Source organism: Acinetobacter sp. WCHAc060042 (assembly GCF_003231195.1).
In the GTDB taxonomy this organism is placed as follows: domain Bacteria; phylum Pseudomonadota; class Gammaproteobacteria; order Pseudomonadales; family Moraxellaceae; genus Acinetobacter.
Window position 1 is genome coordinate 1 of sequence record NZ_QKVN01000009.1, and the last position, 57,671, is coordinate 57,671.

Below are 57,671 nucleotides of genomic sequence, written 5' to 3' on the forward strand. Positions count from 1 at the left end.
TTTAATTCGTGAGTCTAACTTAGAGAATTGGGGGATACGAGGTGGTCAAGCCGCATCTGATGTTAATTTAGGATTTGATGTGAATATTTAAAATATCAAACTGGAATTAAAAAGCCCCCAACATCCTGTCGGGGGCTTTTTAAATTCTTTCAAACGGTATAACTCCTGTCCTACCGATCAGCATCCTGCTGTATATTTTATTATTTTTGTTTTTAATTGAGACTTCCTGTCTCTGTATGATTTAACTATAGCGTCGATACTGTTGATTGAAAAGCCGACAAATACTCAAGTTACTGTAAGCAATCGCGTACATAAGAATCTCATCTTTATGCGCTGACATATTTAATCAGTTTATCAATTGCTGCTTTTAGATTTTTCTCATCAAAAGGATTCGGTTCAAAATCTTCGGTTTTATTGCGTGAAAAAATATCCCGAATTTCAATCACGGCATTGGTATCGACTAGGCCGAGTTGAGTACCGACTTGGCGAATTTGGTCGATGGAGCGTGAGCCGTTGGTGCCACCATAACTAATATAAGCTGCAGGTTTGCCTTGCCACTCTTTGCCTAAATAGTCCAATGCATTTTTGAGTGCTGGACTATAGCCGTGATTATATTCAGGACTAATAAAAATAAAGGCATCGCCTTGGACAATGTGATCGGCCCATGCTTGTTGTTTAGGTTGATCATAAATGCCCGTCATTGGGGGATTTGCACCTGCAAAAATTGGCAAATCCCACTCTTTTAAGTCGACCAATTCGAGTTGGACCGTATTGAGCCCAAGTTGTTCAAAGCCTTTTTGCACCCATCGCGCAACTTTAATGGCAGTACGCCCTTCGCGGACACTGCCAATAATGACTTGAATTTTCATGCAAAATCCTTGGAAAATAAATGTGATCACGTTACGGTAGTATGAAATTTAAGCTTTGCATAGATTGAATATGTATCTGATGGATAAATGTTTGAGGCATTAAAAAAGCCCCCGAAGGAGCTTTGAATGACACACAGACGGTCGATCTGTGGCTTTACATAATTTTGATGCCTTGTTGTCCGGCAGGGGTCACTTTGAAGATTTCAACTTCAAAGGTAATATCTTTACCTGCCAATGGATGATTAAAATCTACTTCGGTGATGTCATCACCTACAGTTTTAACTACACCATAAAGACTTTGTTTGGCTTTGTCTTCAAACTCAATCATGTGACCTTCGATTGGTCGCTGTTCAAATTTAACCGTATCAAACTTTTGTACATTCTCAGGGTTCCAAGGACCAAAAGCATCTTCTGGTGGTAGGCTTACGGTACGGCGGTCACCAGCTCGTAAACCAAACAGCGCCTTTTCAAAACCGGGCAATAGGCTACCATCACCCATCACGAGGCTCACAGGTTCTTCACGGCTACGCGTATTGTCAATTTCCACGCCATTTTCAATGGAAACAGAAAAATGTAACTCAACTTTTGAGCCTTCGCTTACGCGAGTTTCTTCATTGGGATTAATAAAATCAGTCATTTTTTACTTCGGCACGTTGGATACGATTTTTTTCGAGAAAAAAGGTATCGATCAACAAAAGGATAGTTCCAAGCGTAATTGAGCTGTCAGCAATATTAAACGCAGGGAAGTGGCTGTTTTGATAGTACACATGAATGAAATCAACCACATAGCCTAAGCTAATACGGTCGATTAAATTGCCTATAGCACCACCTAGAATAAGCGCAATTGCAATGGGCAGGACTTTTACTGTTTTTGGCATACGCATCAGCCAGAACAGGAAAATGACAGACACAATACCAGCAAGAGAGGTAAAGAAATAGCGTTGCCACCCACCAGCATCGGACAAGAAACTAAAGGCTGCGCCATAGTTATGCAATAAGGTCCAATTTAAAAAGGGCAGAACTGGTACTGGATCTGCATAATTCAGATGGGTACTGGCAATCCATTTGGTCCATTGATCTAAGACAATGGCTAGAATAGCCAAGCCTACCCACACTAAATTATGCGGATAGAATTGGAATAAGCCCTTTTTCTGTTGAGGGTTAGGCATATTTTCTCTCTTCGCCTTGGCCTGTAGGAAGGTTGATAATACAACGTCCACATAAACCTGGATGTGTAACATGTGTATTCACATCTGGTAGAACATGCCAGCAACGTACACATTTTTCACCATCAGCAGCTGAGACTTTAACATTCAGACCTGCCAAATCAGAAGCTTCGCCTTGAGTTGCATCGAATGTATTCACAAGTACTTGCGATGTGATCAGGACAAAGCGAAGTTCATCATCTAGACGATCAAGTACGTCTTTGAGTTCGGCATCTGCCCACAGTTCAACTTTGGCAGAGAGATTTGAACCCACGATTTTCGCAGTACGTGCAGTTTCGATGAACTTGTTCACTGCAGACTTCACTGCAATGAGGGTTTGCCAATCGGCTTCAGACAACAGGTTTGCTTTTGAAGCCACAGGAATCTCATACCATTCCGCAGTGAACACATATTTCTCAGTTTGTTCTGGAATCAGTGGCCATGCCTCTTGAGCGGTAAAGCTTAAGATTGGTGACATCCAACGCACAAAGGCTTGTACCAAATGATACAACGCAGTCTGAGCCGAACGACGCGCTTGCGAATCTGCTTTAGTGGTGTACTGACGGTCTTTGATGATGTCTAGATAGAAACCACCCAAGTCGTTGATACAGAAGTTGGTCAGCGCATTGGTCACGATATGGAAGTTCATATCTTCATAGGCTTGCTGAATGGTTTTCTGTACATCTGCTGCACGTTGCAAGATGTATTGATCAAGTGCGATCAATTGATCTACAGGCAGTGCATCGGTCGATGGTTTGAAACCATTGAGGTTCGCCAACAAGAAGCGCAAAGTATTACGAATACGACGATAGCCATCTGATGCACGGTTAAAGATTTCTTTGCCTGCAGTCATTTCATAACGGTAATCTGCCGATGCAATCCAGAAACGCAAGCCATCTGCACCCATGTCTTTAATGATGTCTTGTGGGGTGATGATGTTGCCTAAAGATTTTGACATCTTACGGCCTTTTTCATCCACCACGAAGCCATGAGTTAGCAAGCCTTTATACGGCGCACGTTGATTGATAGCGACAGAGGTTAATAATGAAGACTGGAACCAACCACGATGTTGGTCTGAGCCTTCAAGGTATAAATCGGCTGGATCGGTGAGTTCTTCGCGTTCACGCAGCACGGCATAGTGGGTTGTGCCTGAGTCAAACCATACGTCTAAAGTGTCACGCACACAATTGTACTGTTCCGCTTCATCACCAATAAAGTCTTTCGCTTCACGGTTATACCAAGCGTCAATTCCTTCTTGTTCGATTAACTTCGCGACTTCTTCGATCAACTCTGCTGTGCGCGGATGTAGCTCATTGGTGTCTTTATGCACGAAGAATGGGATTGGTACACCCCAAGTACGTTGACGCGAAATACACCAGTCTGGACGACCTTCGATCATAGCTTGAATACGGTTTTTGCCCCAATCTGGCACGAAGCTGATTTCGTTTTCAATCGCATTTAACGCATTTTGACGTAAGCCTTGTGCATCCATGCTGATAAACCACTGCGGGGTCGCACGGAAAATAATTGGAGTTTTATGGCGCCAGCAATGCGGATAGCTATGTTTGATCGGTTGATGCGCCCACAAGCGACCGACTGCACCCAACGCTTCAATGATTTTTGGATTGGCTTTGTAGATGTGCTCACCAGCAAAAACGGGTGACGTTGGTAAATATACACCATTGCCACCGACTGGGTTTTCAACTTTTAAGTTGTACAGTAAACCGACTTTATAGTCGTCCACACCATGACCTGGCGCAGTATGAACCGCACCTGTACCGCTGGTTGCAATCACGTGTTCACCTAAAATCACAGGCACTTGACGGTCTGTAATCAAAGGATGTTGTAATAATAAGTTTTCGATAGCCGAACCCGTGAAATCAGCTAAAACGATAGGGTTTTCAAACTTATAACGCTCAACTGCTGATGCAACTAGGTCTTTGGCCAAAATAAAGTTTTGTGTCCCGCGATCAGTTGTGACTTGAACCAATTGATAGTCAATTTCTGCATGTACAGCAACCGCTTGGTTCGCAGGTAAAGTCCACGGTGTGGTGGTCCAAATCACGATATCGGTTGGGTCTTGAACATCCACCCCTAAGCGTGCGCTTAAATCTTTTAAGTCGACAACGGTGAAACCAACATCAATTGCATCTGATTTTTTATCTTCATATTCGACTTCTGCTTCAGCTAAAGCTGAACCACAGTCGAGACACCAGTTTACTGGTTTGAGACCTGGTTCGATATGACCTGCTTTCGCAATCGCGCCGACAGAGCGCACAATGTCTGCTTCCTGTTTGAAGTTCATGGTCAGATAAGGATTGTCCCAATCCCCAAACACACCCATGCGCACGAAGTCTTTCTTTTGTAATTCGACTTGGGTGTAAGCATATTCGCGGCAGGCTTTACGGAAAGTCGAAGCATCCACTTTTACACCGACTTTCCCGACTTTTTCTTCAACTTTGAGTTCAATCGGTAGACCGTGACAGTCCCAACCTGGAACATAAGGTGCATCAAAGCCATCGAGCACGCGACTTTTAATGATGACGTCTTTGAGGACTTTGTTTACCGCATGACCCAAGTGGATTTGACCATTTGCATACGGAGGGCCGTCATGTAGGACATATTTTTTCTTGCCAATACGCGACGCACGAATCTGCTGATAAATGTTGTCGGCATACCACTCTTCTAACCATTTTGCTTCACGCACCGCAAGATTTGCTTTCATGGCAAAATCGGTACCTGGGAGGTTAAGTGTGGCTTTATAATCCACTGCATTTTCAGTAGTTTGCTTGTCGCTCATGCAAGTTTTCTTCCAATTTAATCAGCTTTTAGACTGACGCGTTTTACATAAAATTGATTGGGTATTTAAAAGGGAAATGTTGGGGTGTTTTGACGAAACTCAAGCAGTTTCACCACATCGTCATCAATTCCTGCTTTTAGTGCTTCCAGCGAAGGGTAATTCTTTTCACCATGTAAATAGTTTAAGAAGGTGACCCGCATTAATAAGCCATACAGATTAGCAGAAACATCAGGGAAATGTACTTCTAATCGCCATTCAGGATGATCTTGCTGAATGGCTGGCCGTGTTCCAACATGACCTGCGCCAAAAAGGGCAGAAGGTTCATATCCAGCAATGCCCAACCGTTCAGGTTGGTCTGCTTTGACTTTGTCGCGTAGGGATGTGGTTTCACAAATCACATCGACACCATAAATGCCGTTTAAACAAGGTTTGTGACGATTTAAACGCACATTAATGGTTGGAAAATCTAGGGTTCGACCAATTTGGTCGCCATACTGCACTCGACCTGTAATGCTATAAGGTCGGCCTAATAATTGTGCTGCGAGTGCCAAATCCCCTGCTGCAAGAGTTTGGCGAATCCGGGTTGAACTAACGCGTTCACCTTCTGCGAGGACGGTTTCAAGATTATGCACTTGAAAACCATAATTTTTAAGAAATTCACTATTGCCTTGGCGATTTTTACCAAAGTGGAAATCATCGCCTAAAACCAAACTTTGGGCATTGAGTTTATCTTTTAAAATATCGGCAAATGCTTCGGCACTTAAACTCCGGAAGCTATTGTCAAATTTAGCAACTGCAATATAGTCCACACCTAGCTCAGTTAAATATTCGACTTTTTCACGTAAGGATGAAATCCTCGGTGGAGCATCATAAGCTTTAAAAAATTCAAGTGGTTGAGGTTCAAAAATCATCACCACTGTTTTTAGGTTGTGTTGTTTTGCAACGGCTTTGAGCTGATGAATCATGGCTTGATGACCCAAATGCACCCCGTCAAAATTACCGATGGTGACAACGGTTTTTTCTAATTCAGAGTGTGAGGGCAAAGCATGTAGACGGAGCAGCTTCATGGGCAAATCAAGTGCTTAGAATAAATAACGGCTTATATATTGCCATATTCTTGGGCATTCGTCTTGTGGTTGTTTTTTGACAATGCAAAATTTCGTAGAAAGTTCACATATATCATTTTAATTGATTTATTTAATATGAATTAATCAATTTCTCTTATTTATGGTTTTGGTTAGTATAAATGTAGTTTCTAATGAGGACCAACTCATGCAAAAACCATTTACACAACTTGGACAGCGGCAAAATCTGATCCGTCAATTTACCCCCAACTGGTTTACTGTCAGTATGGGAACAGGTGTGGTGGCGCTTATTGTATCAGAGTTTCCGATTTTAAAGTCATTCACATGGTCGTTCGGCACAACGCTTTGGTATCTCAATATTGCGCTTTTTGTACTTTTTACTGTGCTTTATGGACTGCGTTGGGTATTTTATCCGCATGAAGCTAAACAGATTTTTCAGCATCCGATGATGAGTTTGTTTTTAGGCACTATTCCGATGGCACTGGCGACGATTCTAAATGGCTGTTTAAAGTATGGGCAGCCGATTTATGGAGATATTGCGGTTCATGTCGCCAAGAGCCTTTGGTACGTAGATGTGCTCCTTGCACTATTGGTGGCATGGGGTGTTCCTTTTGTCATGTATCAGCGTCAGCAACATAGTTTGATCAATATGACAGCAGTTTGGTTGTTGCCGATCGTGGCTTGTGAGGTTGCGGCCAGCAGTGGCGGTCTATTGCTGGGGCATTTGCCAACAGATGGTCATGCTGTTGCGATTTTATTGGCTAGCTATGTCCTTTGGGGTATTTCTGTTTTACCTGCTTTTGCTATTTTAACGATTTTAATGTTGCGTTTAGTCTTACATAAACTACCCGAAAAAGAGCTGGCAGTCAGCAGTTGGTTGGCTTTGGGACCGATCGGTACGGGGGCTTTGGCTTTATTGATTTTAGGACAGCAAGCACCGACAGTTTTGGTGAGCATAGATTTGGCTGAAATGGGCCAGCTTTTTCAATATGCAGGAATTTTCGGTAGTCTCATTCTGCTCGGTTTTGGGTTATGGTGGTTAGGCATTGCTGTGATGACCACTTTACACCATGCCAAACAGGAATTACCTTTTAACCTCGGCTGGTGGGGACTGACATTTCCGTTGGGCGTGTACACCCTCGCGATTCTTAATTTAGCGCAGCAATTGAATTTAGTTTTCCTCTACGCTGTTGGCTATGCCTTTGCTGCCATTCTGCTGATACTTTGGTGTTTAGTTGCAAGCAAAACCGCGCATGGTTTTTATCAAGGCCATTTGTTTTTTTCACCCTGTTTAAAAGCCTATTTGGAACAGCATTAAAGTCAGTGAAAATGCTATTTTTTACTTAGATCAAAATGCTGGATACGATTTTGGGTCGTGGTGTTTAAACTACTTTTCTTTCGGATAGATTTGCTTTCTAATGGGCTGAATGAAGTCTGTTATTTGAGTATGTTATGTCAGATGTTGCACTGATCATGGCTTTGCCGAATGAATCCAAAGGATTATTTGAACAAGCAGGGATTGAAGTTCATTACAGTGGTGTGGGCAAAGTCAATGCGGCCTATAAAGCATTTGAAGTGATTCAAAAAACAGGTTGTAAAACCCTGATTAATTTAGGTACCGCTGGCAGTAGTTATTTTGATCAGCATGAGTTGATCGAAGTTTCTCAATTTGTACAGCGTGATATGGATGTTTCACCACTCGGTTTTGCGGTCGGCTTTACACCATTTGACAGCATGGACCCCGCTGAAATTCATTTGGAGCCTTTTTTTCAGCAGTTACGCACAGGTATCTGTGGGACTGGTGATAGCTTTGAAACAGGAACACCCAAAGTCGCGTGCGACTTGGTGGATATGGAAGGTTATGCCTTGGCAAAGGTTTGTAAAAAGCTCGATGTACGTCTGATTTCAGTTAAATATATTTCAGATGGAGCTAACGACACTGCTCATTTGGATTGGGAAGACAATCTCCTATTGGGCGCTCAGAAATTATTGAGATTATTTGAAAGTATCTGAGGCTTTGATTTTGTCTTTTTAAATTTGGCGACCATAGAGTGCTATGGTCGTATGCCAAAACTATTCAGGTTTGAATAAGTCAGACGGAGTTCTTGGGATCACACCATATAACATCATATGTACAGTGTGTTGAATTACACGCTGTTGCATACTACGGTTACGTAGGGTTTTACCTGTCACCATTTCCATTTGTGTGGCAAAGTCAGCATAGTTTTGTGTCAAAGCCCAAATATTCAAAATGAGCAATTCAGGATCAATTGCTTTTGAAATTTTGCCTTGTTCTTGCCAATTGCTAATCACTTTAGCTTTACGTTTGACCAATTTCTTTAGAGGCCCTTTGAGTATTTCCAGAATATGTGGAGCACCTTGAATGACTTCTAGCGCAAATAAGCGTGAGGCTTTAGGTTGAGTCCGAGAAACCTCAATCTTTTGCAATAAGTAGTTGGTGATCGCTTCTTCTGGCTCTAAGTCCGCTTCTAGCATTTGCAATGGTGCTAACCACTTTTGCAGAACCGTCGTTAAAACTTCAACGTACAAAGCTTCTTTATTTTCATAGTAATAGAAAATATTCGATTTGTGCATCTCAGCAATCTGTGCGATCTCATCTAAACTCGCTCCATTAAAACCATAGAGTGAAAAGACATCTAGTGCAGCATTCAGCAGCTGGTGGCGTTTTTGAGTACTCTTTTTCTGTTCCATTCGCTAATTTAAAAAACAATAAAAAGGGGGAAGGACAAATTGTACGGCAAATCATCAGACTTGTGCACAAAGTGGAAATTTAATTTTTTGAATAATGATCATTTATTCTGTAGATTGACTAATAAATTGCGATAAATTCTAAAACTTGTCCAATAAAATATCATTATGTAAAAACTATTTTGTATCACAGACACGAAAGAATAGATTTTTTTCAGGGGTGTTTTGTAAAAATAACGTGAAATTTCACTTTTTAAATATGTAAGTGTTTGAAATACATGAGCGTCTCATATTTTCACGCCTGTGCAAAAAGATCCTTAGCGCCATGCTAAGGATATTGAATAAAGTTAGGTGGCCAGAACGGCATTTAATACTTGCTGTTCAAGTGAGTTAAAAGCGACATCTTTGACCCGGGGACGGGGTAGGTTGACTTGAAACTCTTTGGCAATATGACCACGGTCTAACAAAATAATTCGATCTGCCAGTTGAACGGCTTCGCTGACATCATGCGTAACTAAGATGGCGGTAAAACCTTGTTCCGTCCATAATTTTTCAATCAAATTCTGCATGTCCAAGCGAGTGAGGGCATCCAATGCACCTAAAGGTTCATCCAACAGTAAAATCCGTGGCTTATGGGATAAAGCCCGTGCTAAGGCAGTGCGTTGGCGTTGTCCCCCAGAGAGCTGCGAAGGCCAAAGCCCCGCTTTGTCTTTAAGCCCGACTTTTTCCAACAGACTAGAGGCATTGGCATGTTGTTCTTTGGCTAAGCCCAGTTGCACATTTTTTTCTATAGAACGCCATGGCAGTAAGCGTGGATCTTGAAACATCACACGAATATCGTCTGCGGTAATCCCTTCGCGGAGGTGTCGCGCGGATTTAAACTTAATTTCACCATAGCTTTGTTGTTCTAAGTTGGCAATCAGACGCAGTAGCGTACTTTTACCACAACCACTACGTCCGACAATGGCTAAAAACTCACCTGGCTGAATATGCAGGTCTAAGTCTTCAAGAACTTTAACTGAACCATAAAACTTATGCAGTTGTTCAATAATAATTTCGGCCCCAAGCACCGCTTGAGGGTTAATGTCTTGATTATGATTTGGCTGCGATGTAATAGTGGCATGGCGACCAAGGCTTAAATCAGTCATCTCAGACTCCTTATTTTTGGTATCCTGCATGCCAACGCAGCAGGTATTTTTCTAATGTGACGGCCAGTACATCAGCCAGTTTTCCAAGTAGGGCATACAGTAAAATCCCCACCAAGACGATGTCAGTCTGTAAAAATTCACGCGCATTCATGGTCATATAACCAATGCCCGCTTGTGCCGAAATGGTTTCGGCAACGATCAATAACACCCACACCAAACCCAGTGAAAAGCGCAGACCAACCAAAATAGAGGGCATCGCGCCGGGTAAAATAATTTCTTTATACAGTTGCCAACGGGTCAAGCCATAGCTTTTCCCCATTTCAATCAGTTGCGGATCTACTGAACGTATGCCGTGATAGGTGTTGATGTAAATGGGGAAAAACACCCCGACCGCAACCAAGAACAGCTTGGCGCTTTCATCAATCCCGAACCACAAAATCACCAATGGAATAAGTGCCAGTGCGGGAATATTTCGGATCATCTGTAGAGTGGTGTCGAGCAGGGTGGACGCCATTTTCGATGAACCATTTAACAAACCCAGAAATAGCCCTAAACCGCCACCCACCAATAAGCCGAGTAAGGCACGGCCTGCACTGACTTGCACATGCTTCCATAGTTCACCACTCAGTAGCAGGTGCCAGAAAGCGCTAACTACTGCAGTAGGTGCAGGTAAAATGCGACTTTCTAAGAGTCCTGTGCTAGAAGCAATTTGCCAAAGCACAATTAAGCCGATAGGAAAGAGCCAAGGCAGCAATAGCTGCCCCAACTGGGTTCCACGTGAAACCTTTTCCTGCTGGAGGGTTTGCACTGAAACGATTTTGGACATTAGGCAGGCTCCTGAATCGCTTTTGTTTTTTTGTTTTCATCAGGTGTGTAGTTGTTTGCCACAATCTCACCAAAGGGACCTGTTAAATTTGGTTGTGCTAACTTTGCTTGAGTTTCAAGTGGCAGGAGTGGGAACACTAACTCGGCAAAACGAATCGACTCTTCAAGATGTGGATAGCCTGAGAAAATAAAGGTACTGATGCCCAAGTCAGCATATTCTTGAATACGCGCTGCAACTGTTTCAGGGGCACCGACCAATGCCGTACCTGCACCCCCACGAACCAGTCCTACACCAGCCCAAAGGTTGGGAGATACTTCAAGTTTACTGCGGTCACCATTGTGTAGTTCGGCCATGCGACGTTGGCCGACCGAGTCCATGCTCTTAAATTTTGCCTGTGCTGCAGCAATGGTGGCATCATCGACATATTGAATAAGCTCTTCTGCCGCTTGCCATGCTTGTTCATTGGTTTCACGTACAATCACATGCAGACGGATACCATAGTTGAGCGTACGGCCTTTGGCCTCGGCTTTGGCACGTACAGTGTCAATTTTTGCTTTGACTGCCGCAGGAGGTTCTCCCCATGTCAGATACGTGTCAACCTGATCCGTCGCCAACTCGATGGCATCATCCGATGAACCGCCAAACCAAAGTGGAGGGTAGGGTTGTTGTACAGGTGGATACAGCAGTTTGGCATCATCTACGTTTAGACGTTCGCCGTGAAAGCTAAAGCTTTCACCTGTATGGGAGCGGGTTAAAATCTCACGCCAAATTTTGACGTATTCATTGGCGGTTTTATAGCGAGTCGAGTGGTCTTCATAAACACCATCGCCTTGCAGTTCTTTTTCATCGCCACCTGTCACCAAGTTCAATAAAACTCGACCATTGGAGAGACGGTCAAAGGTGGCTGCCATCCGTGCAGCCAGTGCCGGAGTGGTCACGCCTGGACGTAATGCAACCAAGAATTTTAATTTTTTCGTGGCATCAATCAGACTGGCTGCGGTCAACCATGGATCTTCACATGAACGACCCGTTGGAATCAGTACACCTTCATAACCTAAATTATCCACGGCAACCGCAATCTGTTTCATATAAGCATGGTCCACTTGACGAGCACCTTTGCTGGTACCTAAGTAGCGACTGTCGCCGTGAGTTGGGATAAACCAGAAAATTTTCATTTTTAAAAATCCTTAGATAGAGTCGTTTAAGGTTTGCTCGGTGCAACCCAAACGGTACTTTGAACTTGAATGTGTTTCGGAATGAGCTGGACTTGTTGAAACAAATCGGCAATCTGTTGTTGGGCTTGTACCACTTCAGGCGTCAGGGTTTGAATCGGAGACGGTTTCAGACGTTTGTCGATGACCCGTTGAGCAATAGAGGGCTGTAAACCCGTACTTTGGGTATAGACCGAAAGTGCTTGTACTTGGTTTTTCAGCACCCATTGATCGGCCTGATTCAAGCCGTGGATGAATTGGGCAGTCGCTTCAGGATAGGCCTGAATAAATTTTGGATTGCCAATATAAAAAGAATAGGTTTGTGGAAATGCTGTGCCATCAATCAAAACTTTGGCATGAGCATCTTGTTCTGCTGCACTGAGGTAGGGTTCCCAAATGGCCCATGCATCAATGGATTGTTTATCAAACGCGGCACGTGCATCCGCAGGGGGCAGCCAAATCGGTTGAATGTCCTGCCAACTGAGTCCTGCTTTTTGTAAGATTTTCGCCAACAACTCATGCGCGCTTGAACCACGCTGAACGGCAATGCGTTTGCCTTTTAAGGCTTGGATTGAACCAATGCTACTATTTTTAGGAATTAACAGGGCTTGAGAGTTAGCGGGTACTTGTTCGTAGCCGACATAACTGAGTGCTTTGTCAGCAGCTTGGGCAAAGATCGGTGGGGTATTGCCCACAGCACCAAAATCGACAGCACCAACGGATAATGCTTCTAACATTTGTGGACCAGCAGGAAATTCTTTCCATTCAATTTTGGCTTGAGGAAATTGCTGCTCAAATAATTTTTGCTCACGCGCGACCAATAGGTTCAAAGACGACTTTTGGTAGCCAATTGACAGTGTTTTAACTGGAGCTGCTGCCTGTTTTTCTGGCGTGTTCGGTGCTGCTGTGTCTTGCTTTTGGCATGCCCCGAGTCCAAGACTCAAGCTGACGATGCCAATACTAGAAACTGTTTTCAGTGTTTTCATAATGATCTCTATATTTTTATTTAATAATGGCAGCGTCAATATTCAGCTTGTTTGGAATGAGTTTTTGTTGATAGAAAGCATCGGCAACGTACTGCTGTTTTTTTGCGACTTCGGCTGAAATGGGCTGAACGCCAAAGCCCATACGACCAATCGAGCTTTGTAAAATGTCTAAAGACAAGCCCGTTGGTTTTTCTAGCAATTGGGCAGCTTGTTGTTGATTTTGTTTAACCCACTGTGTTGTGGTATTTAATTCTTTCACGACTGTTTTTAAGACTTCGGGGTGAGCTTCCGCAAACTTACGATCGGCCAAATAGAACTGATGATTACTCACCAAGTTTTCTCCAGTAGCAATCACACGCGCCGAAATTTGATGTTCAGCGGCCGCAAAGAAGGGATCCCAAATGACCCATGCATCGACTGCACCTCGTTCAAACGCAGCACGTGCATCTGATGGGGGTAGATACACTGCTTCAATATCAGAAAGTTTGAGGTTATTCGCTTCTAATACTTTAAGTAGCAGGTAATGCACATTTGAACCTTTGTTGAGTGCAATTCGTTTACCTTTTAGGTCTTGAATGCTTTGAATTTTCGAATCTTTTTGTACGATCAGTGCTTCTGCTTTGGGTGCTGCTGGTTGGTTGGCAATATAAACCAAGTTAGCGTTCGCGGCTTGAGCGAAAATTGGAGGGGCTTCACCTGCTTCACCAAAGACCACACTGCCGACATTTAAACCTTCGAGGAGCTGTGGACCTGCGGGAAACTCAACCCATTTGACTTGGACATTTTGTGCTTTAAGCGCCGTTTCTAAAGTGCCTCGCTCTTTGACGATTGGCAAAATGCCATATTTTTGAAAGCCAATATTCAGTGTGACGGTTTCAGTCTCTTTTTTTCCACATCCAGATAACATCATGGCACCCGCGACTGTTGCAGCAAGAACGCTTGTTTTGATCCAGAACTTTGCTTGAGAGGTGCTCATGTGTTTCTTAACTCCAAATAAATAAAGTGGTGAGTTGGTGAACACATACGCTAAAGGGCTTTTCTTTTCAGAAAAAATAAGAAATCAGGCTTTAGACATGAAAAAAAAAGATAAAAACAAAAGTGCAAAACTTATGTGAAAATGAGCAATATAAAAAACATAAAATATAAAATTTATTAAGATTAACTTATTGATATTTATTATTTAAAATGCATTTTTATTTTTTGAATAAGCTTAGTCTTTCACGCTATATGGACTTGAGCGATTGGGGTGGTATTTTCTCGATAAAGATATGAGAAATAAAGATATCCATAATCCTGCAAAAGCCACTTAAAGTGGCTTTTTAAAGACCAGTGAGTTGCGCTGATAGTTGTATAAGGCTTGGCGGGCATTGGGAAGTTCATCGACATTGGCGGTTTCAAAGCCATGTTCTAAGAACCAATGTGCAGTACGTGTGGTCAGTACAAACAACTGCTGAATCCCCATACTGCGGGCTTTACCTTCGAGATAATGCAAAATTTGGCTGCCGCGATTAGATTTGCGATAACTCGGATCGACTGCAACACACGCAATTTCAGCACTGTGTATTTCACCTTCCGCCGCTGGTAGTGGGTAGAGGGCAGCACAGGCCAAGATCATGCCATCACGTTCAATCACGGCAAATTGACCAATTTCGTTTTCGAGACGTTCACGTGAGCGATACACCAAGATACCTTCTTCTTCAAGCGGACGTAATAGGTTAATCAGCCCGCCGACATCCTGAATGTTGGCCATACGGACTTCTTCATAATGGGCATCGGTAATCATGGTGCCTGAGCCATCCCGCGTGAAGAGCTCTTCAACCAAGGCACCATCATAAGCATAGGAAATGAGATGGACCCGATGTACGCCATGCGTCGAGGCCTTTTTGGCACCACGTAAATGTAAGGCAATGTCTGGATTAGAGTCTTGATATTTCTCAATTTGTGCATCGAGTTTGTGTGGAGAAATTTCGCGTTGCAACTGACTATGTTCATTGAGCAGACCATGTTGCTTGCCCAAGAAAATTAACTTGTCTGCTTTAAGATGAATCGCCGTACGGGTTGCCACTTCTTCTGCTAGCAGGTTGAATACTTCGCCTGTGGTGGAGTAGCCAGTTGGCCCGAGTAGCACAATATTGTGGTTATCCAAATGGCGTTGAATGGCATCGGTATCGACCGTACGGACTTCACCTGTTAACTGAAAATCGACCCCATCGCGAATGCCATAGGGCTTGGCTGTAACAAAATTCCCTGAAACTACATCAATGCGTGCACCATACATCGGTGAGTTGGCCAACCCCATCGACAGTAAGGCTTCAATTTGCAAACGAATTGAGCCTACCGCGTTCATCACGCAACTTAGGGATTCTCGCGTGGTCACGCGGCGATGTTGATGAAATGGTGTCTGTAGCTGGCTTTGTTTTAGATTGTGGTTGATTTGCGGACGTGCGCCATGCACCAAGATCAGACGAATCCCGAGTGAATGCAGTAAGGCAATATCGTGAATAATATGTTGAAAGTTATCATGCTGAACGGCTTCACCATCAAACATGATTACAAAGGTTTTATTGCGGTGAGCATTGATATAAGGCGCAGAATGTCGAAACCAATGCACATACTGCAAAGTTGTACTGTGATGTGTTTCGATGGAATTTGCGTGCATGCCTGTCTCAAAATGAACTGCTTAGCATGATTTTAATCAAAAATTGCAGAAGAGGAAGTCTTAAATTAAAAAACACCTGATGCAAAGATCAGGTGTTTGATTGGCTTGCCGAAATGAATGGCTGATTAGTTAATAATGCGGAGAATACGGTTATTACGCTCATTGACGAGGACATAGTCGCCATTGATCTTGTACCACTGTTGGTAACGCCCTGTGTTGGGTAGGCGACGCGCTTCGCGGTTACTGACATGATAACGTGATGAATCATAACTTCGGGGAAGATATTGACCTGAGCGCCAGTCTCGGCTCGGGTTGACACGGCTGTTTTTATAGCGGTCGTTTGTATTAGAGCGGTGATCATTACGTTGATCCCAACGCGAGTCATGATCATGAGAGCGATTATAATCCTGAGGTGCTGCCATGGCAGATGTTGTTATGAGTGCACCTAAAGAGAGGGTGATTACAGTCAGAATTTTTTTCATTGCTTTCATCCAGTATTTATCTTGTTTCGATGATTCAAAATTAGCGAACAACTCTAGAGAAAGCGTGAGGGCTATTTAGGTGAATTGTGAAATGTATGAAGAGACTGAGGAGATTGTTATTTCTTTGAAATATTGTCCATTACAGGGTTTTAGACATAAAAAACCTGAAAAACATCTTTTATACTCCGCTTCACTATCATCTCTAGACCCTAGTCTAAAATTGTGTGAAAGCGAATAAAAATATGATGATTCAGGTTTAAATAGTGGATTTGCGGTGCAAGATCAACAAGGAGATTAAAGTCCCATGATACGCAAAATATTGTTGCTATCTGCATCGACTAAGATGTAGTCATTATTAATTTTGTACCATTGTTGGTTACGGTTTGGTTTAGGGAGATTATGCTCTTTGTATTCGACCTTATAGCCATTACCACGGTAATGCTGTGGCATCACATAACCTTGTTGCCATTTATGCTGTTGCAAACGTTTGACACCCCGTTCTTCACGCATACGTCGACGGTCTTGTTGATCATCGTCATCTGAACCACGAAAGTCTCGACCACGTGATTCATTACCAAAGCGTGGATGGTCGTTGTCAAACTGAGGGGCAGCAGTACTGAGACTACTTGCCATCAAAGCACTGAAAGAGATTGCCAATACTGTCAAAATCTTTTTCATGTTCAATCCTCATTAGGGTAATTTCACTCTTTCCTATAATGTACGAAAAAAATGCAGAGAAACTGTGAAGATAAATTGGGCATTTATTAACAAATGCAGAGATATTAAGAAGATTATGCCTAATTTTGACCGTTAATTAAATCACCAATTGATTCAAAGTCTAAAGCAATTGGTCAAATATTTCTGTTTTTCTGCATTGTGGTATTGCATCGCTTGACCTTGTTAAAGAAAGCAAAGGCGATTATTTAATACCATTGCTTGGTCAGATTTTGCAATGAAAAAATCGCGTTTACAACGGATTCGGCTTGAACTGTATCATCCAAAGCCGAAATTAAGCTTTCAGGCAGTTGTAGATTGTGGATATGACGAATGGTGTCATGTTTACGTTGTACATCAGTCATGCTGAGCCCTGATTTTAAGTTCTTGATGAATCAGAATGATAAGCATGAAATGTTCATCTATAAAACCGAATATTTTTATTAAAATGATTTAAAAATACGATTTTAATGCCCAGTTAGCCAAGCTGATGTTTCAACTTGGCTGATTCGGTCTAATAAGCGTAGTTGAGGTCGGTATAATCGCTTAATGATTTCTGCACATGGGCTTGGATAAATTCACGTACATCTGCTGTGGTCATTGCTTCACCATTTTTACGAATGGCATGCTCAATGTCGGGCTGACCTTCAATTTTAATCCTATAAACAAAATTTTTCTTCGTTTGATATTGGTCGTCGTTTTTTGCAATCACGGTGACATAGTGGTAGCTATGTTCAAAGTTTAAGTCGGTATGAGAAAAAACAAACTGATCAAAGAGTTTCAGAGTCGCACCATTTTCCAGTGCTTGCAGTTCTTTGACAATACTGGCTTCAAACTTCATTCCATATTTTTCTGAAATCGGTTGTTGGTCAATCAATAGACTCACCATCCCATCTTCAGTGGGTTGTACGGTGATGTTGCTCAAGTCCGTCATGGTATGCTCTTAGCAAATAGAATTGGACATCAGTATCCGCAAAAATTGGGAAAAGACAAGCACTGCCAAAGTCTAAAACATTCTATATGAGCACAAAGCCAAAGTTTGATGCATAAAAAAGGAAGCCGCAGCTTCCTTTTTTATGATTCATTTTAGTCCTGTGCATCAATACTCTGACCATTCATATGCAAACTGTCATCACCCATCAGGTACAGATAGGCAGGCATGATATTTTCAGGTGTCGGCAATGTTTTTGGATCTTCATCAGGATAGGCTTTGGCACGCATCGCTGTGCGGGTCGCCCCCGGATTGATACAGTTAAATCGGATATTCGGTGCGGTATTTTCTTTGGCGAACAGTTGACTGACCGCTTCAATCGCGATCTTAGACACGGAATATGCGCCCCAACGTTCACGCGTTTCCCGCCCGACACCTGAGCTGGCAAAAACCACAGAGGCATGCTCAGATTTTTTCAGGAGGGGCATTAATTCTTGAGTCATAACGAATGGCGCACGTAAGTTGACGGCCATGACGTCATCCCAAACATCGACAGGATAATTTTCCAGTTCAGTACGCTCACCTAAAATACCTGCATTATGCAAAATACCATCTAAGCGCCCAAACTGACGTTCTAGGGTGTCGACCAATAATTCATAGTCACGAGGAGAGGCACTTGATAGCTGCAAGGGTAGAATTGCAGGTTGCGGCGCACCTAAGCCTTCAATTTCATCATAAATGACTTCGAGCTTATTTAAGGTACGCCCATGCAGCACCACGGTTGCGCCGTGTAGGGCATAACTTAATGCAGCAGCACGACCAATACCATCGCCCGCACCTGTAATTAAGATGATACGATCTTTGAGTAGATCGGGGCGAGGTTGATATTCTGAATATTTCATCATTACCTCCTCGTTATTGTGATTTTTTAATTGTGATCAAGTCAGTGAGCTTGCTTTTGATGTCTGGTTGATCAGGGACTGAATGACCTCATCTAATTCAGCTACATTCTTCACTATACAATCTGCTTGCCAAGCTGTTAAGTCATCTTTGTGCGCGAATGGTAAATAACCATAAGCGGCCAAAATGGTATACATCTGCGCGTTACGACCTGCATCTATATCACGTGGATGATCCCCGACGTAAATACAGTTTTCAGGTGCAATTGCAATCTGTTGGGCTGCCAAATACATCGGTTCAGGATCAGGCTTGGTTTTGCTGACATCCTCTGGGCAGACCAAAACAGCGCAGCGTTTTGTCAAATCCAGCGCGTCTAATAATGCTTCACTGAGCCAACGTGGTTTATTGGTGACAATGCCCCATGGAATTTCTTGGTTTTCAAGTTTTTCAAGTAGCGGATACATGCCAGTAAATAGGTTGGTATCTACCGCAATATCTGCCCCATAGGTGTCTAAAAAACGCTGACGATGTGCCAGAAAAATTGGGTCTTCGACTTCCAGTTCGGGATAAACCAATTTCACCATAGCCCGTGCGCCTTCAGAGACTTGGCTACGGATCAGGTTTGCATCGACCACAGCAACACCTTTTTCACGGCACATGTTTTGAATAATGCGAATAAAGTCGGCAGCCGTGTCGATCAGTGTGCCGTCAAGGTCGAATAAGACGGCTTTCATGCAGCACCTTCTTTGACAGTGTAGACCATATAGTTGACGTCGACATTCGGCGCTAACCAATAGCGTTTGGTCAATGGATTGTAATGTAAACCCGTCATGTCTTTTAGTTTGAGTCCAGCACCGCGAATATCATGTGCAAGCTCTGATGGTTTAATGAATTTATGATAATCATGGGTGCCTCTCGCTAACATACGCAGTACATATTCAGCACCAATAATGGCAAACAGATAGGCTTTAGGATTACGGTTGATGGTTGAAAAGAACACATGACCGCCTGGTTTCACCAGTTTATGGCAGGCTTCAATGATTGAAGCTGGATTAGGTACGTGTTCCAGCATTTCCATGCAGGTCACGACATCGTATTGTCCTGCGTGTTCTTCTGCGAGCTGTTCAACTGGAACTTGGCGATACTCGATATGCTTAACACCTTCTTGCTCTGCATGTAAACGCGCCACATTCAGTGGGGCTTCGCCCATATCAATACCAAGAACATCTGCACCACGACGTGCCATACTTTCAGCCAAAATGCCGCCACCACAGCCGACATCAAGGACTTTTTTCCCACTGAGTCCACCAGCATGCTCATCAATCCAGTTTAAGCGTAATGGATTGATCATATGTAAAGGACGGAACTCCGAGTGCTGATCCCACCATATGGCAGCAAATGCTTCAAATTTGGCAATTTCTTGTGGATCAACATTCAGTTGCGACATCATCGTCACCTCAATCAGGTTGTAATATTTAAAAAAATTCAATAGGGCTTAGTGTAGCGTTTATTCTGGAAAAAGCGATAAAAGCCTGAAAAAAGTTCACAGAATGAAAACGAATTTGGCATATTTGATTTATAGTATTTGCATAAACTTATCATAATGATTTTGAGGACAATAAGTTCAATGAAAAAACTCCTTTTGAGTGGACTAGCAACCGCTGTTTTCGCTATTTCTGGTAGTGCTTTGGCTGCAAACTTTGTAGCAGGTCAGGACTATACTGTGGTACCAACGCCAGTACAGGTCGAAGTACCTGGAAAAATTGAAGTGCGTGAGTTCTTCTGGTATGGCTGCCCACACTGCTTTAAACTTGAACCGCATATGCAGACTTGGTTAAAGAAATTACCTAAAGATGTACGTTTTGTACGTACACCAGCAGCGATGAATCCACTTTGGGAGCAGGGTGCTCGAGCTTATTATGTGTCTGAAGCTTTAGGTGTGCGCAAGAAGACACACCTTATGTTATTCCATGCGATTCATGATCAAAACCAACCAATTTTAGAACAACCTGCTTTAGCTAAGTTCTATACTCAATTTGGTATTCCTGAAGCGAAATTTAACAGTACGTATAAGTCTTTTGCGATCACTTCAAAAATTGCTCAAGCGCAAGATTTAGCGAAACGTTATCAACTGAGTGGTGTCCCTGCGGTCACAGTCAATGGTAAGTACATTGTTCAAGGCGAAAATGAGAAAGTTGTGCAAGTTGTAGAATATCTCATCGAAAAAGAACGTGCGGCAAAATAATGAGCGTATAGCTCGCCCCATAAAAAAAGCCTGCTGATGCAGGCTTTTTTTATGGGGTGACAAAATTTATTGCACACTTGATGTAGGCTGTAATAAATCCTCATAACGCAGATCAATTTTTCTTAAAGTTTTTAAGCGCCAAAGTTGGTGACGAGCCTCAGCCTCATAGCCATTGAAAGCCAAGAGTTTAGCAAACTTGGTTAAATCATAAGGAATCGGGTAGTTCAACACCATTTCCTCATAGTCCCGAATTTGCTCAGGGCTGACTTTACTATACGGATTTAACTGAATCCATTCGATACGACGGTTAAACTCAGACAGCAGTAAAATTTGATCGTGATTGGTGAATTTTTCAGGTGTTTTTTCATAGCGAGAGGCTTGATTCAGCTTCGGCACCATCAGTTCATAATCACGGATAATGAGTCCGACCAAGATCACACAGACTGTAAATACCACTGGCATAACATAACTTGCTACGGTCCATGTTTTTACTTTTTGCTGGGCTTGAATAATCCCGAGAATAAAGCCGAGCGGCAACAAGAAATAGGCATAGAATAAAGGAAATTCGAGCATCGCATGAATGAGTACAGCCCCTACCATGAGCAAACCCACCACAGATTCGGATGAAGTTGCATGCTTTTGTAGTTGATAACCCCAATAGCTTATGTAAGCAAAAAATGGAACTGCAATCAGTAGACCATTCCATAAAATGAAGTCGAGAATGAAGTTGTGCGCACTTTTCACCCAAACTGGACCTTGGAACTGATCACTAATCAATGTGTAAGCGACACTGGTTTGATGCCAACCATAGCCAAACCAAGGGCGTTCTGCGATTGCATGTAGCATTTGCTGCCAAATGGCAAGACGTGACATATCCCCCTTGGTTGCTCGAGCAACGACATCGCGAGTTTGTGTGACATCAACATTAGAAAGTTGAGCCAACAACTGGTTGAGCTGAGGAGTTAACACAATTAAAGAAACAAAGAGCACAAACCATGCAAGAGCACTATACCATTTGAGTTGTAGTGTGCCTTTGTATTGTTGATAGAGTAAATACAGTAGTACACAAATACTCGCGACCCATGATGTGCGAGATTGACTCAGTGCGACAGCAAACAACATCAGTACGGCACTGGTGCAGAGAAGAAGAGTATTGAATTTTTTCTTCTCAAATAAGTAAAGAGTACCCAGTAAGGACAGAATTAAGAAGCTTGCCATATTATTCGGCTGAGCGAAGTTGGCATACGGGCGATCACCTTTTAATATGGTCATCCCCGGTATTTTCTGTTCAATATTGAGCCATTGGCAGATGGCAATCAGAGCAGTGACCACACCAACCAACCAAAAAACCGTACTTAAACCAGCAAACAATTGTTCACGCGCGAGCGGTCTTTGACTGAGGTTAAAACCTAAAACAATACTGAGCCAAAAGGCAAAAATGTATAGGCCACACATCAACGCTTTGCTGAAAAAGAACAGCTCACCAAAGCCGTACTGTATAAAGGGTACAAGGCTTAAGAGCAATAGAGGTAGTGTGATCTTGGGGAATAAAACTTTTTCTTTTAGAAACAGTGCGGAAAGTGTAAATAATGACAAAAAGGCAAACAGCTCACCTGTATAAGTGACCCATGGTCGATAATGAATGGGCAAAAGCCATGCTAAGGCCATACATACACTGGCAGCTAAAAAAAGAAAAAAACGCATAAGAGGTACAGATGAAAAAACTGGCTCTATGATAGTGAAAAAGCGTCTAAGTTTGAGCAAACAGTGTTAAAAAATTTGTAATGTATTAAAACATCATTCTAGCTGGAGTTTAATGCAGTGTCGGGTTGGCTTGTTCTGTTTGTATTGTTGGTCGATGCCAATTGGAAATACCACGAAACATGAGTTGAATCTGTACCACTGTTTGCATTTTAAAGTCATGTTGTTGCTGTTGTAATTGTATTGATGGTACATCTCGGCTAAAACCAATCCAACGCATGGCCCAGTTAAAAGAGGCATTCATTAGAATATTGGCTAAAACGTTAAGGTCTTTTGAATCGCGGATATGCTGCATACTTTCAATACGGGTGAGAGCATAGGCAAAGTCGTCGATTAAAAACGTGATCTCTCGTTCGATGGCTTTACGAACCAATGTTGAGCCTCCCCAACGCTCGCCGATGAGAAAGATCCATTGTTCGGGGTGTTGCTCAACGGCATCAAAGAATAAATCGAGGCTGTGCTCAATGGTTGCATGTGGGCGGTAAACATAGCTTTGGCCTAATTGGGTCAGCACATTTTTGATATGTAAGGCAGCTTGGTCGACCAGTTCAAGCCCTAGTTCATCCAAATCACTAAAGTGTCGATAAAAGGCGGTTGGCACTAAACCGACTTGACGGGTAACTTCACGGAGACTGATCTGACTAAAGGAGCGACCAGAGGTGCTGAGCTGTAAGGCTGCATTGAGCAATGCTTGGCGACTTTGTTGTTTGCGCTCTTCACGAATCGACATAGATGTGGCCTCAAGCTCATTTGTCTTTTAGTTTAACAAAGAATCAAGATCTAAAGTGAGGTTAGCGATCAATTACAAAAGCGAGCTTGTGGAGCAAATGCTTTGGCTTTGCTTCTGCTATACTATGCGCCAATCAACTTAGTCAGATGAAGGACGTATTATGCGTATCGACCAACGAGCATTAGATCAATTACGTGATGTTACTATTACGCGTAACTATACACGTTATGCAGAAGGTTCGGTATTGGTTGAGTTTGGTCATACCAAAGTTCTTTGTACTGCGAGCATTGATAACTCAGTTCCGCGTTTTTTAAAAGGTAAAGGTCAAGGTTGGGTAACAGCAGAATATGGCATGTTGCCACGTTCAACCCATACCCGTAGTGACCGTGAGGCGGCACGTGGTAAGCAAAGTGGTCGTACTCAAGAAATTCAACGTTTGATTGGTCGTAGTTTACGTGCCATGGTGGATTTAAAGAAACTCGGTGAAAATACGATTACCATTGACTGTGATGTGATTCAAGCAGATGGTGGTACGCGGACTGCTGCGATCACTGGTGCTGCGGTGGCCCTTATTGATGCGATGAATACGCTGCTTGAGAAAAAGAAAATTAAGCAGGATCCACTCAAAGGTTTGGTTGCTGCCATTTCAGTCGGTATTTTCCAAGACGAAGTGCTTTTAGACTTGTGCTATGAAGAAGACTCAAACTGCCAAACAGATTTAAACGTGGTGATGACCCAAGCAGGTGAGTTTATTGAGATTCAAGGTACAGCGGAAGATAAACCATTTACCCGTGTACAGTGCAATGCCATGTTAGAAATGGCCGAAAAGGGCATTCAAGAATTGGTGAAAAAACAACAGCAAGCGCTGGGCTGGTAAGTTTTCACGCAAAAAAACGCACTATCTAGTGCGTTTTTTTATGGCGTGTTGACTAAATGCAATCTTTTCAAATTAAGCATTAAAACGCATGGAAAGATCGACGGCTTTGACATCTTTGGTCAACACACCCATCGAAATATAATCCACGCCTGTGGTTGCCACTTCACGTAAGTTGTCAATGGTGATGTTGCCTGACGCTTCCAATTTACAACGTCCTGCGACATGCTTGACCGCATCAATCATTTGTTGCTGGCTAAAGTTGTCTAACATTACGATATCCGCTTGGGCTTCTAATGCTTGGTCTAATTCAGCCCATGTTTCGACTTCGACTTCGACAGGTTTGCCCGGGGCAATTTGATGCGCTTTGGCAATCGCCTGAGCAATGCCACCAGCTGCCATGATATGATTTTCTTTTATTAAAAAAGCATCGAATAGGCCTAAACGATGGTTTTGCCCCCCGCCGATCGCGACCGCATATTTTTGTGCAATGCGCAGACCCGGTAGCGTTTTACGGGTATCTAGCAACTTGGTATTTAAGCCGTCTAACTGTTTGACATATTCAGCCGTTTTGGTTGCTACCGCAGACAGGGTTTGTACAAAGTTGAGTGCAGGGCGTTCAACCGTAAGTAAGCTACGTGCTGAACCTGCCAGTTTAAAAATGGTTTCATTGGCAAGCACCAGATCGCCATCGTTTTTTAGCCATGTGATTTGTACACTCGAATCAAAAGCTGCAATTAATGCATTGACCCAAGGTTGACCTGCAAGAATCATGTCTTCACGGCTAATAATGGTCGCAGTTGCTTGCTCATCTTCAGGCGTCAAAAGTGCCGTAATGTCGCCATCACCGATGTCTTCTTGTAATGCCTGTTGAATATTCAGTTGAATAGATTGTTCAAGCAGTTGCTGCGATATGCTCATCCGATTGTCCGTATCTTTATAGAAGCCATGAAAATTGCGCAATATATTAGCACCCTCCTCAGAAAAAATAAGTATTTCATCTCGATTATTAGTGTGAAAGTATATTTGAAATATATAGATGCATTTATGTAGTACTTTAATTTGCTTGCTATAATGTTATTCTTATTCGCATATAGAGAAAGTTATGGCTGAATTTAATAGTAAAAATTTTGTTGAGTTGTATCGCACAGAACAAGGACAAAAATTATGGCAATTTTTGAATACAGAGAAATCGATTATTCAAATGAAAACAGCCAGTGATTTGAACAAGCCTGCCTTATTAGGAATTGAAAAAGATTTGCTACGCTCAGGTCTAATGCAAACAAAAGAGCAAATGGAAAACTTGAAGATAGATGGAAAAATTTATGATCGTACAAAACAAATGTTGGGTGCGATGGTTAGGCAAGTAATGGAATCAGAGGGCTATCAATTGCATTCAAAGAATATGAGAGTCGTCACAAATAGTAGAATTTTCTATGCTGCTACATTATATCGAGAGATTGGGGAGAATAAATAGAAGAATTATACAAGGCTAATAAGTGTTGCATGATTAATCATAGTACTATATATTACGTTCTATGTTGGGTCTTGTATTAGTATGATCTTATATCCAATAAAGCAGTATTCCATAAATAGGAGACGAAATAATGAGTAATAATAGTGTGGTGTGGGGGCGCGGTATTGATACATTAGGAGTTGAATTTCTTACGAATGTTTTAAATAACATGCAACGTCTGAGTAGCAATATTGTACGCTTTGGTCAAAGAGGAATAGGTAAACAACCTAATTATCAGATTGATCTTACGGAAAATGAATCCAAAAAATTTAATGGCTATCATGGTAAATTTCATAGGGATGGAGTTTCAGAGGACGAGCCATTTAATCCTGAAAATTTATCAGTCGTTTTTAGCCTTCAAGATGTGCAAGTTGCATTAGAAGCTGCAAGAAAACAAAATATTGTGTAATCATAATTTTTAATCTTAGTATAGCCATGTTTATGATATGACTGGTTATTTATAATTTAATAAAAAACATGGAAGCAAAAATGAATTTCATCTAAGAGAGCTAAAAGAGATGCTGAATCTTTAGGTAAATAAATATTAGACCCTTAACTTATGTTTAGGGTCTATCTTTATGATAATTTCAATAAATAAAGTAAATAAGATGAACCTATTTTTAGACTGTGAATTCAATGGTTTTGGTGGTGAGCTCATTTCAATGGCACTTGTAGACGGAGATGGGCACTCTTTTTATGAAGTTTTAACTTGCACTCATCCAGAGCCTTGGGTTGCTGAAAATGTCATTCCTAAACTGGTTAAAACACCTATTTCTTTAATAGAGTTTCAAAATAAATTAGCTTTATTTTTGAATGAATATTTAAAAATTCATGTGGTTGCAGATTGGGCAGAAGATTTATCATTATTTACGCGTAGTCTTATTATTAGCGAAGGACGAGCAATACGAACACCACCTTTGACTATGGAGCTATGGACTGGAGAGATGTGCTTTAGTTCTGAAATTCCACATAATGCTCTTTCGGATGCAAGAGTTTTAGCTGACTCTTATAGACTACAATTACGTTGTTAGTATGAGTTGTGCTATATAAGAAGCATAAAAACTATGAGTAGATTAGGCTCAGAATGCAACAATTTACAATCCATAATGGCATATTACAAGGTGCGAGACAAATCCCATCGCCTAATTTTAACGCACGTCCTGCAGATGCTGATATTCAACTGATTGTCATTCATAATATCAGTTTGCCCCCCTCACAGTTTGGTGGTGGCTATATTGAACAATTTTTTCAAAATCAATTGGATTGGTCAGTACATCCATATTTTCAAACCATTCAAGGCATGCAAGTCTCAGCACATTTACTGATTTTAAGAGGCGGGGAAGTCTTACAATTTGTTAACTTTCATGACCGTGCATGGCATGCAGGGCGTTCGAGTTATTTGGGCAAAAAAGAGTGCAATGATTATTCGATTGGCATTGAGCTTGAGGGCAGTGATGACTTGCCTTTTGAAGATGCCCAATATGAAGCATTGGTACATGTGACTGCCTGCTTACAGCAAACCTATCCTCAAATTCAACAGCATTTGGCGGGGCATTCCGATATTGCTCCAGGTCGAAAAACGGATCCTGGCCCATTTTTCGATTGGTACAAATATAGAAGTCGTTTGCAGCAGTTAAAAAGTCAATAAATTGAGTGCAGACAACAACATTAAACAATCAAATATTCGTTGAAGTTTCATTACAATAGCGGCAAATGAAAAACTAGGTGGATACGATGGCGCTGTGGCGGTCAACCGTAATTGTAAGTGCAATGACCATGCTTTCTCGGGTCTTGGGTTTGGTACGAGACATTGTTTTACTGAATGTCTTTGGTGCAGGTAAAGATTTCGATACCTTTGTGGTGGCCTTTCGTATACCGAACTTCTTCCGTCGGCTGTTTGCTGAAGGGGCATTCTCACAGGCGTTTATTCCAGTACTGACCGAATATAAAACTGGGCGTACCCATGCGGAAGTTCAAATCCTGATTAGCCGTGTCTTTGGTTGCTTGATGACGATCATGACAGTTCTGACTTTCTTGGCTATGGTCGCGGCGCCTGCCGTATTGTATATTTATGCACCGGGCTTCCATGCTGACCCTGAGAAGTTTGATCTTGCAGTTTCGATGTTCCGCCTCACTATTCCTTATTTATTGTTTATGTCGCTGACAGCCTTTGCCAGCAGTATTCTAAATAGTTATGGTTCCTTTGCTTCACCCGCATTTTCACCAGTATTGCTGAATGTTGCGATGATTGCAGGAGCATGGTGGTTGACGCCGTATATGGCGGAGCCGATTATGGCACTCGGTTGGGCAGTGATTGCTGCGGGTGTATTGCAATTAGCGATCCAAATTCCTGAACTTTGGCATAAAAAATTACTGATTCCGCCGAAAGTCGATTTTAAACATGAAGGTGTGGATCGCATCATGAAATTGATGTTGCCTGCACTATTTGGTGTTTCTGTTACGCAAATTAACTTACTTCTAAACACCATTTGGGCTTCGTTTATGCAAGATGGTTCTGTGTCTTGGTTATATAGTGCAGAACGCATGACTGAATTGCCTTTGGGCTTGATTGGGGTGGCGATTGGTACGGTAATTTTACCGGCATTGTCGACCCGTCATGCAGAGCAAGATATGTCGAAGTTTCGTGGCATGATGGATTGGGCTGCAAAGGTGATTGTTTTGGTTGGCGTGCCTGCCAGTATTGCACTGTTTATGTTATCGACCCCTATTATTCAGGCCCTATTCCAACGCGGACAATTTACCCTTGAAGATACTCAAATGACGGCTTTAGCGTTGCAGTGTATGAGCGCCGGGGTGATTTCATTCATGTTGATTAAAGTCTTTGCACCTGGGTTTTATGCACAACAAGACACCAAGACTCCTGTTCGTGTGGGGCTAATGGCCGTTGCTGCGAATGCGATTTTAAACGTAGTGTTTATTGGTTTCTTTAAATTGATTGACTGGCATGCAGAGCATATGGCACTGGCTTTAGCGTCTTCTGGGTCTGCACTTGTAAATGCAGGAATGTTGTATTTCTATCTACATAAGCGTGATATTTTCCGTTTTGGTGCTCACTGGAAAAAACTGTTTATTCAGTTTGGTATTTCTAACGCCGTGATGATTGCGGCATTGTGGTACGGACTGACTTGGTATAATGGCGAAATGTCACAGTGGATTCGCGTTGCTGAAGTGGTTGGGCTGTGTGTGGTCGGTGCGGTGGCTTATGCCATTGGTTTATTCATTACGGGTTTTAGACCACGCCATTTAAAGCATGAAGCATAAAACAAAAAGCACTGCTTGATTTGAGAATAGATTGTAATTCATAAAAAGCGTAATCAATAAAAAGCCTGATCACATGTCAGGCTTTTTATTTTATCTCTAGAATTATTTTGCCTAACTGCCTTAGTTTGGCAATACTGCAATCAGTTCCACATCAAAAATCAGTGTGCTGTTCGGTTCAATCACATCACCTGAACCAATTTGACCATAACCCAGTTTAGATGGAATAAAGAAACGGTATTTCGCTCCTTCTTTCATCAGTTGCAAACCTTCAGTCCAACCTTGAATGACTTGGCTGACTTGGAATTCTGCAGGCTGTTGGCGTGCAATCGAACTGTCAAAAACCGTTTGATCAATCAAACGTCCTTCATAATGGACTTTGACTCGACTGTTGGCCTTGGGTGACTTGCCTTGACCTTGTTGTAAAACCATATATTGCAGGCCTGAAGCTGTAGTTTTCACCTCAGGTTTTTTTGCATTCTCAGCTAAAAATGCTGCACCAATTTTGGCATTTTTGTCTGCCAATTGTTTGACTTCTAATAATTGTTTCGCTTCGGCTTGACGCTTATATTGGGTGAGTACACGCGCCATATCTTCATCACTTAATGAGGCAGTTTGGCCTTTAGATGCTTCTCGTAACCCTTGGACAAAAGCATCTATATCTAAATCTTGAATAGACTCTGCATTACTGCGACCCATCAAATAACCAAAGCTATAACCGACCTGTTGATGAACACTATTTTTATTGGTGATAGGCGCCGCGAAAAGAGGAGTTGAAAGGAACAAGCCACAGAGTAATGTTGTTTGAATTTTCATAAATTGTTCTCAATAAAAACAGGAGAGCAAAAGCTCTCCTTGAGTTGGCATTGTTATTTTACTTTGATCAGTTCTACATCAAAAATAAGTGTGCTGTTGGCTGGGATCATACCGGGTACCCCTTGTGGACCATAACCTAAGTTGGACGGGATATAGAGGGTCGCTTTGCCACCTTCTTTCATCAGTTGTAAACCTTCAGTCCAACCTGGAATGACTTGATTCAATGGGAACTCAATTGGCTCGCCACGCTCAATTGAGCTGTCAAAGACTTTACCGTCGACCAGTTGGCCTTTGTAATGTACGGTCACGACAGAGCTGGCAGTGGGTTGCTTGCCTGTACCTTCTTGCGTGATTTTGTACTGTAAGCCCGAAGCTGTAGTTTTCACCCCAGGTTTTTTTGCATTTTCAGTTAAGAAATTATCGCTAGTGGTCTGTGCTTGTTGAGCAACATTAGCCTGTTTTTGTTGCATTTCTTGTTGGAACTGTTCATAGGCTTGTTTTAATTCTTCTTCTGTATACGCGGGTTGGCTACGTGCATGACCTGCGCGAACACCAGTGACAAAACTGTTAATGTCGAGTTCTGGTGGGGTTTGATGAGCAACTTCATAGCCTAGTGCATAGCTAATTTTTTCTACGGCAGATGCATTTTTTGAAACTTGCGCTTCAGCCGAAGCAGGGTGTTGAGATGCATAATAAACGGGAACAAGTGCAGCACCGCCTAGAAGAACAGCTACAGCAATCGGTAAGGCTTTACTCATGTGAAATTTTTCCTAATTCTATTACATTCAAAAAGTTTTCAGCATCTTAGCAGACTTCATGAATCACGTGTTTTGTACCTAGAGTACATTTCCAAATTAATATATGCCGAAGTCCTTAAAAAAACTATAAGGATTTGAATATATAAACGTTTGTCATACAAAATAAAAAGCCAGAACTGTCATTCTGGCTTTTTATCGGCTAATAGCTGTCTTTAGTCTGATTCTTTATTGGCTTTATAAGCATAAGCATAATTGTAGCCATAACCTGAACCAGCTGTACGTTGAATGTCATTCAGAATGAAGCCATTGACTTTAACACCTGCTTGTTCAAAGCGATTGATGGTTAACTCAAGCTCTTTCATTTGTGTTTTCGCATAACGCGCAATCACTAAATTAACGCCTGTATATTGAGAAATAATAATCCCATCCGTTACAGCCAGTACTGGTGGTGTGTCGATGATCACATGATCGAACTTTTCAGACAGTTGTGCCAAGACGTTCTTAAACTGAGCCGAGCTTAAGAGTTCAGATGGATTGGCTGGACTTTTACCTCTGGAGATGACGCTTAAGCCAGGTACTTCAGTATTTCGAATCACTGTCTCTAAGCTGTGTTGGCCATTGAGTAATTCAGTGAGACCTGGTTGAGTGTCGTAGTTAAAGTACTTATGTAAATATCCACGACGTAAGTCAGCATCTACAATCAAAACACGTTTATCGCTTTGCGCCAAAATTGTGGCTAAGTTGGTCGAAATAAAAGATTTCCCGACTTCTGGTGCTGGGCCTGAAATCATAATCAGGTTATTTTTTGCAGAACTTAAAGCAAAATGAATGGCGGTACGCATACTACGTAAGCTTTCAATCGCAATATCATCACTGTTTTTAACAGCCAAAATAGGAATATTCTTTTTCTTCTTCAAAATATTGATGCGACTTTCTTGCACGGGTGAACGAGGGACTGTTGCATACACAGGTAGATCCAGCTCATTTTCAATTTGAGCGGAGTCTTTAATGCCTGAGCGCATCATATTGCGTAATAATGCTAACAGCGTACCAAGGAAACCACCGACAAAGAGCGATAAAATTAGAACGATAAGTGTCTTTGGCTTAACTTTTTCAAAAGGCTTAACGGCTGTATCGACAATACGTACATTACCAATCTCACCTGCATTTGCAATTTTCAACTGTTGATAGTTGTTTAGCAGAGCAGTGTATTGTTCTGCATTGACTTTAACATCGCGATAAAGCTGTAAATATAAGCGCTGGGTTTCTGGAAGTTGTTTCAAAGCTTGATTTAACTGTTCTTTTTTACCAGTCAACTCTTTCAACTGAGCATTAATTTCTGCCATTAAAGGGTGATCATTGGTATATTTTGCAGAAAGTTCAGCTTGTTTTTGCTTGAGCTCAATCATTAAGCGTTCAAGCTCAATATTTTGTTTCAGCAACAGTTCAGATTCTTGGGTCACATCAATGGTGTTGTATTTTTCACGGAATCTATTGAACTTAATCTCAGAATCTTCGAGTTGCTGCTTAAGTAAAGGTAATTGTTTATCTAAGAAAGCAAGTGTTTGCGTTGATTCTAGGGACTTTCTTTCAATATTTTGTTTGTGATAGACACTCAGAATATGATTCAGAACTTTGGTAATGTGTGCTTTATCAGTGCCTTGGTAACTTAAACCGACTACACCTGTCATTTTTCCACGTTCAGCAACACCATAATTCAACATTAGGTTTTTCATTGCTGTTGGTAGAGCGTATTTTGTGATTTTAAGTTCTGGGGCTAGATTGTTATTTTTTACAATATACACTTGCCACAAGCCATACGGACTAGGCACTTGATTCTTGACATTGGTTTTGCCTTCAAAAACAACTTCATCTTTATGTAGTAGTTGAAATGTGTTTGATTCGTTGAATTTTAGTTGAAGGGGTTCATCTAGATAGAAATCAGGGACATTCAATTGTTTAATTTGAACTACGGATGATTTATTTTGATAAACCACTTCAGTTGGAGTGTAATCAACTGTTGACTTTTTCTCTGAAATCAAACGATTAAATGCGGAGTCTTCTGGGGCCTTGATTTCAATATCAAGGTTGAGATCTCGAATCACTTGTCCCAAAACCATGCGAGATCTTAGAACTTCAATTTCTGCATCGGCTGGTGATTTTTGCCCCATCGCTCCTGAGAGTTGGCTTAACTCGCCTAATAGTGCTGCTGAGGCAGCACTTTTGCTGTCTTCAACGAGAACCATCGCATCTGTAGCATAAATGGGTTGAGTGACTCTTAAATAAAGTAATGCACAAATTAAACTGAAAATAATACAAAGAGCAATGAGTTTCCACTGAGCAATCAGAGAAAAAAATAACTCTTTTAAGTCGATTGTATCTTCGCTAGTGCTAGAGTTTTGATTCATAATTTAATATCGTAATAATTTAAAAATGTGATTTCCAATCAGCAACAAAGCGTTGAATATTGCTACAGGTTATATCAAAAAAAGCTTGATTATGCTGGTAGGGGTCAGCAACATTTTGTTTTTGCCAATGACCTAGGCGAAAGACTTTACCTTTAGCAAAAGGCCACTGTTTTTCTATATGTTGAGCTTGGTTGTTACTCATCACCAAAATCAAATCGGCAGCTTTAATGAGGCTGGTATTGATCTGTTTTGCGACATGCTGACGCATATCAATCTTAAATTGATCCATACAATGAATAGCCTTGTCATCGGCACCATGTCCCACCATGGCGGATAGACCTGCAGAGTCAATATTGAGCTGTGGATTTTCCTGTTTGAGGAAATATTCCGCCATTGGACTTCTACAAATGTTTCCAACACAAACCACTAAAATATTTTGTATCCCCATGACTTATTTTCCAAGTTGATCAAAACTATATAAAGCACTTGAGAACGGAACAATTTGATTCATCACACGCTGCCAACGCGTTAAACCTGTTGCATCAATATAGACAATATCGTTCTTTTTCATGTCGAATTGATTGGCTAAGGCCAAATTACCCAGACTACTCAAGTTTAAATGATAAATGGTTGATTGTTTGGACTTTAAGTCTGTGCGCATTACATAAATTCGTGCTGCACTTGCAGAATATGGATTAATACCTTCACTTTCACCCAATACATCACTTAAAGACATGCCTTGATCTCTTAAGCTAATCGCTTGGCTTTTACTTGACTCACCCATGACATATAGTTTTTGGTCTTGTTTGGTGTTAACGAAAATGGTGTCGTCAGGTTGGATCAGTAGGTTATGGAGTGATAAGCCTTGTTTTTCTAACTGAATGGTATTGAGATTATATGTTTGACCATTTCGGATGAGTTGAATATTGGTCGTATCTCCAGTCTTGGTGTCGATCCCGCCCGCTTGACCTAGGGCAGTATAGAGACTGATTGGAAGATCATTGATGGTGTATTGTCCACTTTTAAGCACTTGCCCGTTGACATAGTAGCGTTTTGCTTCAAAAGACAGAACGCGGACAATCACGTCAGGATTCTTGAGATACTTGCTAAATTGGCTACGCAAGAATGTATGTGCTTCAGCAAGCGTTTTTCCAGCAATTTTGACAGAACCAATTAAAGGAAGTTGGACATTCCCGTTTGGATCAATCGGGTAGCCTACAGTTCGTACACTGGTCGCATCTTGAATAGGCGGAGTAATTTCTGGATATGCCCAAAGTTGGATAGATAGGACATCACCATAGTTCAAGCGATAAATACCTTGTTTTTTATTAAACAAAGTTCGAATATCTGAAAAATTGTTGACAGGTGCTTGCGCTATATTAGAGATATTCTCTTGTGTTAACTGTACAACATTAAGTTCAGCACCTTGATTTGTTTTATAGGAGCCTTGTTCAGGAAGATCATAAGTTTGAAGTCCTGATGTTACGGCACAACCAGTTATGCTTAAACTGAGTGCTAACAATATGCTATAGCGGTAGTAACTCACTCGAAAATAAACCCTATTTATAAATAATTTGAATAATGGATCAGGGCTATGACAACCCGAAGAATTTATATAAAACTGTTAGATTTTATACCAATTAATATCTTTAACATAGCCTAAGATGTTGGTGAAACGTACTGTTTCTATAATTAATCGAATAATTTTTTGAGGACTAAGTAACATAATTTAGTCATTAAAAGAAATCAAATTTCTGCTATATTGTGCAACGTTGAGATCTCTGCTCCTATCCTATTCAAATTGCACAAGGCTGTACCATGCTACAACTCGCTGATCTAAAAATTGCCATCATCGGATTAGGTTATGTTGGTTTACCTCTGGCTGTAGAGTTTGGTAAAAAAGTTTCTGTGCTGGGTTTCGATATTCATCAGAAGCGAATTGATGAGTTAAAGTCTGGTCAAGACCATACCTTGGAAGTGTCTCCAGATGAGTTGATGCAAGCAACTCAGTTGAGTTATAGCGCAGATTTAGAAGATCTAAAAAGTTGTAACTTTTATATTGTGACCGTTCCAACACCGATTGATGAATTTAAACAACCCGATCTCACTCCATTAATCAAAGCATCACAAAGTATTGGTCAGGTATTATCTGCGGGTGATATCGTTGTCTATGAATCGACCGTTTACCCCGGTGCAACAGAAGAAGCCTGTATTCCTGTCTTAGAAAAAGTATCAGGTTTAACATTCAATCAAGATTTTTTTGCGGGCTATAGCCCCGAACGGATTAATCCAGGGGATAAGCTCCATCGGGTTACGAATATTCTAAAAATCACCTCAGGTTCTACACCCGAAGTCGCTGATTTTGTCGATGAAGTATATAATCTTATTATTGAAGCGGGCACGCACAAAGCGCCAAGTATCAAAGTCGCAGAAGCAGCAAAAGTGATTGAAAACACGCAACGTGATGTAAATATTGCTTTAATTAATGAACTTGCTTTGATCTTCAATAAAATGGGCATTGATACAGAAGATGTACTCACAGCCGCAGGAACGAAATGGAACTTTTTACCATTCCGTCCAGGTTTAGTGGGTGGGCACTGTATCGGGGTTGATCCGTATTACTTAACTCATAAAGCACAGTCGATGGGTTATCATCCTGAAATTATCTTGGCAGGTCGTCGTCTGAACGATGGCATGGGTGCTTATGTCGTCACCCAACTTGTTAAAAGTATGGTGAAAAAGAAGATTCAGGTTGAAGGCGCAAAAGTTTTAGTCTTGGGGCTCAGTTTTAAGGAAAACTGTCCTGATATTCGTAATACCCGTATCATCGACATTGTGAAAGAACTTGAAGAATATCATATTGATGTTGATGTATATGACCCGTGGGTGAGCCCAATTGAGGCTGAAAGTGAATATGCGATTAGCCCAGTACAGTCTTTAAATCAGCAAACGTATGATGCGGTGATTCTTGCGGTTGCACACCAGCAATTTAAGGTGATGGGCGCTGATGCAATTCGTGCTTTAGGTAAAGAAAGCCATGTCTTGTATGATTTAAAATATGTATTAGATCAATCAGAGTCTGATTTACGTCTATAATTTATTGAATGTTTTTGGAAAATTTACGATGAACCAATATCAAACGGTCTGCGAGCAGTTACAACAAGCACCGAAGACATGGCTAATCACGGGCGTTGCTGGATTTATTGGTTCAAATTTGCTTGAAACATTATTAAAGCTAGATCAGATCGTGGTCGGGTTAGATAATTTTGCGACAGGCTATCAACATAATCTTGATGAAGTGAAAGGATGTGTCTCAGAGGCACAGTGGTCAAATTTCAATTTCATTGAGGGTGATATTCGTCAGTTTGCAGACTGTCAAACAGCTTGTACTGGTGTGGACTATGTTTTGCATCAAGCTGCTTTGGGTTCTGTACCACGTTCGATTGTTGATCCGATCACGACCAATGACACCAATATCAGTGGCTTTTTGAATATGCTGACCGCAGCACGTGATGCGCATGTTTCAAGTTTTAGTTATGCGGCAAGCAGTTCAACCTATGGTGATCATCCAGGATTACCTAAAGTTGAAGAAAATATTGGAAATCCGCTTTCACCCTATGCCGTAACTAAATATGTGAATGAGCTATATGCAGATGTGTTTGCCCGTAGCTATGGTTTTAAAGCCATTGGTTTGCGCTATTTTAATGTTTTTGGACAACGTCAGGATCCAAATGGTGCCTATGCAGCCGTGATTCCCAAGTGGACTGCGTCGATGATTGCAGGGGATGATGTTTTCATCAACGGTGATGGAGAAACCAGTCGCGATTTCTGTTTTATTGATAATACGGTGCAAGCCAATATTTTGGCAGCCACAGCCCCTGACGAGGCCAAAAACCAAGTTTATAATGTAGCTGTGGGTGATCGTACCACCTTGAATGATCTATATGCTGCAATTCAAGTTGCATTGCTTGAAAACTCAATTCGCTATGAAAAGTCTGCAGTGTATCGTGAATTTCGTGCAGGGGATGTGCGCCATTCACAAGCCAGTATTGCCAAAATTCAACAGGCTTTAGGATATGCGCCTGAATACCCGATTGCTGAAGGCATTCAGTTGGCAATGCGTTGGTATGTCAACAATTTGACCTGAACGGGCTGACATGATTGCGCGCCTGTTCGCCAAATACCAGTCGATTGGTTTAATCACCAGCAGTTTATTAGTGGGTGCGATAATGACATTTATCGCCCTGCCTTTTTTAACGCGTTTATATTCGGTTCAAGACTTTGGTGAATATGGTATTGCTTTAGCCATCGTTAGTGTCTTATCGACGGTAGCGAATTTGCGTTTGGACCAAGCGCAATTGGTGGCCGAACAACAGCATCAAAAAAGTCTGATTTTCGAAGGTGCGATTTTTGCCACCATTATTTCCTTGCTTTCGGCTGGTGTTTTGAGTTGCTTTTTTGATGGAGCAATGGTTGGGGCAATTTGTAGTGGAATACTTGCCAATACTTTGATTCAAAGCCTTTATAACTATAAGTTTTCAGTACATGCCGAATATTTTTGTGCAGGGCTGAATATTTTTAGAAGCCTGATTGTGGTGGTGGTGCAGTTAAGTTTACCTTTATGGATGAGCATTGGCCTGGTGAGTAGCTATGCGGTCAGTTCGGTGATCATGCTTATGATTGTGGTGCTTTATATTCTAAAAAATCAACTCTATAGCGTGAGTTGGCAGGCATTTAAGCATTATAAAGATTTTATCTATAGCAATACACCGCATGCACTTTTAAATAGTTTTTCACATAACTTGCCATACTATGTGGTTTCACATTTTGTCGGGGTGCAGGCAATGGGTTTTTACGCCATTGTTGAACGTACGCTCCGTGTCCCAATTAACCTAATGTCGCAAACCCTTCGCCAATTTTTTATTCGCAAATTTAAACATGCACACACCAATCGTCAGGCTTTGCATAGCAGTGTGATTTTAAGCCTGATTTCGCTGCCATTTTTTGCAGTATTTTTTGTATTACCTGAAAGTGTTTATTTGTGGGCTTTTGGCCATGAGTGGGTCGGTATTTCAACCTATTTCCAAATTTTGGCATTGGGCTATTGGGCGGTCTTTTGTAATCCGCCCAGTTCAGCTTATCTGATTGCGAAACGAAACAGCCAAGTTTTGTTTAGACTGCAAATTGTGGAATTGATTTTAAAGTTCATTTTGTTTGCTGGGCTCTATGTCATGATGAATGATAAAATTTATATGCTTTTGGCTGTTCCTGTAGCACTCATTTTTTATAATTTTTCCATTTTATATGTGGTGTGGAGAGCAAAATTGTGATGTTTTTTAAAACTTTGAAGTTGCTCAACTGGCTCTCTGCACAGTGCCGTAAGACGCTGTATAACATGGCGTTTTCAAGTCGGTTTAAATATTTTGGGAAGCGGACTAAGCTCGATATTAGCGGTGTCGTGAGTATCGGGGAAAATGTCTATATTGGCGATGATGTCACGATTATTGTGGAAAAGGGCGCCACGCTTTGTATTGGTGATCACAGTTTTATTGGTGAAAGCTGTTATATCAAGTGTTTTGGTGGCAAGGTTGAAATTGGACAGAATGTCAGTATCAACTCCAAATCTTTTCTCAATGGCTGTGGCGGTCTAAGCATTGGGGATAATACCCGGATTGGCACGCAAAGTATTATGATCGCCAGTAACCATAAGTTTGATGATCCTGAGGTTTTGGTCAAAGACCAAATTACTAAACAGGGGATTCAAATGGGTGAAAATATTTGGTTTGGTGCTCGAGTAACCGTGCTTGATGGTGTCAATATTGCCAATAATGTGGTCGTGGGTGCCTGTTCATTGGTGAGTAAAAGCATTCCCGAGGCGGGGGTTTACGTGGGAACACCTGCAAAAAAAATAAAATAAAACTCTGTTGGACAGAGCATATCCGTGTTGCACAATTGAGAGTAAAATAGCCCGTTGCAGTACTTTTGTTGCACATTTATCTATTTATCTTGGGTCTTTTTGATACATGGCATTGATTCGGTCAATTTTCAACACAGTGTTTGATTTAGCCTATTTTATGTTCAAGGGCAGCATTGCTTATGCGCGTAAAAAAGGTGTGACTATCGGTGAGCATTGTCGAATTTATATCAAGAGCTGGGGCTCTGAACCTTTTCTGATTCATCTAGGGAATCACGTTACAGTCACCTCAGGCGTTAAGTTTATTACGCATGATGGTAGTACCTGCCTTGTTTATGATGCGCAAGGCAAGCGTTATCAACGTTTTGCCCCTATTCATGTGGGTTCTCATGTTTTTATTGGGGTCAATAGCATTATTATGCCGGGGGTCACGATTGGTTCAAATGTGGTGATTGGCGCAGGTTCAGTGGTGACTAAAGATATTCCTGATAATAGTGTAGCAATGGGAGTACCTGCCAAAGTGGTGAGCAGTTTTGATGACTTTCAAGCCAAAATTAAAACCACTTGTGCCAGTGACTCTGAGCTTGCAGGGATTCAGGACTATACTCAACGTGTGCAGCGTGCGATTGAGCTTCAAGCACAAAAACAATCTCAGCTTTAGCTTTAAGTGGATTTTATGATGTTGAATAAAGTGATGTTCTTTTTACCAACACTGGGTGGTGGAGGGGCTGAACGAACCGTCATCCAGCTCGCCAATAGCTTTGCTGAGCAAGGTATTCAGGTGGATTTGGCTGTATGTAATATACAGGGTGAAAAGGGAAAATTACGTCCTGAGGTCAGCCCTAAAATCCAACTGCTTGATTTGAACTGTGGGCGAGTGGTGAATGCTTTGATGCCACTAAAACAACAATTAAAAACAGGGCAGTACCTTGCAGTCGTTGCCACCCAAACCCATAGCAATATCATTTGTGCCTTTGCCAAGAAACTGGCAAGAATCAAAACCAAATTAATCTTCCGTGAAGTGTCGACACCTTCGAAAAATATGAAGTTGCAAGGTTTTGCCAAGTTTGTCTTGAAAAGCCTCGTGAACTATAGCTATCCCATGGCGGACCGAGTGGTTTGTGTATCCAATGGGGTGTTGGAGGATTTTCGCAAATACTATGGCTATCAACAGTCTAATTTAGTCACCATTTACAACCCCGTGATTGATGACAGTTATTTTGTCAAACTTCAAGCACCTGTAACGCATCGTTTTTTTGAGCCTAATCTTAAAGTCATCATGGCGGTTGGACGTTTAACAGAAGCAAAGAACTTTGCCAATTTAATTCGTGCTTTTGCTAGGTTACATCAACAGCAGCCCAATACCCGTTTGATCATTTTGGGTGAAGGTGAGTTGCGTCAGGAACTGGAACATTTAAGTGCTGACTTGGGTCTACACGATGTTGTCGATTTACCTGGTTTTGATGCCAATCCTTATGCTTATTTTAAATATGCTGAACTGTTTGTGCTGAGTTCAAATTGGGAAGGTTTGCCGGGTGTGCTGATTCAGGCGCTAGCTTCAAAAATTAAAGTGGTCAGTACCGATTGTCCAAGTGGCCCGATGGAAATTTTGGATAATGCCAAATTCGGCTTATTGGTGCCTTGCGATGATGCACCTGCATTAGCAGAGGCTATGCAGCAAGCGCTTTGTGCAGACGGTGTGCAATATACTGCGGCTGAATTTGAACAGCACTGTCAGCAGTTCCATAAAGATACGGTATTGCAACGCTATGCTCAGATGATGGGGTTGGCAGTATGAACAAACCTGTGGTTGTACATGTGATTACCAACTTCGCAGGTGTGGGCGGCGCTGAAATGATGCTGTCCCGTTTGGTTGCGCAAACGCAGGCAGAGTATGAACACATTATTATCTCATTAATGCATGTATCCAATGTTTATGCCGAAACCTTGAAGCTGTGCTCTTCACACTACAGTTTAAATTGGAAGGGTATAAACAGTTTTAGTGTCATGCTTAAACTCAGAACACTACTGCAACAGATTCAACCGAATGTGGTACAAGGTTGGATGTACCATGCCAATGCGATGACCAGTCTAAGTCTGTTGGGCATGCAACAAAAACCACCTATTTTTTGGGGGGTTCATCATTCACTGGCATCACCTAAAGAAGAGTCGCTGAGTACCAAAGTGGCATTAAACCTCAGCAAGCTTTTCTCTCAGCAGCCGAAAGGCATTGTGTATTGTGCACATTCATCCCTTGAGCAACATCAAGCGTTTGGTTTTAACAATGCAAATCAGCAGGTGATTGCCAATGGTGTTGCCTTAGATCAGTTTCAAGTAAATGAGCAATTGCATGAACCGATCACAATTGGTTTTGCAGGGCGCTACCATACAGCTAAAGGATATGCATATTTATTGCAAGTGATTGCTGAACTTAAAGATCAGCCGATTATTTTTAAAATTGCGGGAAGTGGTGCCAATTTAGCCACCCCTGAAATCAAGCAAGCCTTTGCTGAGCATCAGTTAGATCCACAAAAAGTACAGCTCTTCGATCAGGTTTCGGATATGCCAGCTTTTTATCAATCGTTGGATGCTTTTTTGATGACTTCGATTACGGAAGGTTTTCCCAATGTTTTGGTCGAAGCGATGGCCTCAGGTTTACCCTGCATCACGACGGATGTTGGGGATGCTAAATATATTGTAGAAGAGAAAGGTTGGGTGGTTGCGCCACGCGATGTAGCAGGGTTGAAAGCGGCGATTTTAAACTATGTAAAATTGTCGCAGGCTGATAAGCGCAGTTTAAAGCAACAAACACGGGCGCGGGTAGAGCAGAATTTTAGTATTCAGCACGTAAGCCAGCAATACATGACGGTATGGAGACAAGGTTGATGAAATTTTTGATGATCAGTAGTTATCTACCTTCTGTACTGAACTTTCGCGGTAAATTGTTAGAGGCGATTCATGCTCAGGGTTTAGAAATACATGTCTTAGCGCCTGATTTACACGACTATCCTGATGAGTTGAATAAACTGCAGCAATTGGGTTATCAGCTACATACGCTGCCCATGCAACGTACAGGAACCAACCCAATCCAAGACCTCAAAACCTTAAAAGCGATGTATCAGCTGATTCGCCAAATTCAGCCTGATTATGTGCTGTCTTATACCATTAAGCCCGTGATTTATGGCACATTGGCTGCAAGCTTGGCAAAAGTGCCCCATCGTTTTGCATTGATTACGGGTTTGGGGTATGCCTTTCAAAATGCGGAATCGGGTCAACGCAGTATTTTTCAAAAAATGGTGCATGGTCTGTATGCGCAAGCGCTCAAGCATGCACACAAAGTCTTTTTTCAAAATCCCGACGACTTAAAATTATTTCAAAGCATGCAACTCCTATCATCTCAAAAACTGACGGTGGTGGTGAATGGTTCTGGGGTGAATGTGCAGGATTTTGCAGTACTGGATTTACCTAAAAATGAACATGGCCAAGCAAAGGTTTCTTTTTTGCTGATTGCTCGTTTATTGGGGGATAAGGGGGTGCGAGAATATGCAGAAGCGGCTCGCATCATCAAAGCAAAGCATCCAGAAGTCGAGTTTCATTTGGTGGGTTGGATTGATGAAAATCCTGCTGCGATTGCGCAAGCCGAACTAGATGCTTGGGTGGCAGAGAAAGTCGTCAATTATTGGGGTAAACTCAGTGATGTACGACCTGCGATTGCAGCCAGTTCGGTCTATGTCTTGCCATCTTATCGTGAGGGTACACCTCGCACCGTACTTGAGGCTATGGCGATGGGGCGTGCCATTATTACTACGGATGCCCCGGGTTGCCGAGAAACAGTGGTCCATGGTCAGAACGGGTATTTGGTGCCAGTGAAGTCAGTTGAAGAATTGGTGCAAGCTATGCAAACTTTTATTGATGACCCACAACTGATGGTACAGATGGGGCAACGTTCGCGTGAAATCGCTTTAGAGAAATATGATGTCCATCAAGTGAATGCCCACATGATGTCCGAGATGGGAGTTTAAGCATGCTGAAACGAATTTTAGATGTCGCGATCGCCTCAACTGCTTTGGTGCTGCTATCTCCTGTCTATGCGCTGGTGGCGTATAAAGTAAAAAAGAATTTGGGTTCTCCCGTACTTTTTCGCCAAACCCGCCCGGGTTTACATGGGCAACCGTTTGAAATGATTAAGTTTCGTAGCATGAAAGATGCACTGGATACAGCAGGCAATCCACTACCCGATAGTGAGCGTTTAACGCCCTTTGGTAAAATGCTCCGCGCCACCAGTTTGGATGAAATGCCAGAGCTATGGAATGTGATTAAAGGGGACATGAGTATCGTGGGACCACGCCCGTTGTTGATGGAATATTTGCCTTTATATAATAGCGAACAAGCCAAACGCCATGATGTACGTCCCGGCATCACGGGCTATGCGCAGGTGAATGGACGTAATGCCATCTCATGGGAAAAGAAGTTTGAACTCGACACATGGTATGTCAACAATCAGTCCTTGTGGCTCGACTTTAAAATCATGCTGAAAACCGTCAAAAAAGTACTCGCAAAAGATGATATTAGTGCCGAAGGTGATGTCACGATGCATAAATTCACAGGCAGCAAACATGACTAAGCTGTATGCCGTATATGGTGCTTCGGGGTGTGGACGTAGTTTGATGCCTGTAGCACGTCAACAATTAGCACGTCAGCAAGAGCCTGCTGAAATTGTGTTTATTGATGATGCTTTGACTGAAATTACCATAGTGAATGGTCATCGTGCCATGAACTACCCACAATTTAAAGCGGAGCCTGTATCTTTCAAAGCGGTACTGATTGCAATTGCCAACAGTCAAGTCCGTGAAAAAATTGCGCTGAAACTGGAGCAAGATGGTCTTCCATTGTGGTCAGTGCAGGCAGATAATACGCTGCTGATGGATACGGTAGAACTTGGCGCAGGTGCTGCGTTGAGTCCTTTTGTCACGATTACATCCAATATTAAAATTGGCAAATGTTTTCATGCCAACTTATATAGTTATGTCGAGCATGATTGTGTGATTGGTGATTTCGTCACGTTTGCACCGGGCGTAAAATGCAACGGTAATATTCATATAGAAGACCATGTTTATATTGGTGCAGGTGCCGTGATTAAACAAGGCACACCTGCGCAACCTTTGGTGATTGGTCGTGGTGCTGTGGTGGGTATGGGCGCTGTGGTGACCAAAAGCGTGCCTGCGGGCGTAACAGTGGTGGGAAATCCTGCCCGTATACTGACCAGTAAATGATAAATTTAGGAAAAACTCATGTTAAACACTGCATTTGAACCGTGGCCAAGTTTCACCTCAGCTGAAGCAGATGCGGTGTCAAAGGTTCTTTTATCCAATAAAGTCAATTATTGGACAGGACAAGAGTGCCGTGAGTTTGAAAAAGAATTTGCAGCATTTGCACAGACGCAGTATGCCGTCGCTGTAGCGAATGGCACAGTCGCACTGGATTTGGCCTTAAAAGCCCTTGGCGTTGGCACAGGCGATGATGTGATCGTCACTTCACGGACATTTCTTGCATCTGCCAGTTCAATTGTGACGGCTGGTGCCAATCCTGTTTTTGCCGATGTTGAACTGGATTCACAGAATATTTCACGCCGTACCATTGAAGCTGTGCTTACTCCGAAAACCAAAGCCATAATTTGTGTACATTTGGCAGGTTGGATGTGTGATATGGACCCGATCATGCAGTTGGCTGAGGAAAAAGGGATTTGGGTCATCGAAGATTGTGCTCAAGCCCATGGTGCATTCTATAAAGGTCAATCCGCAGGTTCAATTGGGCATATTGGCGCATGGTCATTTTGCCAAGACAAGATCATGACCACGGGTGGTGAAGGCGGTATGGTCACCACCAATGATGAAAATTTATGGAAAAAAATGTGGTCATATAAAGATCACGGTAAAAACTTTGACAGCATTTATAACAAACAGCACCCGCCCGGCTTTCGTTGGTTACATGACAGCTTTGGCACCAACTGGCGCATGATGGAAATGCAGGCTGTCATCGGACGCTTACAACTCCAACAAATGCCAGAATGGACGCAAGTGCGTAATGCGCATATGCGTCGCGTTTTAGCAAGTTTTGAAAATAACCCTTATTTTACTGTGCCAATGCCACCTGCGAATTATGTTCATGCGGCATATAAGGCTTATGTACAAGTGAATACAGCACAATTGCCAGAAGGTTGGTCGCGTGATCGCATTATGGCGGAAATTAATGCACTGGGTGTGCCATGCTTTAGTGGTTCATGTTCAGAAGTGTATTTAGAAAAAGCCTTCGATGGAACGCCGTGGCGTCCTGAGCAACGACTGGTTAATGCCAAAAGCTTGGGAGAAAGCAGTTTAATGTTCTTGGTACATCCGACTTTGTCCGACAGCAACATGCAAAAAACGGTGGATAGTATCCAACAGGTGATCTCACAAATCTCCATGTGAAACAGCGTATAATTTGTTATGCAACTTTTTGCCTTTATCTAAACCATTGAGCCCATCGTGAAAGACATTATCCGAGTCATTGCATCACTGCCGCGCCGTCAAAAACAAGCTGTTTTAGTGGTCATGGATATCTGTGTTTTGCCTTTGATGATGTGGCTGGTTTATGCCATTCGGCTAGCCAAACCCAATGTTCCCGTCATGGAAGGTTTAGATTTCTGGTATCTGTATGTAGGTGTTTTTGGTGTCGCAATTTTTGCCTTACTCGGCATTTATAGCGCGATTGTACGCTCCTTCAATGAAGACTATTTGCTACGGATCTCGATTGCGACATTTATTCAAATTGTTGGGTTATATGCGGTTAAGAAACTTGGTTTAGCCTTTATTCCTATGAGCATTCCGCTCATGTACGGCTTTGTGCTGTTTTCTTGGATGTGGTGGAGCCGTGCTGTGATTCGCTATGCCACACTGCGTACTTTTGTGAAAAAGCAAAACCGTAAGCGTGTCGCGATTTATGGTGCAGGGCTTGCGGGGCAGCAAATTGCGGCCGCATTATATCGCTCGGATGACTATTTGCCCGTCTGTTTTATTGATGATAAAGCTTCGCTACAAGGGCAGTCTTTAAGCGGACTAAAAATCTTTTCACCGAAAAAGGCACTCGGAGCATTTCGTAAGTTTCACATCGAAGAAATATTACTGGCTATGCCATCTGTAAGTCGTACACGTAAAAAAGCAATTATTGAGTCTTTTGAACCGTCTAATGTCAAAATTATGGAACTGCCTGGTGTCACCCAACTGGTAGGTGGCCGCGTTCAAGTCTCTGACATCAGAGAAGTCGACATTATTGACTTACTAGGGCGTGATCCAGTACCACCAAAGTTAGCGCTTTTAGAAAAAAATATTAAAAATAAAGTGGTGATGGTAACTGGTGCAGGTGGATCAATTGGTTCAGAACTTTGCCGTCAGATCGTGAAGCATCAACCCAAATGCCTTGTTTTATTTGAAATGTCTGAATTTGCACTGTATTCCATTGATCGCGAATTACAAAACGCAGGTGTAGAAGTAGTGCCTATACTAGGTTCTGTGACTCACCAAATAAAATTGGAACGTATATTGCAAGAGCATGCTGTGCAAACGGTTTACCATGCAGCAGCTTATAAGCATGTGCCCTTGGTTGAGGCCAATCCGTTTGAAGGGATCTATAATACTTCAATTGGTACGGCCCGTAGTGTTGATGCCGCTGTGGCTCAAGGGGTTGAAACCTTTGTCTTGATTTCTACGGACAAAGCTGTACGTCCAACCAATGTCATGGGTGCATCGAAACGGATGGCAGAATTGTATTGTCAAGGTTTAGCTGCCACAAAACCGCAAACACAAATCAGTATAGTGCGTTTTGGTAATGTATTAGGTTCATCAGGTTCTGTCGTTCCTTTGTTTAAAAAACAGATTGAAAAAGGTGGACCTGTTACAGTAACGCATCCTGAGGTGACTCGTTATTTTATGACCATTCCTGAGGCTGCGCAGTTGGTGATTCAGGCGGGGGCAATGGGAACAGGCGGAGATGTTTTTCTACTGGATATGGGTGAACCCGTTAAAATTGTTGATTTGGCTAAACAGATGATCCGTCTAAGTGGGTTTAAACCTATAGATGAAAAAGGTCTAGGTGATATTGCACTTCAGTTTACTGGACTGCGTCCAGGTGAAAAACTATATGAAGAGCTACTCATCGAATCTGAAAATGTTAGCAAAACTGATCATGAACGAATTTTAAAATCGTATGAGCATTTTTATTTTTTTGATCAAATTAACAGCGTATTTTTGCAGTTATCTGATTTATCTGAACAAGGAGATAATCAGGCAAAAATTAAAAATATCTTACAAACCTATGTAGAGGGTTACAAAACCAAAGATTTGCACAAGAATTGATATATTTTATTGATGTTCATTTGATAAAGCCTAACGTGTTCAATTAAACTATTTATACAATTCATTCACATATTTTGAATAAAATACTGAAATAGTTTTAGAATAAAGAAACATCTTATTTATCTATAGATAACCTAAAATTATTTTGCTATCAATCAATTTAAATTAAGAGCAGGAAAATATGAAATTATTGGTAACAGGCGGTGCTGGTTTTATTGGTTCAGCAGTCGTTCGCCATATTATTCAAAATACACCCCATCAGGTACTCAATGTTGATAAACTCACTTATGCGGGTAATTTAGAATCGTTGGCATTGGTTGAAAATAATGAGCGTTATCAATTTTCCCAAACTGATATTTGTGATCGCATTGCATTAGATCAATTATTTGAAAGTTTTCAACCAGATGCTGTGATGCATTTGGCTGCTGAATCGCATGTTGACCGTTCAATTACAGGCCCTGCTGCATTTGTTGAAACCAATATTATTGGAACATACCAGTTGTTGGAGGCTGCTCGTCATTATTGGAACGGTTTAAGCGAAGATAAAAAGCAAGCATTTCGTTTCCACCACATTTCAACGGATGAGGTTTATGGTGACTTAGAAGGTACAGATGACTTGTTCCTTGAGACAACACCGTATGCTCCAAGTTCACCATATTCAGCAAGTAAGGCTAGTTCAGATCATTTGGTTCGTGCATGGCACCGAACCTATGGTTTACCTGTCGTTTTAACCAATTGCTCAAACAACTATGGCCCTTATCATTTCCCAGAAAAGCTGATTCCATTAATTATTTTGAATGCCCTCAATGGCAAAGCATTACCTGTATATGGTAATGGGCATCAAATTCGTGATTGGCTATTTGTAGAAGACCATGCACGTGCTTTATATAAAGTGGTTACTGAGGCTGCTGTTGGTGAAACTTATAATATTGGCGGTCATAACGAACAAAAGAATATTGATGTTGTTAAAGCCATTTGCACATTGTTAGAAGAACTTGCACCAAATAAACCAAATGGTGTGGCTCGTTATGAAGACTTGATTACTTATGTGACAGATCGCCCTGGTCACGATTTACGCTATGCAATTGATGCAAGCAAAATTCAAAAAGACCTTGGTTGGGTGCCTGAAGAAAGTTTTGAAACGGGTTTAAGAAAAACCGTTGAGTGGTATTTGAATAACCAAGCGTGGGTTCAACATATTCAAAGTGGTGAATATCAAAATTGGATCAATCAACAGTATCAGGTTGCAGAAGAAACAAATTAAGTTGCGTAATACTATGAAAATACTGTTGTTAGGAAAAAATGGCCAAGTGGGGTGGGAGTTACAGCGTGCACTCCAACCACTTGGAGAGGTGATTGCTTTAGATCGTCAAACAAACCCTGAGGGTTGGTGTGGTGATGTTGCAAACTTTGCAGAAATCTCAAAAGCCTTTGAACAAATTCGCCCAGATATTGTTGTGAATGCAAGCGCTTATACTGCTGTAGATAAGGCGGAGTCTGATGCTGAACAGGCACATCTTATCAATGCTTTAGCGGTTAAACATTTGGCTGAGGAATGTCAAAAGCATAGTGCATTGTTGATCCATTATTCAACAGACTATGTGTTTGATGGCACAGGTGTTTTGGCATGGAAAGAGGATGACCAAACTGCCCCAGTTAATTTGTATGGTCAAACTAAACGAGATGGTGAGCTTGCTTTAGAGCAAAGCGGAGTTCCATTTCTGAATTTCCGTACCTGTTGGGTCTATGCGGCGCGAGGAAATAATTTCATTAAGACCATGCTCAAATTGGCGCAAATGAAAGAAGAGCTGAATATCATCCAAGATCAAGTTGGTGTACCTACTGGGGCAGCACTGATTGCAGATGTCACGGCTCAAGCTATTCGCTATTATACTTTACAGTCGGATGAACAAAAAATACTGTTGCACGGTCATTACCATTTAGCGCCTACAGGTGAAACAACATGGTATGATTATGCACAATTTGTGTTTGCACAGGCACGTGAACATAATCAACCACTGATTTTAAAACAAGTGAATCCAATAGAAACACAAGCTTACCCAACACCAGCAAAGCGCCCTTTAAATTCACGTTTAAATACAGATAAGTTACAACAAAATTTTAAATTACACCTGCCACATTGGCAGCAAGGTGTAGCACAAGTATTAGAGGAACTTCTTCCATGAGTCAAATAAAACGCAAAGGCATTATTCTTGCGGGTGGGTCAGGTACACGTTTGTATCCAATTACTATGGGAACGTCAAAACAGTTACTCCCAATTTATGATAAGCCTATGATTTATTATCCTTTATCAGTTCTGATGCTGGCAGGGATTAATGAAGTTTTGATTATTTCGACACCAGAAGATTTACCTAATTTTGAAAAACTTTTAGGTACAGGTGAAGAGCTCGGAATTAAACTTTCTTATAAAGTCCAACCATCACCAGATGGTCTTGCTCAAGCCTTTATTTTAGGGGAAGAGTTTATTGGTGAGGATAATGTTTGTCTGATTTTGGGCGATAACATTTTCTATGGTCAACACTTTAGTGAGCAACTCAAACGTGCAGCGTCACAAGTTAGTGGTGCAACAGTCTTTGGTTATTATGTAAATGATCCTGAACGTTTTGGTGTAGTTGACTTTGACGCAGAAGGAAAGGCTCTCAGTATTGAAGAAAAGCCTGAACAACCAAAATCAAACTACGCGGTAACGGGTTTATATTTCTATGATAATAAAGTGGTTGAAATTGCTAAAAATATTCAGCCATCGCACCGTGGTGAGTTAGAAATTACGGATGTCAATAATGTTTATTTACAGCAAAACGAGTTGAATGTTGAAGTGCTTGGCCGTGGTTTTGCGTGGTTAGACACAGGTACGCATGACTCATTGCTCGAAGCAAGTCAGTTTGTACAAACCATTGAACACCGTCAGGGTTTGAAAGTGGCGAGTTTGGAAGAAATTTCTTTCAACAATAGATGGATCAATGCCGATCAGCTCAAAGCGCGTGGTGAGTTCTTTAAAAAGACGGGCTATGGTCAGTACTTGCTTAAATTGCTTAAAGAGCATCAAGCATAAGCATTGCTAGAAAAAAAAAGACTAGATAAAACTGAGTGATACGAATGAATATTATTGAAACAAAAATTAATGGCCTACTTATACTTGAACCACGTGTGTTTGGTGATGATCGTGGTTGGTTTATGGAAAGTTTTAATCAAAAAAACTTTGAACAGGCTCTAACAGAGCGCGGTCTTGAGGTTCCAAATTTTGTTCAGGATAATCATTCGTACTCTCAAAAAGGTGTACTGAGAGGGTTGCATTACCAGCTGAATCCACATGCTCAGGGCAAATTGGTGCGTGTAGTACAAGGCCGTGCTTGGGATGTAGCTGTTGATATTCGCCAAGATTCACCTACATTTGGTCAATGGGTCGGTGTAGAACTTACTGGTGAAAACCACAAGCAGTTCTGGATTCCAGCAGGTTTTGCACACGGCTTTATTGCTTTGGAGGATAATACGCAGTTTTTATACAAAACGACAAACTATTATTCTAAAGAGTGTGAAAGAAGCATCGTTTGGGATGATGCCGATATTGCAATTGAATGGCCTGTTGAAAGTGGTTTGGAGTTAAAGTTAACCGATAAGGATAAGTTTGCTCCGACGCTAAAAGATGCAGAAAATAACAAAGCATTATTTTAGATTAATATTGTAGCATCACAATGATTGAAAATAACGTAAAAAAGGAAACGTTGTATCTTTACCTTATACAAGTTTCTAATTTTCTAATTCCATTATTAACCTTTCCTTACTTGGCAGCAAAATTAGGTGTGGAGAGTTTTGGGAAAATAGGTTTTGCAACAACGCTATTTTTTTTATTTACATTTATTGTTGATTTTGGATTTATTCTATCTGGCGCTAAAAGTATTAGTCTTAATAAAGAGAGTAATGATATTTCAGATGTTATATATACAAATATTCAATTTTCTAAAACTATAATTTTTACATTATTGTTAGTAATCTCAAGTGTAATTATATTTTTTATAGATATTAATAAATTGGATTTTTATATAATTTTTTTGTGTTTGTTATTCTCGTTTACTTCAATATTAACTCCCGCATACTTGTTTAACGGTTTAGGGAAGAATTCAGTTCTCGCAGCTGTAACTGTTATAGTTAGACTGTTGTTTATTATTCCAATTTTTTTCTTGGTAGATGATGCTGGAGATATATGGTATGCAATTTTCTTACAGCTATTACCTTATGTAATCATAGGATTGTTAATACAATCTATAATTAGAAAGAATAGAATAATTAATTTTAAGTTTAGTTTAATTAATAAAGAGATAGCAATAAAAGAAACTAGAGAAAGTTTCGAAAATTTTATAGCATCCTTTTTCACATTAGGATTTACTTATTTGACTCCTCTAGTCGTAAAAGGAGTGTTTGGTGATTATGCTTTAGGTTTGTACACTCTAATTGAACGACTTATATCTGCATTAAGGCAAATGTATGTACCAATAAATCAAAGTTTTTTCTCTAAGGTTTGTGTGATTTATGAATATGAAGATAAAAGAGAATATGTAGCATATATAAAACTAATATTTAAAATTTTTATTTCTATAGGGTTTTTAGTAATTCTACTAAATAATTTAATTGGGGAGTATATTTTGAGTTATTTATTTCCAAAATATGAAATATTTAATCTTCTTAATTTAGCAATAATAATGCAATTTTTTATTTCTATTGCATCTATTCTTGTTAATTTCGTAATTATACCAAGTGGAAATAGTAAGTTTCTTAAATATATATATATGTTAGCATCTATAATATATGTTCCTTTGATTTTTACATTAATATTATGTTTTGAATTCTTAGGAGTTTTTTTATCTATGCTAATAATTGAAATTTTCATTCTTATTCTTTTATTCTCTGTAGCATATTTTAAAGTTTACGGTAATTTTAAAGGTGGATTTGATAATGATTAAATATATTTTTAATCCATTTTTTATTTATTCTTCTGTATTTGTCTTCATTATTTTAATTTATCCGTTACAATGGTCAGATATACAGCCGAAGTTGTCGGGTAATTTAACATTATTTATATTATCAACAGTTGTAATTAGCTTTTTTCTTTCTTTAATATTTAGAAGTAATTTTAAAAATATTTCTCTGGAAAGTATTAAGTATAAGAATCATTTTGTTTGGGTTTTTTCTGTAGTTGGTGTGGCTTTAGAATTCTTATATGCAAAGGGAATACCTCTCATTAAAGTTATGAAAGGAGAATTTCACGATTATTTTGCATTTGGTATACCAACTTTCCATGCAATATTTCTGCCATATCTAATATCTATTGGGTTAATTTCATTTTATAATTATTTGGCTAGCAGAAATAGAAGTGATCTATTTCTATATTTATTCTCTATATTATTTTGTGTTTTAATTATAAATAGAGGAGCTGTGATATTTATATTATTTAGTAGTTTGGTTATTCACTTCTTATTAAAAAATAATCTTACTCCTAAGAAAGTTATTTTAACTATAATAGGAAGTGTAATCACATTATATTTGTTTGGAGTGGTTGGAAACTACCGAATGGTCTCAAGCGGATATCAAGGTAACGATATTATTCTTACAGTAGGTCAGGCAAATTCGAATTTTTATCAATCTAATGTACCTACAGAGTTTTTTTGGTCATATTTGTATTTAGTAACCCCCTTCTCTAATTTACAATATCAGGTTAATAATATTCCAAGTAACGTTGACATTGAGAATGCTTTTAAATATCACATTTTAATTGATTTTCTTCAAAAGAGAATTTTCCCTGATAATCAACAGCAAACAATGCTGTTGCAGGAAGAATTTAATGTTTCAACTATGTATGGTGATGTTGTACAAGTCGCAGGAATACCTGGTGCTATGGTATTATTTATATGGTATATACTAGTTGTCTTTGTTGTCACAAAGCTTACACCTTCTAAATATAAGATCATTGTCATTGGGATTTTATGTTGTATTTCTGTTTTACAGTGTTTTACTAATATTATGGTTGTAGCAGGGTATGGTTTGCCTCCAGTGTTAATTGCTCTTCTCTCAAGATTTAAATTTGCAAATAATAGGATTATATGAATATAGTTGCAGTAATTGTTACCTACAACCCGAATATTGATTGTCTGAGAGTGCTATTAGACAATCTTAATAATAGTTGTGTAAGTATAATAATAGTTGATAATTATTCTACAAATGAAGCATTTAAAAACACAGCATTTAAGAGTAATGTTGAGCTGTTAAGCTTGAGCAAAAATCAAGGAATTGCCTTTGCTCAAAATGTAGGAATAGAAAAGGCTATTAAAATTGATGCAGACTATATCCTTTTCTTTGATCAAGATAGTAATGTAAGTAATCATTTTGTAGATGATTTAATGAGTGACTATCGAAAGATATATGCTAATCATGAGAAAATTGCTGCTATTGGCCCTAGATTTGTAGATGAAAGTAAAGGTTTTTATTTTCCAGCATTAAGATTTAATAAGTACGGTCTTATTGATAAGATTTCTGTAGAAAATATTTCTACCCCAATTGAGGTTAGTTTTTTAATATCATCTGGTACTTTAATTTCTGTAGAGACACTGAAAGATATCGGGTTGATGAAAGAGGAATTTTTTATTGACTATGTCGATACAGAGTGGTGTTTTAGAGCTTTAAGTAAAGGCTATAAATTATATATGTCAGAAAAGGCTGTTATGAGACATAGTGTTGGAGATGATACGATTAATTTGTTAAACTTTAAAATTCCAGTTCATTCAGGTTATAGAAGATACTATCGGGTTCGTAACTTGTTTTTCATGTGGAAAATGCCTTATATTCCAAAAATTCTGACTTCAAAACTAATGATCACTAACTTTGCTATTCAAATACTTTTATTTCTGTTGAAAGACAAAAAAATTGATTATATCAAATATTATTTTAAAGCAATTAAAGATGGGATAAATCAAAGTAGAGATTATCATGTTTAATATAAAAATATTTGCTTCTATCGTAGTATATAAACATTCTTATCAAGATTTAAAACTTACTTTAGATAGTCTATTGGCAGTATCTTTTATTCAAAAAGTAATATTGGTCGATAATGATAGTAGTGATTGGGCGGCTTCATTTAATCATCCTCGTGTAACTTATCTCAAGTCCGAAGGAAACTTTGGATTTGGTTATGGGCATAATTATGCAATTAAGCGATTTGCAGCGCAGTCTGATTACTTTTTAATCTGTAATCCAGATATTGTCTTTGACTCATCTGAATTTGAAAAATTATTAAACTTTGTTCAAACACGTGAAGAAGCTCTCTTTTTACCTAAAATTATATATGAGACTGGTGAAAACCAATATGGTGCTCGACTACTTCCATCTCCTTTAAATTTATTTGCTCGTCGTTTTTCTCCAAAATTTGCAGAACAACTCGATGAAAACTATTTGCTGAAAAATTTTAACCTTTCCAAACCTATCTTTGCTCCCTATATTCATGGTTGTTTTATGCTCTTTAAGTCTAAAGCATTAATTGAATTAAACGGATTCGATGAGCGTTTTTTCATGTATATGGAAGATGTTGATCTATCACGTCGCTGTGCTGAAAAATTTGGTAATGTTTACTATCCTCTTGTGCAAGTAGTGCACGCACATGAGCAAGGGTCTTATAAAAATCCTATATTATTAAAAGCGCACTTAAAGAGTGCATGGCAATATTTTTGGAAATGGGGATGGTGTTACGATAGTGGACGCAGAAGAATGAATTCAAGATGTTTTGAGCAACTAAAGTGAATACTACTATAAATAGTAGCTATTGGTTTCAAAATTTAGTACTTAATTTATACAAACTGCTCTTTGAGAAACTTAAATTCTTGGTATAGTGGTAAATGTAAATAATATCATTTTAATTATAGGGTTGGGGTAACTTCTTGTGTCTCATAAGAACGAGCTTTTCAACTAATTTACACTTTATAAAAGATTGACTTTTATTAAGCCTGGAAAAACAAAATATAGGCAAAAAATGGCTTCAAGGTTACATGCATCATATGTGTCAATATTACAACGTTTTTGTGATGTTGTAGCAATTTATTTGGGTTTTTATTTTATTTCTAAAATAAATAATATTCCTGTAGATAATAGAACGCTTTTAATGTTTTTGAGTGTGGTCAGTTTATTTCAGCTCATTGGTGGCTTGACTGATTTTTATCGCTCATGGCGTGGTGTTAGCCTATTTAATGAATTAATTTTTTGTCTTAAAAATATTCTATTAAGTGTTGTTTTGGTGAGCCCAGTTCTTTTTCTTTTAGGGAAAATAAATCTACAGATTGTTATATCTTACTTTATTTGTGTCATTTTTATTATGTCTGCGCTGCGCGTTTTTATTCGATTGGCATATGCATTATTTTTTAAATATTTTATTCGCGCAAATGATGTCCTGATATTGGGTAATACAGACAAAGCGTTGAAGCTTTTTCAAGACTTAAAGCACTCAGAGTGGACGGGTTTTAACCCAATAGGTGTGTTCTCATTTAGACAGGACTATGACCGCTTTGTTTATTCTGGTGGACTTGATGATGCGATGGAGATTGTTCACAAACAAAAAATTAATAAGGTTTATGTGGTGATCAATCAAGATAATATTGAACAAGCGGATCAAGTTATTAAGTCTTTAGCAGATACTACATGTTCAACAGTAATTATTCCTGAGTTGTTCTCGCATGACTTTTTATACTCGCGTGTTGAAGATATTAATGGTACGCCGATCATTCCAATTATAGATACTCGTTTAACAGGTATTAATACTTTACTGAAGCGCATTGAAGATATTTGTTTTGCACTGGTTATTTTACTGTTGATTTCTCCAATTTTAATTGGTATTTCAATTGCTATTAAATTGACATCTAAAGGTCCGGTTTTCTTTAAGCAGACGCGTTATGGTTTAAATGGAAAGCCGATCTTAGTTTACAAATTTAGAAGTATGAATGTCATGGAAAATGGAACTAAAGTAACTCAGGCCATTAAAAATGACCCTCGGTTGACCCCAATAGGTGGCTTTTTAAGACGGACATCTTTAGATGAACTACCGCAATTTTTTAACGTTTTATTAGGCAGTATGTCTGTTGTAGGTCCGCGTCCACATGCAGCAGCGCACAATGAAGAATATCGCAAACTAATCACGGGCTACATGCTTAGACATAAAGTGAAGCCTGGTATTACGGGCTTAGCACAGATTCGTGGGTGGCGTGGGGAAACAGATACTTTGGATAAGATGGAAAAGCGTGTTGAATGTGACTTGGAATATATCCGAACGTGGAGTCTTCTATTGGATATTAAAATTATATTTTTAACGGTGTTTAAGGGTTTCATTAATAAAGCTGCATATTAAATATTTGTGTTTTCAATATTTGATACGTTTATACAAACTTTGGGTTGTTTGCACTATTTTTAAACATTTTGAAATAAAAAATAGTGTAGTGTTAATAAATAATTTTTTGATGAAAAAGTGTAACTTCGATGATTAAAAAAGCGATTCTTCCTGTGGCTGGACTAGGTACCCGATTCTTGCCTGCAAGTAAAGCGATTCCTAAAGAAATGGTTACTGTGGTAGACCGCCCAGCAATTGAGTATGTCATCAAAGAAGCAGTAGCTGCTGGGATCGAGCAAATCATTTTAGTCACACATTCATCGAAAGCATCTATAGAAAACTACTTTGATCGTAACTTTGAATTAGAAACGACATTAGAACAAAAAAAGAAGTTTGATTTACTTAAAGAAATTACCGACATTTTACCTGCAAGTGTAAGTGTTGTTAGTGTACGCCAACCACAACCTTTAGGGCTTGGCCATGCTGTTCTTTGTGCTAAATCTATTGTTGGTGATGATGATTTTGCTGTGCTCCTGCCTGATGTCTTGGTTAAAGATAGTGATACGCGCAACGATTTAAGCTTAATGATTGAGCGCTACAATGTTTCAAAAGCGGCACAGATTATGGTTGAATCCGTTCCAGATAGCATGGTGGATCAATATGGTATAGTCGATGTTGCTGAAACTCCTGCAGAGGGCGAAAGCATCATTATGCAGGGGATTGTAGAAAAACCAGCTATTGGGACTGCACCGTCAAATTTATCTGTTGTTGGGCGTTATGTATTGCCTGCCAAAATCATGACTTTACTAGAACAAACACCGAAAGGTGCAGGGAATGAAATTCAACTGACAGATGCGATTGCAATGTTGCAGCAGTCTGAACCTGTTGAAGCCTATCGTATGAAAGGGCGTACTTTTGACTGTGGTAGCAAAATTGGCTATTTGAAAGCAGTTTTACGTTATGGTGTTGACCATCCCAAGTTAGGTGATGAGTTTAAAGCACTGATTAAAGAGTTAGAGTTATAAAAAAAAGAGGGATGAGCCATGAAAATCGCAATGTTTGGTACAACGCTGTAT

Annotated in this window: 59 protein-coding genes (1 of these 59 running past the window's edge); 32 read left to right on the forward strand and 27 right to left on the reverse strand. The window is 40.5% G+C overall.

What is annotated here, in order from left to right:
• Positions 1-326: 326 nt before the first annotated feature.
• From DPG01_RS05405 to ribF, 5 genes are all read right to left on the reverse strand, one after another.
• Positions 327-869, reverse strand: a complete 543-nt coding sequence (locus tag DPG01_RS05405) for an NADPH-dependent FMN reductase (RefSeq protein ID WP_086210743.1) — start codon at positions 867-869, stop codon at positions 327-329.
• A 154-nt stretch (positions 870-1,023) separates the two neighbouring features.
• Positions 1,024-1,506, reverse strand: coding sequence for an FKBP-type peptidyl-prolyl cis-trans isomerase (locus DPG01_RS05410; protein WP_086210742.1), 483 nt, complete (start codon positions 1,504-1,506; stop codon positions 1,024-1,026).
• Complete coding sequence (gene lspA, locus DPG01_RS05415) at positions 1,499-2,038, reverse strand: signal peptidase II (RefSeq protein WP_110974405.1); 540 nt, start codon at positions 2,036-2,038, stop codon at positions 1,499-1,501. The genes DPG01_RS05410 and lspA overlap by 8 nt, the downstream gene beginning before the upstream one ends.
• Positions 2,031-4,874, reverse strand: a complete 2,844-nt coding sequence (gene ileS / locus DPG01_RS05420; RefSeq protein ID WP_110974406.1) for an isoleucine--tRNA ligase — start codon at positions 4,872-4,874, stop codon at positions 2,031-2,033. Before ileS ends, lspA begins: the two co-directional genes overlap by 8 nt.
• Before the next feature lie 65 nt (positions 4,875-4,939).
• A complete protein-coding gene (gene ribF, locus DPG01_RS05425) occupies positions 4,940-5,941 on the reverse strand; it encodes a bifunctional riboflavin kinase/FAD synthetase (RefSeq protein WP_110974407.1) in 1,002 nt (333 codons plus the stop codon).
• 205 nt (positions 5,942-6,146) lie between these two features.
• On the opposite strand from ribF, the gene DPG01_RS05430 reads away from it, so the two are divergent.
• Both DPG01_RS05430 and DPG01_RS05435 read left to right on the forward strand, forming a co-directional pair.
• Positions 6,147-7,277 carry a TDT family transporter gene (locus DPG01_RS05430; protein ID WP_110974408.1) on the forward strand — a complete coding sequence of 377 codons (1,131 nt, stop codon included), beginning with the start codon at positions 6,147-6,149 and terminating at the stop codon, positions 7,275-7,277.
• A 134-nt stretch (positions 7,278-7,411) separates the two neighbouring features.
• On the forward strand, positions 7,412-7,972 hold the full coding sequence (locus DPG01_RS05435; RefSeq protein WP_110974409.1) for a 5'-nucleosidase: 561 nt from the start codon (positions 7,412-7,414) through the stop codon (positions 7,970-7,972).
• A gap of 60 nt (positions 7,973-8,032) precedes the next feature.
• On the opposite strand, the gene DPG01_RS05440 is transcribed toward DPG01_RS05435, so the two are convergent.
• From DPG01_RS05440 to ubiG, 14 genes are all read right to left on the reverse strand, one after another.
• Positions 8,033-8,671 (reverse strand): TetR/AcrR family transcriptional regulator, encoded by a 639-nt coding sequence (locus tag DPG01_RS05440; RefSeq protein WP_110974410.1) that lies wholly within the window; start codon positions 8,669-8,671, stop codon positions 8,033-8,035.
• A gap of 344 nt (positions 8,672-9,015) precedes the next feature.
• Positions 9,016-9,816 (reverse strand): ABC transporter ATP-binding protein, encoded by an 801-nt coding sequence (locus tag DPG01_RS05445; protein WP_110974411.1) that lies wholly within the window; start codon positions 9,814-9,816, stop codon positions 9,016-9,018.
• A gap of 10 nt (positions 9,817-9,826) precedes the next feature.
• Positions 9,827-10,642: an aliphatic sulfonate ABC transporter permease SsuC gene (gene ssuC / locus DPG01_RS05450; protein ID WP_110974412.1), complete on the reverse strand. Its 816-nt coding sequence runs from the start codon at positions 10,640-10,642 to the stop codon at positions 9,827-9,829.
• The gene (gene ssuD / locus DPG01_RS05455; RefSeq protein ID WP_110974413.1) at positions 10,642-11,817 is read right to left on the reverse strand and encodes an FMNH2-dependent alkanesulfonate monooxygenase; all 1,176 of its coding nucleotides are present in this window, start codon (positions 11,815-11,817) and stop codon (positions 10,642-10,644) included. The genes ssuC and ssuD overlap by 1 nt, the downstream gene beginning before the upstream one ends.
• Positions 11,818-11,843: 26 nt before the next feature.
• Entirely contained in the window at positions 11,844-12,839 is a 996-nt protein-coding gene (locus DPG01_RS05460; RefSeq protein ID WP_110974414.1) for an aliphatic sulfonate ABC transporter substrate-binding protein, read from the reverse strand.
• 16 nt (positions 12,840-12,855) lie between these two features.
• A complete protein-coding gene (locus tag DPG01_RS05465; protein ID WP_110974415.1) occupies positions 12,856-13,815 on the reverse strand; it encodes a sulfonate ABC transporter substrate-binding protein in 960 nt (319 codons plus the stop codon).
• A gap of 330 nt (positions 13,816-14,145) precedes the next feature.
• Positions 14,146-15,498, reverse strand: a complete 1,353-nt coding sequence (gene argA, locus DPG01_RS05470) for an amino-acid N-acetyltransferase (protein ID WP_110974416.1) — start codon at positions 15,496-15,498, stop codon at positions 14,146-14,148.
• Between the two features lie 125 nt (positions 15,499-15,623).
• Positions 15,624-15,980: an RcnB family protein gene (locus tag DPG01_RS05475; protein WP_110974417.1), complete on the reverse strand. Its 357-nt coding sequence runs from the start codon at positions 15,978-15,980 to the stop codon at positions 15,624-15,626.
• 294 nt (positions 15,981-16,274) lie between these two features.
• Complete coding sequence (locus DPG01_RS05480) at positions 16,275-16,658, reverse strand: RcnB family protein (RefSeq protein ID WP_110974418.1); 384 nt, start codon at positions 16,656-16,658, stop codon at positions 16,275-16,277.
• A gap of 245 nt (positions 16,659-16,903) precedes the next feature.
• A complete protein-coding gene (locus DPG01_RS18765) occupies positions 16,904-17,059 on the reverse strand; it encodes a hypothetical protein (protein ID WP_171327358.1) in 156 nt (51 codons plus the stop codon).
• Between the two features lie 149 nt (positions 17,060-17,208).
• Entirely contained in the window at positions 17,209-17,628 is a 420-nt protein-coding gene (locus tag DPG01_RS05485; RefSeq protein ID WP_110974419.1) for a hypothetical protein, read from the reverse strand.
• Positions 17,629-17,780: 152 nt separating this feature from the next.
• On the reverse strand, positions 17,781-18,527 hold the full coding sequence (locus DPG01_RS05490; protein WP_110974420.1) for a YciK family oxidoreductase: 747 nt from the start codon (positions 18,525-18,527) through the stop codon (positions 17,781-17,783).
• 36 nt (positions 18,528-18,563) lie between these two features.
• Positions 18,564-19,259, reverse strand: coding sequence for an HAD family hydrolase (locus DPG01_RS05495; protein WP_110974421.1), 696 nt, complete (start codon positions 19,257-19,259; stop codon positions 18,564-18,566).
• Entirely contained in the window at positions 19,256-19,972 is a 717-nt protein-coding gene (gene ubiG, locus DPG01_RS05500; RefSeq protein ID WP_110974474.1) for a bifunctional 2-polyprenyl-6-hydroxyphenol methylase/3-demethylubiquinol 3-O-methyltransferase UbiG, read from the reverse strand. The genes DPG01_RS05495 and ubiG overlap by 4 nt, the downstream gene beginning before the upstream one ends.
• 180 nt (positions 19,973-20,152) lie before the next feature.
• Between ubiG and DPG01_RS05505 the strand changes: the two genes are divergently transcribed.
• Positions 20,153-20,770 (forward strand): thiol:disulfide interchange protein DsbA/DsbL, encoded by a 618-nt coding sequence (locus DPG01_RS05505; protein ID WP_086210730.1) that lies wholly within the window; start codon positions 20,153-20,155, stop codon positions 20,768-20,770.
• Between the two features lie 66 nt (positions 20,771-20,836).
• Here DPG01_RS05505 and DPG01_RS05510 read toward each other — a convergent pair whose 3' ends face one another.
• Together DPG01_RS05510 and DPG01_RS05515 are read right to left on the reverse strand one after the other, a co-directional pair.
• Entirely contained in the window at positions 20,837-22,474 is a 1,638-nt protein-coding gene (locus tag DPG01_RS05510) for a PglL family O-oligosaccharyltransferase (protein WP_110974422.1), read from the reverse strand.
• Positions 22,475-22,583: 109 nt separating this feature from the next.
• Positions 22,584-23,261: a TetR family transcriptional regulator gene (locus tag DPG01_RS05515; protein WP_110974423.1), complete on the reverse strand. Its 678-nt coding sequence runs from the start codon at positions 23,259-23,261 to the stop codon at positions 22,584-22,586.
• Between the two features lie 160 nt (positions 23,262-23,421).
• On the opposite strand from DPG01_RS05515, the gene rph reads away from it, so the two are divergent.
• Entirely contained in the window at positions 23,422-24,138 is a 717-nt protein-coding gene (rph, locus tag DPG01_RS05520) for a ribonuclease PH (protein WP_086210727.1), read from the forward strand.
• Positions 24,139-24,210: 72 nt separating this feature from the next.
• Here rph and nadC read toward each other — a convergent pair whose 3' ends face one another.
• Entirely contained in the window at positions 24,211-25,056 is an 846-nt protein-coding gene (gene nadC / locus DPG01_RS05525; protein WP_110974475.1) for a carboxylating nicotinate-nucleotide diphosphorylase, read from the reverse strand.
• A 184-nt stretch (positions 25,057-25,240) separates the two neighbouring features.
• Between nadC and DPG01_RS05530 the strand changes: the two genes are divergently transcribed.
• The 5 genes from DPG01_RS05530 to murJ all read left to right on the forward strand — a co-directional run bounded on the left by DPG01_RS05530 (position 25,241) and on the right by murJ (position 28,933).
• Positions 25,241-25,612 carry a hypothetical protein gene (locus DPG01_RS05530; protein ID WP_110974424.1) on the forward strand — a complete coding sequence of 124 codons (372 nt, stop codon included), beginning with the start codon at positions 25,241-25,243 and terminating at the stop codon, positions 25,610-25,612.
• A 130-nt stretch (positions 25,613-25,742) separates the two neighbouring features.
• Positions 25,743-26,060 (forward strand): hypothetical protein, encoded by a 318-nt coding sequence (locus DPG01_RS05535; protein ID WP_110974425.1) that lies wholly within the window; start codon positions 25,743-25,745, stop codon positions 26,058-26,060.
• Positions 26,061-26,229: 169 nt separating this feature from the next.
• A complete protein-coding gene (locus DPG01_RS05540; RefSeq protein ID WP_228156964.1) occupies positions 26,230-26,682 on the forward strand; it encodes a hypothetical protein in 453 nt (150 codons plus the stop codon).
• 53 nt (positions 26,683-26,735) lie between these two features.
• Positions 26,736-27,299 carry a 1,6-anhydro-N-acetylmuramyl-L-alanine amidase AmpD gene (gene ampD / locus DPG01_RS05545; protein ID WP_110974427.1) on the forward strand — a complete coding sequence of 188 codons (564 nt, stop codon included), beginning with the start codon at positions 26,736-26,738 and terminating at the stop codon, positions 27,297-27,299.
• Positions 27,300-27,376: 77 nt separating this feature from the next.
• Positions 27,377-28,933 (forward strand): murein biosynthesis integral membrane protein MurJ, encoded by a 1,557-nt coding sequence (gene murJ, locus DPG01_RS05550; RefSeq protein WP_171327360.1) that lies wholly within the window; start codon positions 27,377-27,379, stop codon positions 28,931-28,933.
• 120 nt (positions 28,934-29,053) lie between these two features.
• Here murJ and DPG01_RS05555 read toward each other — a convergent pair whose 3' ends face one another.
• From DPG01_RS05555 to DPG01_RS05575, 5 genes are all read right to left on the reverse strand, one after another.
• Positions 29,054-29,746, reverse strand: a complete 693-nt coding sequence (locus DPG01_RS05555; protein WP_110974429.1) for an FKBP-type peptidyl-prolyl cis-trans isomerase — start codon at positions 29,744-29,746, stop codon at positions 29,054-29,056.
• Between the two features lie 53 nt (positions 29,747-29,799).
• On the reverse strand, positions 29,800-30,504 hold the full coding sequence (locus tag DPG01_RS05560) for an FKBP-type peptidyl-prolyl cis-trans isomerase (protein ID WP_086210722.1): 705 nt from the start codon (positions 30,502-30,504) through the stop codon (positions 29,800-29,802).
• A 212-nt stretch (positions 30,505-30,716) separates the two neighbouring features.
• A complete protein-coding gene (locus tag DPG01_RS05565; RefSeq protein ID WP_086210721.1) occupies positions 30,717-32,912 on the reverse strand; it encodes a polysaccharide biosynthesis tyrosine autokinase in 2,196 nt (731 codons plus the stop codon).
• 19 nt (positions 32,913-32,931) lie between these two features.
• Positions 32,932-33,360, reverse strand: a complete 429-nt coding sequence (locus tag DPG01_RS05570; protein ID WP_110974430.1) for a low molecular weight protein-tyrosine-phosphatase — start codon at positions 33,358-33,360, stop codon at positions 32,932-32,934.
• Between the two features lie 3 nt (positions 33,361-33,363).
• Positions 33,364-34,458, reverse strand: a complete 1,095-nt coding sequence (locus DPG01_RS05575; RefSeq protein ID WP_086210719.1) for a polysaccharide biosynthesis/export family protein — start codon at positions 34,456-34,458, stop codon at positions 33,364-33,366.
• 272 nt (positions 34,459-34,730) lie between these two features.
• Here DPG01_RS05575 and tviB point away from each other — a divergent pair, with 272 nt between their 5' ends.
• The 23 genes from tviB to DPG01_RS05690 form a co-directional block, all read left to right on the forward strand.
• A complete protein-coding gene (gene tviB, locus DPG01_RS05580) occupies positions 34,731-36,008 on the forward strand; it encodes a Vi polysaccharide biosynthesis UDP-N-acetylglucosamine C-6 dehydrogenase TviB (RefSeq protein ID WP_086210718.1) in 1,278 nt (425 codons plus the stop codon).
• A gap of 28 nt (positions 36,009-36,036) precedes the next feature.
• Positions 36,037-37,059, forward strand: coding sequence for an NAD-dependent epimerase/dehydratase family protein (locus tag DPG01_RS05585; protein WP_110974431.1), 1,023 nt, complete (start codon positions 36,037-36,039; stop codon positions 37,057-37,059).
• Positions 37,060-37,069: 10 nt separating this feature from the next.
• Positions 37,070-38,242 (forward strand): lipopolysaccharide biosynthesis protein, encoded by a 1,173-nt coding sequence (locus DPG01_RS05590; RefSeq protein ID WP_110974432.1) that lies wholly within the window; start codon positions 37,070-37,072, stop codon positions 38,240-38,242.
• A complete protein-coding gene (locus tag DPG01_RS05595) occupies positions 38,242-38,829 on the forward strand; it encodes an acyltransferase (RefSeq protein ID WP_110974433.1) in 588 nt (195 codons plus the stop codon). Before DPG01_RS05590 ends, DPG01_RS05595 begins: the two co-directional genes overlap by 1 nt.
• A 106-nt stretch (positions 38,830-38,935) precedes the next feature.
• Positions 38,936-39,487 carry an acyltransferase gene (locus tag DPG01_RS05600; RefSeq protein WP_110974434.1) on the forward strand — a complete coding sequence of 184 codons (552 nt, stop codon included), beginning with the start codon at positions 38,936-38,938 and terminating at the stop codon, positions 39,485-39,487.
• A 15-nt stretch (positions 39,488-39,502) separates the two neighbouring features.
• The gene (locus DPG01_RS05605; protein WP_228156965.1) at positions 39,503-40,624 is read left to right on the forward strand and encodes a glycosyltransferase; all 1,122 of its coding nucleotides are present in this window, start codon (positions 39,503-39,505) and stop codon (positions 40,622-40,624) included.
• Positions 40,621-41,712: a glycosyltransferase gene (locus DPG01_RS05610; RefSeq protein WP_110974436.1), complete on the forward strand. Its 1,092-nt coding sequence runs from the start codon at positions 40,621-40,623 to the stop codon at positions 41,710-41,712. The genes DPG01_RS05605 and DPG01_RS05610 overlap by 4 nt, the downstream gene beginning before the upstream one ends.
• Positions 41,712-42,848, forward strand: coding sequence for a glycosyltransferase family 4 protein (locus DPG01_RS05615; protein WP_110974437.1), 1,137 nt, complete (start codon positions 41,712-41,714; stop codon positions 42,846-42,848). The genes DPG01_RS05610 and DPG01_RS05615 overlap by 1 nt, the downstream gene beginning before the upstream one ends.
• 2 nt (positions 42,849-42,850) lie before the next feature.
• Positions 42,851-43,450 (forward strand): sugar transferase, encoded by a 600-nt coding sequence (locus DPG01_RS05620; RefSeq protein ID WP_086210710.1) that lies wholly within the window; start codon positions 42,851-42,853, stop codon positions 43,448-43,450.
• The gene (locus tag DPG01_RS05625; RefSeq protein ID WP_004684228.1) at positions 43,443-44,099 is read left to right on the forward strand and encodes a NeuD/PglB/VioB family sugar acetyltransferase; all 657 of its coding nucleotides are present in this window, start codon (positions 43,443-43,445) and stop codon (positions 44,097-44,099) included. The genes DPG01_RS05620 and DPG01_RS05625 overlap by 8 nt, the downstream gene beginning before the upstream one ends.
• Before the next feature lie 18 nt (positions 44,100-44,117).
• Positions 44,118-45,293 carry a DegT/DnrJ/EryC1/StrS family aminotransferase gene (locus DPG01_RS05630; RefSeq protein WP_110974438.1) on the forward strand — a complete coding sequence of 392 codons (1,176 nt, stop codon included), beginning with the start codon at positions 44,118-44,120 and terminating at the stop codon, positions 45,291-45,293.
• 57 nt (positions 45,294-45,350) lie between these two features.
• Positions 45,351-47,216 (forward strand): polysaccharide biosynthesis protein, encoded by a 1,866-nt coding sequence (locus tag DPG01_RS05635; protein WP_110974439.1) that lies wholly within the window; start codon positions 45,351-45,353, stop codon positions 47,214-47,216.
• Between the two features lie 181 nt (positions 47,217-47,397).
• Entirely contained in the window at positions 47,398-48,480 is a 1,083-nt protein-coding gene (gene rfbB, locus DPG01_RS05640; RefSeq protein ID WP_110974440.1) for a dTDP-glucose 4,6-dehydratase, read from the forward strand.
• Positions 48,481-48,493: 13 nt separating this feature from the next.
• Positions 48,494-49,402 (forward strand): dTDP-4-dehydrorhamnose reductase, encoded by a 909-nt coding sequence (gene rfbD, locus DPG01_RS05645; RefSeq protein ID WP_110974441.1) that lies wholly within the window; start codon positions 48,494-48,496, stop codon positions 49,400-49,402.
• On the forward strand, positions 49,399-50,289 hold the full coding sequence (gene rfbA, locus DPG01_RS05650) for a glucose-1-phosphate thymidylyltransferase RfbA (protein WP_110974442.1): 891 nt from the start codon (positions 49,399-49,401) through the stop codon (positions 50,287-50,289). The genes rfbD and rfbA overlap by 4 nt, the downstream gene beginning before the upstream one ends.
• Positions 50,290-50,333: 44 nt before the next feature.
• Positions 50,334-50,909 carry a dTDP-4-dehydrorhamnose 3,5-epimerase gene (gene rfbC / locus DPG01_RS05655; RefSeq protein ID WP_110974443.1) on the forward strand — a complete coding sequence of 192 codons (576 nt, stop codon included), beginning with the start codon at positions 50,334-50,336 and terminating at the stop codon, positions 50,907-50,909.
• A 20-nt stretch (positions 50,910-50,929) separates the two neighbouring features.
• A complete protein-coding gene (locus DPG01_RS05660; protein WP_110974444.1) occupies positions 50,930-52,195 on the forward strand; it encodes an oligosaccharide flippase family protein in 1,266 nt (421 codons plus the stop codon).
• Positions 52,188-53,336, forward strand: a complete 1,149-nt coding sequence (locus DPG01_RS05665; RefSeq protein ID WP_110974445.1) for an O-antigen polymerase — start codon at positions 52,188-52,190, stop codon at positions 53,334-53,336. Before DPG01_RS05660 ends, DPG01_RS05665 begins: the two co-directional genes overlap by 8 nt.
• Positions 53,333-54,223, forward strand: coding sequence for a glycosyltransferase family 2 protein (locus tag DPG01_RS05670; RefSeq protein ID WP_110974446.1), 891 nt, complete (start codon positions 53,333-53,335; stop codon positions 54,221-54,223). The genes DPG01_RS05665 and DPG01_RS05670 overlap by 4 nt, the downstream gene beginning before the upstream one ends.
• Positions 54,216-55,022 carry a glycosyltransferase family 2 protein gene (locus tag DPG01_RS05675; protein ID WP_110974447.1) on the forward strand — a complete coding sequence of 269 codons (807 nt, stop codon included), beginning with the start codon at positions 54,216-54,218 and terminating at the stop codon, positions 55,020-55,022. Before DPG01_RS05670 ends, DPG01_RS05675 begins: the two co-directional genes overlap by 8 nt.
• 229 nt (positions 55,023-55,251) lie before the next feature.
• Positions 55,252-56,616, forward strand: a complete 1,365-nt coding sequence (locus DPG01_RS05680) for an undecaprenyl-phosphate glucose phosphotransferase (protein ID WP_110974448.1) — start codon at positions 55,252-55,254, stop codon at positions 56,614-56,616.
• A gap of 128 nt (positions 56,617-56,744) precedes the next feature.
• The gene (gene galU, locus DPG01_RS05685) at positions 56,745-57,620 is read left to right on the forward strand and encodes a UTP--glucose-1-phosphate uridylyltransferase GalU (protein WP_110974449.1); all 876 of its coding nucleotides are present in this window, start codon (positions 56,745-56,747) and stop codon (positions 57,618-57,620) included.
• An 18-nt stretch (positions 57,621-57,638) separates the two neighbouring features.
• Positions 57,639-57,671 carry the 5' end (the start) of a UDP binding domain-containing protein gene (locus DPG01_RS05690; protein WP_110974450.1) on the forward strand. The gene runs 1,221 nt beyond the window's last position, so 33 of the gene's 1,254 nt are visible here — the first part of the coding sequence; it begins with the start codon at positions 57,639-57,641; its stop codon lies off the right edge, out of view.

Coding starts and splice junctions, on each gene's coding strand:
- DPG01_RS05590 (WP_110974432.1), top strand. CDS start 37,070: ATGATTGCGCGCCTGTTCGCCAAATACCAGTCGATTGGTTTAATCACC.
- rfbD (WP_110974441.1), top strand. CDS start 48,494: ATGAAAATACTGTTGTTAGGAAAAAATGGCCAAGTGGGGTGGGAGTTA.
- ubiG (WP_110974474.1), bottom strand. CDS start 19,972: ATGTCGCAACTGAATGTTGATCCACAAGAAATTGCCAAATTTGAAGCA.
- DPG01_RS05680 (WP_110974448.1), top strand. CDS start 55,252: ATGGCTTCAAGGTTACATGCATCATATGTGTCAATATTACAACGTTTT.
- ribF (WP_110974407.1), bottom strand. CDS start 5,941: ATGAAGCTGCTCCGTCTACATGCTTTGCCCTCACACTCTGAATTAGAA.
- nadC (WP_110974475.1), bottom strand. CDS start 25,056: ATGAGCATATCGCAGCAACTGCTTGAACAATCTATTCAACTGAATATT.
- DPG01_RS05440 (WP_110974410.1), bottom strand. CDS start 8,671: ATGGAACAGAAAAAGAGTACTCAAAAACGCCACCAGCTGCTGAATGCT.
- rfbC (WP_110974443.1), top strand. CDS start 50,334: ATGAATATTATTGAAACAAAAATTAATGGCCTACTTATACTTGAACCA.
- DPG01_RS05485 (WP_110974419.1), bottom strand. CDS start 17,628: ATGACGGACTTGAGCAACATCACCGTACAACCCACTGAAGATGGGATG.
- DPG01_RS05615 (WP_110974437.1), top strand. CDS start 41,712: ATGAAATTTTTGATGATCAGTAGTTATCTACCTTCTGTACTGAACTTT.
- DPG01_RS05465 (WP_110974415.1), bottom strand. CDS start 13,815: ATGAGCACCTCTCAAGCAAAGTTCTGGATCAAAACAAGCGTTCTTGCT.
- DPG01_RS05665 (WP_110974445.1), top strand. CDS start 52,188: ATGATTAAATATATTTTTAATCCATTTTTTATTTATTCTTCTGTATTT.
- DPG01_RS05405 (WP_086210743.1), bottom strand. CDS start 869: ATGAAAATTCAAGTCATTATTGGCAGTGTCCGCGAAGGGCGTACTGCC.
- DPG01_RS05605 (WP_228156965.1), top strand. CDS start 39,503: ATGATGTTGAATAAAGTGATGTTCTTTTTACCAACACTGGGTGGTGGA.
- DPG01_RS05670 (WP_110974446.1), top strand. CDS start 53,333: ATGAATATAGTTGCAGTAATTGTTACCTACAACCCGAATATTGATTGT.
- rfbB (WP_110974440.1), top strand. CDS start 47,398: ATGAAATTATTGGTAACAGGCGGTGCTGGTTTTATTGGTTCAGCAGTC.
- DPG01_RS05445 (WP_110974411.1), bottom strand. CDS start 9,816: ATGACTGATTTAAGCCTTGGTCGCCATGCCACTATTACATCGCAGCCA.
- DPG01_RS05595 (WP_110974433.1), top strand. CDS start 38,242: ATGTTTTTTAAAACTTTGAAGTTGCTCAACTGGCTCTCTGCACAGTGC.
- argA (WP_110974416.1), bottom strand. CDS start 15,498: ATGCACGCAAATTCCATCGAAACACATCACAGTACAACTTTGCAGTAT.
- ssuC (WP_110974412.1), bottom strand. CDS start 10,642: ATGTCCAAAATCGTTTCAGTGCAAACCCTCCAGCAGGAAAAGGTTTCA.
- DPG01_RS05515 (WP_110974423.1), bottom strand. CDS start 23,261: ATGTCGATTCGTGAAGAGCGCAAACAACAAAGTCGCCAAGCATTGCTC.
- DPG01_RS05600 (WP_110974434.1), top strand. CDS start 38,936: ATGGCATTGATTCGGTCAATTTTCAACACAGTGTTTGATTTAGCCTAT.
- DPG01_RS05435 (WP_110974409.1), top strand. CDS start 7,412: ATGTCAGATGTTGCACTGATCATGGCTTTGCCGAATGAATCCAAAGGA.
- DPG01_RS05530 (WP_110974424.1), top strand. CDS start 25,241: ATGGCTGAATTTAATAGTAAAAATTTTGTTGAGTTGTATCGCACAGAA.
- rfbA (WP_110974442.1), top strand. CDS start 49,399: ATGAGTCAAATAAAACGCAAAGGCATTATTCTTGCGGGTGGGTCAGGT.
- DPG01_RS05535 (WP_110974425.1), top strand. CDS start 25,743: ATGAGTAATAATAGTGTGGTGTGGGGGCGCGGTATTGATACATTAGGA.
- DPG01_RS05625 (WP_004684228.1), top strand. CDS start 43,443: ATGACTAAGCTGTATGCCGTATATGGTGCTTCGGGGTGTGGACGTAGT.
- DPG01_RS05610 (WP_110974436.1), top strand. CDS start 40,621: ATGAACAAACCTGTGGTTGTACATGTGATTACCAACTTCGCAGGTGTG.
- ampD (WP_110974427.1), top strand. CDS start 26,736: ATGCAACAATTTACAATCCATAATGGCATATTACAAGGTGCGAGACAA.
- DPG01_RS05460 (WP_110974414.1), bottom strand. CDS start 12,839: ATGAAAACACTGAAAACAGTTTCTAGTATTGGCATCGTCAGCTTGAGT.
- DPG01_RS05505 (WP_086210730.1), top strand. CDS start 20,153: ATGAAAAAACTCCTTTTGAGTGGACTAGCAACCGCTGTTTTCGCTATT.
- DPG01_RS05675 (WP_110974447.1), top strand. CDS start 54,216: ATGTTTAATATAAAAATATTTGCTTCTATCGTAGTATATAAACATTCT.
- ileS (WP_110974406.1), bottom strand. CDS start 4,874: ATGAGCGACAAGCAAACTACTGAAAATGCAGTGGATTATAAAGCCACA.
- DPG01_RS05430 (WP_110974408.1), top strand. CDS start 6,147: ATGCAAAAACCATTTACACAACTTGGACAGCGGCAAAATCTGATCCGT.
- tviB (WP_086210718.1), top strand. CDS start 34,731: ATGCTACAACTCGCTGATCTAAAAATTGCCATCATCGGATTAGGTTAT.
- ssuD (WP_110974413.1), bottom strand. CDS start 11,817: ATGAAAATTTTCTGGTTTATCCCAACTCACGGCGACAGTCGCTACTTA.
- DPG01_RS05555 (WP_110974429.1), bottom strand. CDS start 29,746: ATGAAAATTCAAACAACATTACTCTGTGGCTTGTTCCTTTCAACTCCT.
- DPG01_RS05660 (WP_110974444.1), top strand. CDS start 50,930: ATGATTGAAAATAACGTAAAAAAGGAAACGTTGTATCTTTACCTTATA.
- DPG01_RS05560 (WP_086210722.1), bottom strand. CDS start 30,504: ATGAGTAAAGCCTTACCGATTGCTGTAGCTGTTCTTCTAGGCGGTGCT.
- galU (WP_110974449.1), top strand. CDS start 56,745: ATGATTAAAAAAGCGATTCTTCCTGTGGCTGGACTAGGTACCCGATTC.
- DPG01_RS05630 (WP_110974438.1), top strand. CDS start 44,118: ATGTTAAACACTGCATTTGAACCGTGGCCAAGTTTCACCTCAGCTGAA.
- DPG01_RS05585 (WP_110974431.1), top strand. CDS start 36,037: ATGAACCAATATCAAACGGTCTGCGAGCAGTTACAACAAGCACCGAAG.
- DPG01_RS18765 (WP_171327358.1), bottom strand. CDS start 17,059: ATGACTGATGTACAACGTAAACATGACACCATTCGTCATATCCACAAT.
- DPG01_RS05475 (WP_110974417.1), bottom strand. CDS start 15,980: ATGAAAAAAATTCTGACTGTAATCACCCTCTCTTTAGGTGCACTCATA.
- DPG01_RS05495 (WP_110974421.1), bottom strand. CDS start 19,259: ATGAAAGCCGTCTTATTCGACCTTGACGGCACACTGATCGACACGGCT.
- rph (WP_086210727.1), top strand. CDS start 23,422: ATGCGTATCGACCAACGAGCATTAGATCAATTACGTGATGTTACTATT.
- DPG01_RS05410 (WP_086210742.1), bottom strand. CDS start 1,506: ATGACTGATTTTATTAATCCCAATGAAGAAACTCGCGTAAGCGAAGGC.
- DPG01_RS05540 (WP_228156964.1), top strand. CDS start 26,230: ATGATAATTTCAATAAATAAAGTAAATAAGATGAACCTATTTTTAGAC.
- DPG01_RS05510 (WP_110974422.1), bottom strand. CDS start 22,474: ATGCGTTTTTTTCTTTTTTTAGCTGCCAGTGTATGTATGGCCTTAGCA.
- DPG01_RS05620 (WP_086210710.1), top strand. CDS start 42,851: ATGCTGAAACGAATTTTAGATGTCGCGATCGCCTCAACTGCTTTGGTG.
- DPG01_RS05570 (WP_110974430.1), bottom strand. CDS start 33,360: ATGGGGATACAAAATATTTTAGTGGTTTGTGTTGGAAACATTTGTAGA.
- DPG01_RS05480 (WP_110974418.1), bottom strand. CDS start 16,658: ATGAAAAAGATTTTGACAGTATTGGCAATCTCTTTCAGTGCTTTGATG.
- DPG01_RS05490 (WP_110974420.1), bottom strand. CDS start 18,527: ATGAAATATTCAGAATATCAACCTCGCCCCGATCTACTCAAAGATCGT.
- DPG01_RS05565 (WP_086210721.1), bottom strand. CDS start 32,912: ATGAATCAAAACTCTAGCACTAGCGAAGATACAATCGACTTAAAAGAG.
- lspA (WP_110974405.1), bottom strand. CDS start 2,038: ATGCCTAACCCTCAACAGAAAAAGGGCTTATTCCAATTCTATCCGCAT.